The sequence below is a fragment of the Candidatus Beckwithbacteria bacterium genome (assembly GCA_012797845.1).
Lineage (GTDB): Bacteria > Patescibacteriota > Microgenomatia > UBA1400 > UBA1449 > JAAZOH01.
Genome location: JAAZOH010000025.1, coordinates 1 through 57,671, shown reverse-complemented (window position 1 = coordinate 57,671; position 57,671 = coordinate 1). Strand labels below are relative to the sequence as shown.

The 57,671-nt window shown below is 35.6% G+C and carries 55 protein-coding genes (1 of these 55 running past the window's edge); 38 read left to right on the top strand and 17 right to left on the bottom strand.

The features are described from left to right. Both GYA49_03550 and pseC read right to left on the bottom strand, forming a co-directional pair. Nucleotides 1–271, bottom strand: the start of a protein-coding gene (locus GYA49_03550) for a TIM barrel protein (GenBank protein NMC36098.1). It extends 503 nt beyond the left edge of the window; only the first 271 of its 774 coding nucleotides appear in the window; its start codon is at nucleotides 269–271; the stop codon falls past the left edge of the window. A 2-nt stretch (nucleotides 272–273) separates the two neighbouring features. After that, nucleotides 274–1,440 carry a UDP-4-amino-4,6-dideoxy-N-acetyl-beta-L-altrosamine transaminase gene (pseC, locus tag GYA49_03545; protein ID NMC36097.1) on the bottom strand — a complete coding sequence of 389 codons (1,167 nt, stop codon included), beginning with the start codon at nucleotides 1,438–1,440 and terminating at the stop codon, nucleotides 274–276. Between the two features lie 53 nt (nucleotides 1,441–1,493). Between pseC and GYA49_03540 the strand changes: the two genes are divergently transcribed. Further along, nucleotides 1,494–2,351, top strand: a complete 858-nt coding sequence (locus GYA49_03540; GenBank protein ID NMC36096.1) for a tetratricopeptide repeat protein — start codon at nucleotides 1,494–1,496, stop codon at nucleotides 2,349–2,351. 25 nt (nucleotides 2,352–2,376) lie between these two features. On the opposite strand, the gene pseB is transcribed toward GYA49_03540, so the two are convergent. The 11 genes from pseB to GYA49_03485 all read right to left on the bottom strand — a co-directional run bounded on the left by pseB (nucleotide 2,377) and on the right by GYA49_03485 (nucleotide 15,059). Next, the gene (pseB, locus tag GYA49_03535) at nucleotides 2,377–3,474 is read right to left on the bottom strand and encodes a UDP-N-acetylglucosamine 4,6-dehydratase (inverting) (protein ID NMC36095.1); all 1,098 of its coding nucleotides are present in this window, start codon (nucleotides 3,472–3,474) and stop codon (nucleotides 2,377–2,379) included. After that, a complete protein-coding gene (locus tag GYA49_03530; GenBank protein NMC36094.1) occupies nucleotides 3,471–4,712 on the bottom strand; it encodes an ABC transporter ATP-binding protein in 1,242 nt (413 codons plus the stop codon). The genes pseB and GYA49_03530 overlap by 4 nt, the downstream gene beginning before the upstream one ends. Nucleotides 4,713–4,714: 2 nt before the next feature. Then, nucleotides 4,715–5,533, bottom strand: a complete 819-nt coding sequence (locus GYA49_03525) for an ABC transporter permease (GenBank protein ID NMC36093.1) — start codon at nucleotides 5,531–5,533, stop codon at nucleotides 4,715–4,717. Next, nucleotides 5,523–6,461: a GDP-L-fucose synthase gene (locus tag GYA49_03520; GenBank protein NMC36092.1), complete on the bottom strand. Its 939-nt coding sequence runs from the start codon at nucleotides 6,459–6,461 to the stop codon at nucleotides 5,523–5,525. The genes GYA49_03525 and GYA49_03520 overlap by 11 nt, the downstream gene beginning before the upstream one ends. A gap of 64 nt (nucleotides 6,462–6,525) precedes the next feature. After that, complete coding sequence (locus GYA49_03515) at nucleotides 6,526–7,539, bottom strand: acyltransferase (protein NMC36091.1); 1,014 nt, start codon at nucleotides 7,537–7,539, stop codon at nucleotides 6,526–6,528. Continuing rightward, nucleotides 7,536–8,507 carry a flippase-like domain-containing protein gene (locus tag GYA49_03510; GenBank protein ID NMC36090.1) on the bottom strand — a complete coding sequence of 324 codons (972 nt, stop codon included), beginning with the start codon at nucleotides 8,505–8,507 and terminating at the stop codon, nucleotides 7,536–7,538. Before GYA49_03510 ends, GYA49_03515 begins: the two co-directional genes overlap by 4 nt. After that, nucleotides 8,497–9,486, bottom strand: coding sequence for a hypothetical protein (locus GYA49_03505; protein ID NMC36089.1), 990 nt, complete (start codon nucleotides 9,484–9,486; stop codon nucleotides 8,497–8,499). Before GYA49_03505 ends, GYA49_03510 begins: the two co-directional genes overlap by 11 nt. Before the next feature lie 44 nt (nucleotides 9,487–9,530). Further along, the gene (locus GYA49_03500) at nucleotides 9,531–11,105 is read right to left on the bottom strand and encodes a glycosyltransferase family 39 protein (protein ID NMC36088.1); all 1,575 of its coding nucleotides are present in this window, start codon (nucleotides 11,103–11,105) and stop codon (nucleotides 9,531–9,533) included. Nucleotides 11,106–11,108: 3 nt separating this feature from the next. Continuing rightward, the gene (locus GYA49_03495; protein ID NMC36087.1) at nucleotides 11,109–12,713 is read right to left on the bottom strand and encodes a hypothetical protein; all 1,605 of its coding nucleotides are present in this window, start codon (nucleotides 12,711–12,713) and stop codon (nucleotides 11,109–11,111) included. Then, a complete protein-coding gene (locus GYA49_03490) occupies nucleotides 12,710–14,056 on the bottom strand; it encodes an NAD(P)-binding protein (protein NMC36086.1) in 1,347 nt (448 codons plus the stop codon). Before GYA49_03490 ends, GYA49_03495 begins: the two co-directional genes overlap by 4 nt. A 46-nt stretch (nucleotides 14,057–14,102) precedes the next feature. Beyond that, a complete protein-coding gene (locus GYA49_03485) occupies nucleotides 14,103–15,059 on the bottom strand; it encodes an NAD-dependent epimerase/dehydratase family protein (GenBank protein ID NMC36085.1) in 957 nt (318 codons plus the stop codon). Nucleotides 15,060–15,115: 56 nt separating this feature from the next. On the opposite strand from GYA49_03485, the gene GYA49_03480 reads away from it, so the two are divergent. After that, entirely contained in the window at nucleotides 15,116–16,402 is a 1,287-nt protein-coding gene (locus tag GYA49_03480) for a hypothetical protein (protein ID NMC36084.1), read from the top strand. On the opposite strand, the gene GYA49_03475 is transcribed toward GYA49_03480, so the two are convergent. Then, complete coding sequence (locus tag GYA49_03475) at nucleotides 16,352–17,032, bottom strand: class I SAM-dependent methyltransferase (protein ID NMC36083.1); 681 nt, start codon at nucleotides 17,030–17,032, stop codon at nucleotides 16,352–16,354. The two genes, GYA49_03480 and GYA49_03475, sit on opposite strands and share 51 nt — an antisense overlap. Nucleotides 17,033–17,038: 6 nt before the next feature. After that, nucleotides 17,039–18,010 (bottom strand): NAD-dependent epimerase/dehydratase family protein, encoded by a 972-nt coding sequence (locus GYA49_03470; protein NMC36082.1) that lies wholly within the window; start codon nucleotides 18,008–18,010, stop codon nucleotides 17,039–17,041. Nucleotides 18,011–18,272: 262 nt separating this feature from the next. On the opposite strand from GYA49_03470, the gene GYA49_03465 reads away from it, so the two are divergent. Genes GYA49_03465 through GYA49_03455 form a run of 3 tightly spaced genes read left to right on the top strand, consistent with a single transcriptional unit; the run spans nucleotide 18,273 to nucleotide 22,873 of the window. Then, complete coding sequence (locus tag GYA49_03465; GenBank protein NMC36081.1) at nucleotides 18,273–19,871, top strand: DUF2142 domain-containing protein; 1,599 nt, start codon at nucleotides 18,273–18,275, stop codon at nucleotides 19,869–19,871. Further along, complete coding sequence (locus tag GYA49_03460) at nucleotides 19,843–21,357, top strand: glycosyltransferase family 39 protein (GenBank protein NMC36080.1); 1,515 nt, start codon at nucleotides 19,843–19,845, stop codon at nucleotides 21,355–21,357. The genes GYA49_03465 and GYA49_03460 overlap by 29 nt, the downstream gene beginning before the upstream one ends. A 55-nt stretch (nucleotides 21,358–21,412) precedes the next feature. Continuing rightward, the gene (locus GYA49_03455; protein NMC36079.1) at nucleotides 21,413–22,873 is read left to right on the top strand and encodes a hypothetical protein; all 1,461 of its coding nucleotides are present in this window, start codon (nucleotides 21,413–21,415) and stop codon (nucleotides 22,871–22,873) included. Here the strand turns inward: GYA49_03455 and GYA49_03450 are convergent. Then, on the bottom strand, nucleotides 22,842–23,963 hold the full coding sequence (locus GYA49_03450; GenBank protein NMC36078.1) for a hypothetical protein: 1,122 nt from the start codon (nucleotides 23,961–23,963) through the stop codon (nucleotides 22,842–22,844). The two genes, GYA49_03455 and GYA49_03450, sit on opposite strands and share 32 nt — an antisense overlap. A 193-nt stretch (nucleotides 23,964–24,156) precedes the next feature. Here GYA49_03450 and GYA49_03445 point away from each other — a divergent pair, with 193 nt between their 5' ends. The 30 genes from GYA49_03445 to GYA49_03300 all read left to right on the top strand — a co-directional run bounded on the left by GYA49_03445 (nucleotide 24,157) and on the right by GYA49_03300 (nucleotide 55,450). Then, nucleotides 24,157–25,737 (top strand): phospholipid carrier-dependent glycosyltransferase, encoded by a 1,581-nt coding sequence (locus GYA49_03445; GenBank protein ID NMC36077.1) that lies wholly within the window; start codon nucleotides 24,157–24,159, stop codon nucleotides 25,735–25,737. A gap of 5 nt (nucleotides 25,738–25,742) precedes the next feature. Further along, complete coding sequence (locus tag GYA49_03440) at nucleotides 25,743–26,420, top strand: glycosyltransferase family 2 protein (protein NMC36076.1); 678 nt, start codon at nucleotides 25,743–25,745, stop codon at nucleotides 26,418–26,420. Between the two features lie 3 nt (nucleotides 26,421–26,423). Beyond that, nucleotides 26,424–27,215 carry a glycosyltransferase family 2 protein gene (locus GYA49_03435; protein ID NMC36075.1) on the top strand — a complete coding sequence of 264 codons (792 nt, stop codon included), beginning with the start codon at nucleotides 26,424–26,426 and terminating at the stop codon, nucleotides 27,213–27,215. Next, entirely contained in the window at nucleotides 27,212–27,985 is a 774-nt protein-coding gene (locus tag GYA49_03430; GenBank protein NMC36074.1) for a class I SAM-dependent methyltransferase, read from the top strand. The genes GYA49_03435 and GYA49_03430 overlap by 4 nt, the downstream gene beginning before the upstream one ends. Beyond that, nucleotides 27,982–29,091, top strand: a complete 1,110-nt coding sequence (locus GYA49_03425; protein NMC36073.1) for a glycosyltransferase family 4 protein — start codon at nucleotides 27,982–27,984, stop codon at nucleotides 29,089–29,091. The genes GYA49_03430 and GYA49_03425 overlap by 4 nt, the downstream gene beginning before the upstream one ends. Before the next feature lie 18 nt (nucleotides 29,092–29,109). Then, entirely contained in the window at nucleotides 29,110–30,366 is a 1,257-nt protein-coding gene (locus GYA49_03420; GenBank protein ID NMC36072.1) for an oligosaccharide flippase family protein, read from the top strand. Beyond that, nucleotides 30,363–31,187 carry a glycosyltransferase family 2 protein gene (locus tag GYA49_03415; GenBank protein ID NMC36071.1) on the top strand — a complete coding sequence of 275 codons (825 nt, stop codon included), beginning with the start codon at nucleotides 30,363–30,365 and terminating at the stop codon, nucleotides 31,185–31,187. Before GYA49_03420 ends, GYA49_03415 begins: the two co-directional genes overlap by 4 nt. Next, on the top strand, nucleotides 31,184–32,623 hold the full coding sequence (locus GYA49_03410; protein ID NMC36070.1) for a hypothetical protein: 1,440 nt from the start codon (nucleotides 31,184–31,186) through the stop codon (nucleotides 32,621–32,623). The genes GYA49_03415 and GYA49_03410 overlap by 4 nt, the downstream gene beginning before the upstream one ends. Beyond that, entirely contained in the window at nucleotides 32,620–33,750 is a 1,131-nt protein-coding gene (locus tag GYA49_03405; protein ID NMC36069.1) for a glycosyltransferase family 4 protein, read from the top strand. The genes GYA49_03410 and GYA49_03405 overlap by 4 nt, the downstream gene beginning before the upstream one ends. A 191-nt stretch (nucleotides 33,751–33,941) precedes the next feature. Then, nucleotides 33,942–34,244, top strand: coding sequence for a hypothetical protein (locus tag GYA49_03400; GenBank protein NMC36068.1), 303 nt, complete (start codon nucleotides 33,942–33,944; stop codon nucleotides 34,242–34,244). A gap of 8 nt (nucleotides 34,245–34,252) precedes the next feature. Beyond that, nucleotides 34,253–35,542: a hypothetical protein gene (locus GYA49_03395; GenBank protein NMC36067.1), complete on the top strand. Its 1,290-nt coding sequence runs from the start codon at nucleotides 34,253–34,255 to the stop codon at nucleotides 35,540–35,542. Next, entirely contained in the window at nucleotides 35,539–36,882 is a 1,344-nt protein-coding gene (locus GYA49_03390) for a hypothetical protein (protein NMC36066.1), read from the top strand. The genes GYA49_03395 and GYA49_03390 overlap by 4 nt, the downstream gene beginning before the upstream one ends. Beyond that, nucleotides 36,879–38,018, top strand: coding sequence for a glycosyltransferase family 4 protein (locus tag GYA49_03385; GenBank protein ID NMC36065.1), 1,140 nt, complete (start codon nucleotides 36,879–36,881; stop codon nucleotides 38,016–38,018). Before GYA49_03390 ends, GYA49_03385 begins: the two co-directional genes overlap by 4 nt. A gap of 2 nt (nucleotides 38,019–38,020) precedes the next feature. After that, nucleotides 38,021–38,617, top strand: a complete 597-nt coding sequence (locus GYA49_03380) for an acyltransferase (GenBank protein NMC36064.1) — start codon at nucleotides 38,021–38,023, stop codon at nucleotides 38,615–38,617. A 3-nt stretch (nucleotides 38,618–38,620) separates the two neighbouring features. Continuing rightward, the gene (locus GYA49_03375; GenBank protein ID NMC36063.1) at nucleotides 38,621–39,076 is read left to right on the top strand and encodes an RDD family protein; all 456 of its coding nucleotides are present in this window, start codon (nucleotides 38,621–38,623) and stop codon (nucleotides 39,074–39,076) included. Beyond that, nucleotides 39,073–39,990, top strand: a complete 918-nt coding sequence (locus GYA49_03370; GenBank protein NMC36062.1) for a glycosyltransferase family 2 protein — start codon at nucleotides 39,073–39,075, stop codon at nucleotides 39,988–39,990. Before GYA49_03375 ends, GYA49_03370 begins: the two co-directional genes overlap by 4 nt. Beyond that, nucleotides 39,974–41,587 (top strand): hypothetical protein, encoded by a 1,614-nt coding sequence (locus GYA49_03365; GenBank protein ID NMC36061.1) that lies wholly within the window; start codon nucleotides 39,974–39,976, stop codon nucleotides 41,585–41,587. The genes GYA49_03370 and GYA49_03365 overlap by 17 nt, the downstream gene beginning before the upstream one ends. Nucleotides 41,588–41,589: 2 nt before the next feature. Further along, nucleotides 41,590–43,071, top strand: a complete 1,482-nt coding sequence (locus tag GYA49_03360) for a glycosyltransferase family 39 protein (protein ID NMC36060.1) — start codon at nucleotides 41,590–41,592, stop codon at nucleotides 43,069–43,071. Nucleotides 43,072–43,082: 11 nt separating this feature from the next. Further along, the gene (locus tag GYA49_03355; protein ID NMC36059.1) at nucleotides 43,083–44,279 is read left to right on the top strand and encodes a glycosyltransferase; all 1,197 of its coding nucleotides are present in this window, start codon (nucleotides 43,083–43,085) and stop codon (nucleotides 44,277–44,279) included. 1 nt (nucleotide 44,280) lies between these two features. Further along, the gene (locus GYA49_03350; GenBank protein NMC36058.1) at nucleotides 44,281–45,153 is read left to right on the top strand and encodes a glycosyltransferase family 2 protein; all 873 of its coding nucleotides are present in this window, start codon (nucleotides 44,281–44,283) and stop codon (nucleotides 45,151–45,153) included. Continuing rightward, nucleotides 45,137–46,279 (top strand): glycosyltransferase family 4 protein, encoded by a 1,143-nt coding sequence (locus GYA49_03345; GenBank protein ID NMC36057.1) that lies wholly within the window; start codon nucleotides 45,137–45,139, stop codon nucleotides 46,277–46,279. The genes GYA49_03350 and GYA49_03345 overlap by 17 nt, the downstream gene beginning before the upstream one ends. Before the next feature lie 7 nt (nucleotides 46,280–46,286). Further along, entirely contained in the window at nucleotides 46,287–46,733 is a 447-nt protein-coding gene (locus GYA49_03340) for a hypothetical protein (protein ID NMC36056.1), read from the top strand. Continuing rightward, nucleotides 46,711–47,811 (top strand): glycosyltransferase family 4 protein, encoded by a 1,101-nt coding sequence (locus GYA49_03335; GenBank protein NMC36055.1) that lies wholly within the window; start codon nucleotides 46,711–46,713, stop codon nucleotides 47,809–47,811. Before GYA49_03340 ends, GYA49_03335 begins: the two co-directional genes overlap by 23 nt. Further along, on the top strand, nucleotides 47,781–48,863 hold the full coding sequence (locus GYA49_03330) for a mannose-1-phosphate guanylyltransferase (protein NMC36054.1): 1,083 nt from the start codon (nucleotides 47,781–47,783) through the stop codon (nucleotides 48,861–48,863). The genes GYA49_03335 and GYA49_03330 overlap by 31 nt, the downstream gene beginning before the upstream one ends. Before the next feature lie 9 nt (nucleotides 48,864–48,872). After that, nucleotides 48,873–49,493 (top strand): sugar transferase, encoded by a 621-nt coding sequence (locus tag GYA49_03325; GenBank protein ID NMC36053.1) that lies wholly within the window; start codon nucleotides 48,873–48,875, stop codon nucleotides 49,491–49,493. Nucleotides 49,494–49,510: 17 nt separating this feature from the next. Then, on the top strand, nucleotides 49,511–52,066 hold the full coding sequence (locus GYA49_03320) for a DUF4012 domain-containing protein (protein ID NMC36052.1): 2,556 nt from the start codon (nucleotides 49,511–49,513) through the stop codon (nucleotides 52,064–52,066). Nucleotides 52,067–52,072: 6 nt separating this feature from the next. Next, on the top strand, nucleotides 52,073–52,621 hold the full coding sequence (recO, locus tag GYA49_03315; GenBank protein ID NMC36051.1) for a DNA repair protein RecO: 549 nt from the start codon (nucleotides 52,073–52,075) through the stop codon (nucleotides 52,619–52,621). Nucleotides 52,622–52,636: 15 nt separating this feature from the next. Beyond that, a complete protein-coding gene (locus GYA49_03310; protein ID NMC36050.1) occupies nucleotides 52,637–52,864 on the top strand; it encodes a hypothetical protein in 228 nt (75 codons plus the stop codon). Between the two features lie 370 nt (nucleotides 52,865–53,234). Beyond that, complete coding sequence (locus tag GYA49_03305) at nucleotides 53,235–54,602, top strand: glycine--tRNA ligase (GenBank protein NMC36049.1); 1,368 nt, start codon at nucleotides 53,235–53,237, stop codon at nucleotides 54,600–54,602. A gap of 32 nt (nucleotides 54,603–54,634) precedes the next feature. After that, nucleotides 54,635–55,450: a hypothetical protein gene (locus GYA49_03300; protein NMC36048.1), complete on the top strand. Its 816-nt coding sequence runs from the start codon at nucleotides 54,635–54,637 to the stop codon at nucleotides 55,448–55,450. Nucleotides 55,451–55,459: 9 nt separating this feature from the next. Here the strand turns inward: GYA49_03300 and GYA49_03295 are convergent, their stop codons facing one another. Next, on the bottom strand, nucleotides 55,460–55,888 hold the full coding sequence (locus GYA49_03295) for a hypothetical protein (GenBank protein NMC36047.1): 429 nt from the start codon (nucleotides 55,886–55,888) through the stop codon (nucleotides 55,460–55,462). A 180-nt stretch (nucleotides 55,889–56,068) separates the two neighbouring features. Here GYA49_03295 and mraZ point away from each other — a divergent pair, with 180 nt between their 5' ends. The 3 genes from mraZ to GYA49_03280 all read left to right on the top strand — a co-directional run. Next, nucleotides 56,069–56,509, top strand: a complete 441-nt coding sequence (mraZ, locus tag GYA49_03290) for a division/cell wall cluster transcriptional repressor MraZ (protein ID NMC36046.1) — start codon at nucleotides 56,069–56,071, stop codon at nucleotides 56,507–56,509. Then, nucleotides 56,487–57,392, top strand: a complete 906-nt coding sequence (rsmH, locus tag GYA49_03285; protein NMC36045.1) for a 16S rRNA (cytosine(1402)-N(4))-methyltransferase RsmH — start codon at nucleotides 56,487–56,489, stop codon at nucleotides 57,390–57,392. The genes mraZ and rsmH overlap by 23 nt, the downstream gene beginning before the upstream one ends. A gap of 3 nt (nucleotides 57,393–57,395) precedes the next feature. After that, nucleotides 57,396–57,671: hypothetical protein (locus tag GYA49_03280; GenBank protein ID NMC36044.1), on the top strand; the 276-nt coding region annotated here is incomplete at its 3' end.

The window sequence follows — 57,671 nt, the reverse complement described above, 5'->3', positions numbered from 1 at the left end:
TTAGGGTATCGGCAAAACGCTGAGCCTCTTCTATTAGCTCAATATTTTTTTTAAAGTTTATCTTCGAGGCCAAATTAACTCCATGGGTAAAATGAGGAGCATGAATGATATAGGGAATATTTAAGTTTCGCCAGATTCGATAAAATTTGGCGTATGAGTCGGGGACTGTATAGAGCTCAATATAGTTATAAACTTTTTTGCTAAAAAGTTTTTGTGCCTCCTCTACATAAAAGTCATTGGTTGACCAAAGTTTTAAGCCAATCTGGTGCATGGTTATTGAGCTAGTTCTTTAATAATTTTGACAACTTGTTTGGCTTGAGGAATAGTCAGGTCAACATATAGAGGTAATGACAACTCTTGCTGATAAAATTGCTCAGCATTGGGGAAATCACCTTTTTTAAAGCCTAAGTTTTGGTAGTAGGGTTGGAGATGGATGGGAATGTAGTGAACCTGGAGAAATAAGCCCTTCTTTTGCAAAGCTTTAAAGAGCTGTTGCTTTGTAATTTTTAGTTTATCAAATTGAAATAGTAGTGGGTAAAGATGATAGCAAGTATCAGAATTAGCAGCTTTGCCCAGAACCTTAAAGCAGGGATCGTTTGCAAAGGCTTTATCGTAAAAGTTTACCAATTTTGACCTCTTTTTTTTAAACTTCTCGATTTGGCTCAGCTGTGAAAGTCCGAGAGTAGCCTGAATATCGGTTAGCCGGTAATTGTAGCCCAAAGCTTGCATTTCGTAGTACCAATTCCCATCTGGTTTGCTGACAAAATTTTGCTTGGTAATGCCATGAGTACGGAGCATCAGCAGTTTTTCATAAAGTTTTTTATTATTGGTGGTGATCATGCCGCCCTCACCTGAAGTAATAGTTTTAACGGGATGGAAAGAAAAGGTAGTCATGTCACTGTACTGGCAAGAGCCGATCTTCCTATTTTTGTATGAGCTGCCAATAGCATGGGCTGCATCTTCAATAATGTAGAGCTTGTATTTTTTAGCTAGCTTGGCAATTGCAGCCATATTGCAAGCTTGGCCAGCATAGTGGACCGGAATCAACAGTTTAGTTTTGGGGGTTACTTTTTTAGCTAATTCAGCTGGGTCTATAAGTCCAGTGTATGGATCGATATCAGCAAAGTTAATTTTGGCTCTTGCATACAAAACGCAATTAGCTGAAGCAGCAAAGGACATGGGGGAAGTGATAGCTTCTGAGCTGGAATCAAGCTCAAGGGCTAGTACTGCAAGGTGAAGAGCAGCAGTGCCATTGCAGACTGCTACTGCATATCTGGTCTCACAATAACTGGCAAATTTTTCTTCAAACTCTTTAATGCTTGGGCCCTGAGTAAGAAAGTTTGATTGTAAAACTTTGGTAACTGCAGTTATGTCTTTCTGGGAAATAGATTGTCGACCGTAAGAAAATTTATTTTGGCTCATATGATCAAGGTAGATCATATCATATTTCAAAAATTGCTTTTCTTGTAAATTATTTTATAATTCAGAGTAATATGGGAAAAAAGGAACTTTTTTCTACTCCAGAAAACTTTACTTTAGACCACTATATTGCAGAGCTTGCAGGCTTAAATCGAGTCGGGGCGTATGAAGAAGTTTTGAGCTCTACTCCTCCATGCTATTCCCATGATTCAGTAGGTAATCCTTACCCTATGTTAGAACGAGGATTGGCTCTAACCATGCAAGCCAATTATGCGGAAGCAGAAATGGTACTAGCAGCTGCAGAATACAATGCTGCAAAAACAGGTAATATTCCAGCTTTATTAAATGCTAAAGCTGGGCTACTTTACCTCTTTAGAACTGGCGATAGACCTCAAAAATCACATCCCTTTAGCAAAGATATAGTTGGATCTCGTAGGATGGCTGATGAAATAGAAAAAATTTTAGCTACTTCTCCTGAACCCTGTATCGAAATAAGCAAAGCCTTTAATGAGATTGGCCTTTGGGTTCAAGAGGACGTAGGAATTGAAGATGCTATTAAGTACTATAAAAAAGGTTTAGAAAATGGACAGACAGTCCTTGAGCAAGATCCAGATAATGAGGTAAATAAAGCAATCTATAACAGGACGCTACAGCTACTTGGAGTAGCTTATGAAAAACTTGAAGGTTATGATCAGGCTACTGGATATCAAGTGAAGGCACTGGGAGGATTTGAAAAAATTGGAGATGTTCATAATCAACGAAATGCTCACATATCTCTTGGTAGAATTGCGGGAGCTCAAGGAAATGCTGAAGAAGCTCGTAAACAATATGAAGTAGCTAAGCAATTGTGTTTCAATGACAAAGGAGAGATTTTATCTGGAGCGGAAACACATTCTATTATAATTAACAAAGCTTTAGAAGAGTTAGCTTAAACTTCAACTTTTCATTTTTTATTTTTTATTTTGACTCGTAAATATTGATAGTTACGTTTTGGGGATTATTCATTGTAACTTTATCGTTTAAATTTCTGTTAGAATTAGCGTTTTCGGGGTTTAGTTTTTTTATCAATTTTCTGACTTGATCTACATTTAGCCAGTCGGTATTATTACCACTATGGTATTCAAAATCGGGTGATACTTTTGTTCCTTTTAGCCCAGCTTTAGTTCTTTTAGCCCAAGATAAATTTAAATCAGGTTGAATCACAAAATAGTTGTCAAACTCGATGGTATTGCGGGCATCATCAATACTAATCATCTTTTCATGGATTTTCTCGCCAGGTCTAATGCCAATTATTTTTATGGGTATATGAGGAGCAATGGCTTTGGCAATGTCAGTAATCTTTACTGAAGGAATTTTAGGTACAAAAATTTCACCACCTAAGGTATTGTTTAGTGCCAGTAAGACCAAATCTACCGCTTCATGGATATTGAGCCAAAAACGGGTCATCCGCTCATCGGTAATAGGCATAGAGTCAGCTTTAGCTTCAACAAGTTTTTGGAAAAAGGGAATTAGAGAGCCACGGCTACCAGTTACATTGCCATAGCGAACCACAGCAAATCTTGTGTCTTGTAAACCTGCATAAGAATTAGCTGAAATAAAGAGCTTATCGCTACATAGTTTGGTGGCACCATAAAGGTTGATAGGTGAACAGGCTTTATCTGTACTAAGAGCAACCACTCTTTTGACTTTGCAATCCAATGCGGCTTCGATAACATTTTGCGCTCCCCAAACATTAGTTTTAATGGCTTCAAATGGATTATATTCACAGCTAGGGATTTGTTTTAGAGCAGCGGCATGAACCACCACATCAATTCCAGAAAAAGCTCGCAAAAGCCTGTCTTTATCACGAACGTCGCCGACAAAGAAACGTAAGCGTTTTTGATGTTTTTGGCACCAGTCTAGATTTGACATTTCAAACTGTTTAAACTCATCTCTGGAAAAGATAACCACTTTCTCTATATGGGGATAGTTTTCTAAAACAGTTTTAGCAAAAGATCTGCCAAAGGTGCCGGTACCACCAGTGATTAAAATTGATTTTAAATGAGTATCATTCATACCACATCGATTGTAGCATCTAAGTAAAGAAAACCATGACCAGATGAAAACGTATATATAGATGAAAAGATATTGTTTGGCATCACTTTAAATTCTGCTGCCATTTCTGTACGATCTATAGAGTTACCAATTTTGTCTAAAAGGTATAAACTTATTTTGTAAGCACCAGGAGTTAATCGCAAACAAGGGACGTTAAATATTACTGTTCCTTCTTTAATATTGTTGTAAACCTTATTTTGATTAAGAAAGGTTGATAAAGTAGTTACTCTATCCCCGTATATATTAAAAATCATACAGGTAAAATTAAGATCAGGATATGATTTATTTAATTTGAAATGATAGCAAATCTGCATTGGCTTACCCATGGCAAAAACAGTTTTACTTTTCCCTTCAAGAGACTGAAACCAACATGAAGTAATAGCTTTTACCAGATTGTCTCTTCTAGGAACGCTACTTAAATTAATCTTGCCTTCAGTGGGAGTATGATCTACTTTGAAATACTCCTCAATAGCGTCGTCGCTTGAGCCATCAAGTTTTACTTTTCCATTTTCTAGTAAGATGATTCGATTGCATAATCTTTTAACTATGCCAATATTGTGACTAACAAACAAAACTGTTCGACTTTCGTTTTTAGAAATATCATCAATTTTTCCTAAACATTTTTTTTGAAATTCCACATCTCCGACTGCAAGCACTTCATCAATAAGTAAAATATCTGAATCAAGGTGGGCTGCTACAGAAAAAGCTAATCTTACTTGCATTCCAGATGAATATCTTTTGATCGGCACATCTAAAAATTTTTTTACACCACTAAAGTCAATTATGTTATCGAACTTTCTCTCAATTTCTTTGCGGCTCATGCCTAAAATGGCACCATTTAGATATATGTTTTCTCTTCCGGTTAATTCAGGGTTAAATCCAGTGCCAACCTCTAACAAGGAAGAAATTTTACCTCTAAGTTTCACTTCACCTGAAGTAGGCTCCACTATTTGGGATAAAATCTTTAAAAGCGTAGATTTTCCAGCTCCATTAGCACCCACAATACCAACAATTTCACCTTTTTTAATCTTAAAATTAATATTTTTTAAAGCCCAAAAAATCTCAGTTTTGTTTTTATTAAAAAGATTGGTTTTTAAAATAGATAATGTATTTTGGGGAACAGGAGGCGAATGATGAAAAGTATCAATTAAATACTTTTTGCTTAATTGGCTAACTTGAATTGCTAAATCCTTCTTCATAATTAAACAATATCAACAATGTTTTTTTCCATTTTTTTGAATGTCAGTAATCCAATTACTAAAAAGACTATTGTAATTATAAGTGAAATTATAATTTGATTGATTTTAATGGGTAATCCCAAAATTAGAGAACGATGAAGCTCCATAAATCCAGTCATTGGATTTATATTGACGATCCATTCAAATTGCCCAGCTACTGATGCAGGGTAAATGACAGGCGTAATGTATAAAAGAAGTTGAATAAAAAACGGCAAAGCATAACGAACATCTCTATAACGAATGTTTATTGATGCTAGAAAACAACCAACACCAATGCTTAGTAACCAAGTACCAAATACTACCATGGGAATTAATAAAAATTCTAAGCGTAAAGGGAAATTATAAAAAAATATTAAACCGATCAAAATAGTAAAAGCAATAATATAGTCAACTATATAAACCAAAGAACTAGCTATGGGAGAAATAAGCCTAGGAAAATATACTTTTTTAATAATAGTAGAGCTGTTTATCATGCTATTGCTAACTGCACTAATGCTATTGCTAAAAAAAGTCCAAAGGATTAATCCAGAATACGAGAAGATGGGATAAGGAACTCCATCCGAAGGAATTTTTGCCAGTTTACCAAAAAAGAAGCTAAACACAACCATCTGAGTAAATGGTTGCATGATGGCCCAAGCTATCCCTAAGTATGTTTGTTTATATCGCACCTTAATGTCTCTTATCATTAGGGCTAATAGTAGTTCCCGATATCTCCAAAGCTCTTTGAAATTTATAGAAATAAAACCTTGTTGAGGTTTAATTATTGTAATTTTATCTACCATATTTTTGATACCATTCAATAGTTTTTTTAAGTCCCTTTTTAAAATCAGTAGAAGCCTCAAAGCCAAACTCAGTTTTGGCTTTTGAAATATCCAGTTTACGTCTAGGCTGACCGTCTGGCTTTGTCTTATCCCAAATAATTTGGCCTTTAAACTCTGTTAGTTCCTGAATGAGTTCAACCAACGCTCTGATAGAAATCTCATTACTGCTTCCTAGATTGACCGGATCAGCTTTGTTGTATTTTTCACTGGCCAAAATAATCCCTTTAGCAGCGTCTTCAACATACAAAAATTCCCGAGTAGGGTTACCAGTTCCCCAAATAGTCACAGTTTTTTTGCCACTTTCTTTAGCATCAATAAATTTTTTTATAAGAGCTGGAATGACATGGGAAGATTTGGGATCAAAATTATCACCAGGGCCATACAAATTAACGGGTAATAAGAAAATAGCATTAAAGCTGTATTGTTGACGATAGGCCTGAGCTTGAACTAACAGCATTTTTTTAGCCAAACCATAGGGAGCATTGGTTTCTTCAGGATAGCCATTCCACAAATTTTCCTCTTTAAAAGGAATTGGTGTAAATTTTGGATACGCGCAAATGGTACCAAGGGCCACAAATTTTTTGACCCCAGCTTTTCGGGCTGCTTCCATCAAATGAGCACCCATCACCAAATTGTCATAAAACAAAGTTCCAGGATATTGTTGGTTAAAACCAATGCCGCCAACCTTGGCTGCTAAATGAATGACTAGATCAATGTTTTCAACGGCCTTGATACAATTTTGATTTTGAGTCAGATCCAGTTCTTTAGAAGTAGGAATTCGCAACTGCCTAGGTTTTAGTTTTTTCAGCTGCCTTACTAAGTGGCTACCTAAAAAGCCGTGAGCACCGGTAATTAAAACTCTTTTATTTTGCCAAAAATTATCTTTCATACAGGCTTACATACTAGCGTAGCTAGTCTAATTAATCAACTTATTATTTTACAAAATCGCAATGCTATTGTTGCAATTTACCAAGAAGTTTGGTGTAACTATTTTGGATTTGAGCCGAAACTATGATGATAAGCGGGATTCCCAAGCCAAGAATAAAGAGCCATTGGGTAAAACAGTAAGTTGGGTAGATTTTTTTCATGAGTTCCCAAATAGGGCGGTGAAACAAAAACATAGCAAATGAAGCTTGAGAAATGTAAGCCGCTGCTTGAGTTAGCCTATTTTTTTTGAAAGGTAAATTGATAAAACCATAATAAAAACTTATAAAAATTGGAGCAATTATAAGAGTAATAAACCCAGGTTTGGCAAAAAAATGAGCTGGTTCCAGTAAGCTATGGTGTTTGAGTAAAAGCAAACACAGTATGGGAATTATAAAGCTAAGAGCGATAATAAACGGTTTAGCTTTTGGTAAAAATTCCTCATAATAAGCAAAAAGCATACTGCCAGCAAACATGGTCAAATATAAGATAAGGCGTGGTTCAATAAGCTGCCAAGAATTACGGGTCAGAAAAGCTGCGCCCACAATGCTTGTCATAGCAATTCCATAGGCCAGTAAAAACAACAGTGGTTTTTTAAGCAACGATTTGGTCAGGCTAAAAAACAAATAATAAGCAAAAATAAGACCCACAAAATAGAGTGTCAGAAAATTTTGACCCAGAAGATGAGGAATAAAAATTTGAATTAGCAGCAAGTGTTTGACTATTTCTTGCCATGAAGCTGTTGAATAAATGATTAAAACATAACTAATAATAGCTAAAAGATATAAAGGATAAATTCTGGTAAAGCGGTTTTTCCAAAAGGCAGTAAAAGAGTTCTGCAGCTTTGATTTAGTGAGCTTATAGCCGGAAAGAAAAATAAAACCACCTACTGCAAAGTAAGCCAGAGCATTAAAACCAAAATTTGAAACACTAATAAATTTCATGGTGTAAAAACCGCGATGAAGAAATAAAACACAAAAAATCAATAGACTTGTCAGGATGTTAATGGCTTCGCTTTTACTGTGTTTAGCTATTTGTTTCATAGTTTTAAAAATTTCTTACTGGTAGTGCTAGTAAAAGGAATGCCGATGACAATATTAAATAATTTTTTCAAATTATGATCAAAAATTCCCACCATTAAGGCTTGATCAAAAGGAATCCCAAAAAAACTTAAACTACTAGCAAAAACGGTTTCATAAATACCAATGCCACCCGGAGTAATAGGAAAAATTTTACTAATATTAGCCAGTGACAAAGCAACAATAAGTAGCGGCAAGCTTATAGTGCTACCAATGGCTTTGGCAACTACAAAAGCCGTTAGACCCTCAATAAACCAAATAAGTAGTGATAACAAAATTGAGATTATCAGAAAACGTTTGTGAGCAACCATGGCGGTATAGCTTTCATATAAATCAGCTAATTTATCAAAAACTTTTTGCAGTTTTAAATTGGAAAATCTTTTGCCAAAAAGCCGAAACCACCGCCCAAAACCGGTGTGTTTATCGGTTAGTGTAATTGCAAAAATTATTAAAATAACAATAGCACTGACAAGTAAAAGCTGGTTGAGTGGCTGATTGCTTTTATCTTTAAAAAGAAGTAAAGCCGGTAGGGACAGTAAAATAAAAGACAATAAATCTAAAACTCTAACTTGGAACACAATGGCAGCACTAGGACCGATTTTAAGACCATGAAGTTTAAGATAGCCAATAGTGGCCGCATCACCTAGTTTTCCCGGTAACAATGAATTGAGGGCAAAGCCAGAAATCCGTAGTTTAAAAAGATTAAAAAAGGAAATTTGCCCCTGGTTGAAAGTCGTAAATTTTTGTAAACGTAAAGTTCGAAAAAACCAAGACGAACAATATGTAGCAATAGCAATTAACAGCCAAAGCAAGGAAGTATGTTTTAAGATTTGCCAAAAATCATTAGTGCCAATTTTTTTAATTAACAAAAAAAGCAGGAAAAACCCAAGACCAAGAGAAAAAAAATGAATGAGCCAAGATTTATTTTTCATAATGAAAAAGTTTAATTGCCTGAATATAAAGCAACAGGCTTAACAAGGTGAAATAAATAGTATCGAGAAAATGTTCAAAATAATGTGAGGCGAGTAAATAGATAATAGAAAGTTCGCCATTTTTAGCAAAATCAGGCTTTTGGGCAATAGAACCAACATCGCTATGTAAAGAGATTACAGCTTGATACAAAATCCCTAAAAACCCAATGAAAAAAAGTAAGATGATAATTAGAGTTACTTTGTTTAATTTGACTTGATTTTTAGCTTTAGCTTCATTTCTTATATAAAAATACAAAGGAATTGGAAAATAGGTGAGAGGGAAAGTGGCCAGTTCCCGGATGCTGTGAGCTAGGTAGCGAGGGGTTTGCCAAATTGAAATAATAGCACTAATAGGATTGGTATTAACCAGTAAAGTCATAGCTACAAAAAGACCAAAGGCAATAGCAATTAAACTCAAGCCTTGTTTAGAAAATTCGATCTTTCTCGAAAACAAATATTTTATAAGCAAAACATACATCGGGAGTAAGAAAAAAAGTAACATGGTGCTAGGGATATGCAAATTCCAGGAACCACCTTCCCCGTATGTTGCTAGGCTTTGCTTGCCTTGTGCGATATAAAGCCAAGTGTCGTGCCAGCCAAACAGATTGTTGCTGATAAGTACTGAGGTAGCGAGAAAAGCTAAGAGTAAAACTATTAATATAAAGCTGGAAATATGGTTTGAGCTAATAGTTTTAGGCTTGGTAAGAATTAAATACAAACCAAGGAGCAAAAAGGCCAAAAGGGTGTGAACAGGAATATGGCCTAAAAAATGTGAAGCATATAAAGTGGTTTGTAGTAGGGTATATTCCCCGCCTTCATGAACTACTACATTCCAAAGCCAAAATTTATGATGATAAAAAGCCAAGTAAATGTAAGAAACTAGATAAGTAGCAATTGGAAGAAAAAGTAATAGTTTTGGGGAAAGTTTTTTGCCAAACATAGTAAAAGTATTATACGCGAGGATATTGAGAGATGAATAGAGTCTTAGTTTTTACGGATATAAATCGCATCTAAATACTGGCCTCGATTAATTACTTCCATATATGTTCCTTCCAGGCCGCAAGTTTTTATATCTAAACCATAGTCAGAGATAAATTTAGGTTTATACGTTATAACTAAATTGCAGGTATTAAAGTCACCATACTTATTATTGGTCAAACGATTATACGTATCCAGTCCCCTGTCTTTGCCAATCGAATACCAAAAATAATGTAGATCAGGACGGAATAAATTATAGTTGATATTGCCGTCATAAACTTTATCAGTTGGTCTTGAATTGGTAAGAACCAAATCAATCACTTTTCGATCTAAGCTGTTGCTTTTTTGAGTAGCAGTTTCATAAGAAAAATAATAAGCAGGTAAAATCAATAAAATAATCAAACAAAGTTGGGGAATTTGCCCATAAACCAACTTTTTATAATGCAAACCCAAATATATTGCAGACAAAATAATTAAAACTATAAAAACAGGCAATGTAATTTGCCATTTCCCATAAAAAAAAGATAAGGCTAAAATACCAATTGATCCTAAAATAGTGAATATAAGCTTTGATTTAGGATTAAATTTTAAATGAATTTTGCTGATAAAAATCGCCAAACAAACACTAAGTAATGGTAATGGAAATAAAAAATACTGAAGATAGGGATAGTTTACCATTAATATAGATGCTAGTAAGGCAAGAGCCAAAAAAGCAACGATTTTTGTAGAAAGCGAAAACTTTTTGAAAAGTAAAAGAACAATTGAGCTAATTATAGTTATACTAAAGAAAAAGGCTCCATAATTAGTCTTTATAATCCAAGTGGGCGAGAAAGAATCAGTGCGACTATTGTTCATTAGCCAGTTAGTTAGAATATAATCAGGAAATATCTGATTACCATATAAATAAATAGCAAAAAGTAAAAGAGGAGCTAAAAATGCCAAGCCGTAAAACAAAATGTGTTTAATAGCTATTTTTTTAGTAACTAGTAAATATAAAAAAACCGGAACATAGGCTATCAGTAAAAAAATAGTTTTTTGTAAAAAAAGAAAAGAAAAAGTGGCAAGTACGGCTGATAAGATCCAAGATTTCACTCTTTTAGTTTCCAGAAAATGAAAGAGAAAGTAGATAGAAGCTAGTCCAAAAAGGACCTGTGGCACATCGGGACGGATCTCATAACTTTTTTCAATGAAAAATGGAGTTGAAAATAAAAAAATAGGAGCTAGTAGTGAAGTTTGAATATTTTTAGTAATAAGCTTAGTGATTTTAAAAACTAAAAAACCCATAGCTAAGACTTGTAAAAGCATGAAAATTCGCCCAGCTATCAAAACCGAAGAGCTACTATTAAAAATAGCAACTATTGGTGCTAAGGCGTACCAAAACAGAGGATTGTGGTGTTGGTAAAAATCTTTGTATGGGAGTTGGCTTTGAGTAAGGTACCAGGTAGTATGAATGTGTTCATATTCATCATGGTCAAAATGTCTAAAAATAGCATTGTAAGACAGATTAATACTTAGAATAAATAAGATTGCTAAAAGCAAGTAAGTGAAATAGTGGGCTATGGTTTTATTTATTTTTTGCATGGTTTAAAGTTCAGTAGGTGAAATATTTAAATCTTTTCTTACATAAATAGCAACTACATAATCTTTCTTAGTTATAATTTTTTGATAGTATTTTTTCAAACCACATTGATCAATGTTGTAACCAAAGCCTGAAATTACTGCTGGTTTTTGATTTTCAATCAAGCTGCAAAGATTAAAATTTCCATATTTATTATTAGTTAGCCGATTGTATGTTCCTAGGCCTCTATTTTCTTTAATTGAATACCAAAAATAATGTAGATCAGGACGGAATAAATTATAGTTGATATTGCCGTCATAAACCATATCTTCTGGTTTGGTGTTTTTAACAACTAAATCAATGATCTTACGCTGTTTAATATTAGTTTTATTTTGCTTCCAAAGATGGGAATAATGAAGATATGTAGGGCAAAAATACAGGGTTAGACATATAGATAAAGCTGCATATGTATACATAGCCTTAGGTTTAATAAGGTACATGGCTATACAAGCAAAAATAAAAAAAACTAGGGCAAATAATTTAGTTTCCTGTAAATAAGGATGTATGAAAAAGAGGACAATAGAACCCAAGATCAAAATGAAAACAATATGTATATTAAAAATATTCTGTATTTTTTTTAAAAAGTAAGCACTAAATAATGCTAAATTGATAATAAGCAGCGGAATGCTAAATAAAAAATATTGCAAATAAGCATATGGAACAATAAAAACTGAAGCCAATAAGGTTAAACTTAAAAAGGCAAGTTTTTTTTGAGTTTGAGTAAATATTTTGATACTCAGTATCCCTAGACTAGAAATAATGCAGCTACCAAAAAACGCTAAACCATAAATACTTTTTACAATCCAAAAAGGAGAAACTGAATCTTTGCGAGCTACGTTCATTTGCCAGCTAGTTAGAATATAATCAGGCAAAGCGTTATTAATGTACAGCCATAGAATAAAAATAAACTGTGGAATTAAAAAAACTAAAACAAAAAACACAATTTGTTTGATAGCTATTTTTTTTCTAAGAAATTCATACATAAAAAGGAAAGCATAGGCTGTAAGTAAAAAAATAGTTTTTTGCAAGAAAAGAAAAGAAAACGAAACAAAAAAAGACGAAATGGTTAAGCTTTTTTTTGAATTTTTGTCAAAAAAATCCAATAAAAAATAGATGGAAGTTAAGCCAAAAAGAACTTGAGGTACATCGGGGCGGATTTCTATAGCTGAACCTAGAAAAAATGGGCAAGCCAGTAAAAGTAGAACTGAAAAAAGACTGAGAATTTTTTGCCTACTTACCTTAAAACAAAGAAAGTAAGTTGTAATACCGATGCCAACAGCTAGTAACCACATTAAAACTCTTGCAGATATCAAAATAAAACTATTATTTTGTAATAAAAATACAATCGGATATAAAAGATACCAAAACAGAGGATTGTGATGCTGGTAAAAATCTTTGTATGGAACTTTCCCTTGCGTTAGATACCAGGTGGTATGGATATGCTCAAAGCCATCGTGATTAAAATATCTAAATAAAGATAGGACAAAAAGACATGCAATAAGAAAAAGAACAATAAAACTTAAAATTAAAATTGCTCTTTGTTTAGCTGAATTAGTTTGGAAGAAATTCATTTTGCTTGAGGTTTAATTTGAGCAATAATTTCCTGGGCATATTCCATCATATTATGAATCCAGGAATAAACAAATTTACCATTGCGACCAGTTAAATATAAATTAGGAAAGCGTTTCAGGTACTCATTAACCTGAGCAACTTTCTGCTCATAACCAAGCTCAAGAATTGGGTAGGTAGCTTCCATTCGTTTGACTTGAGTGGCGATAATATTTTCTTTTTTAAGCCAGCCAGCTTTAATCAATTTTTTGACAACTTGATCAACTAATTCTTGGTCATCAGTTTGCCAGTAGCTATCCCCTTTTTGGCAGGGGATTTCGGCAACTAAAGAAGTTTTTCCTTTAGGCGACATAAAGCCTGAGCGGTTTCTGGGCTCGTAAATACGGGTAAATAAATAGTCTTTATCATGAAAATAAACCGTGGCTGATTTGGTAATGCTTGCTTTATTAATAAAAACGGCTACTAAAATCATATCTCTGAATTGTAAGTCCTGAGCTAGTTCTAAAATTGCTTTTGGTGGTTTGGGATCCATGATTTGTAAAAAATAAGAAATAGGTAAAGAACTAACCAGCTGATCAACAGGTGTTTTAGTTTTGCCATTAATTTCTATTGCTTCAATTTTTTTGCCATTGTGAAAAATTTTAGTAATTTTAGATTTGGTTTTAATATCTTTTTGATCAATATCTTGAATAAGCCGGTCCATGATCATACCAATGCCAAGATCAGGATAATAAAATGAAGCTCCTTCTAAATGTTCAATGCGGGCTTTTTCGCCTAGCAAGGCTTCAGTTAGAAAAGACTTTAGGTTGAGGCCCTTGAAACGTTTGCCGCCAATGCTTAAAGATAATTGCTGGCAAGGTCGGCCCCAAAGTCGGGCTGAATATTTAAGTAGCAATAAATTAGCAATAGTTTGGCCATAGGTGGTAATGGCAAAATCAGCAAAACTTCTCTTCTGCCTACTGGAGAAAAGCTGGTTAAACACTACTTCAAATCCAGCTTTAATAAATGTAATTGGTCCTAAATGTTTAAATAAATTAATAGGCCTTAAAGGAAAATCGATAAATTTGCCATTTTGGTAAATTTGAGTGGGGACATAAATCTTTTTAAGATCCTTGCCCATGAGACTAACTACTTCTTTGGTAATACGAGGATTTTTATCATGAAAGCGGTGAGCGCCACTATCATAGCGAAACCCTTCAAATTTAAAGGTTTGACAGGTGCCTCCCACTTGAGCTTGAGCTTCATAAAGAGTGAGTGGCAACTTGGTTTTATGGGCATAAAAAGCCATGGCCAGTCCGGCTGGACCACCACCTAAAATAGTAATATGGTTTACATCTTTAGCCATTGTCTTGCATTATACTTGATGAGTTTAGAATTGGGGAATAGAAAAATTAGTTTCTAGCCTGTTGGTACCAGTTAACAAATTTAGTTAAGCCTTCTTTTAGGGAAGTTTTGGGTTCCCAGGCAAGAAGTTTTTTAGCCTTTTCGATGTTGGCATAAGTTTGAGTAACATCACCAGCTTGCATTGGCAAATCAACCGTTTCTAAGATTTTACCAGTCACTTCCTCAATCGTTTTAATAAATTCATTGAGCTCAACTGGTTGATTATTGCCCAAATTAAAAATTTCAAAATCAAATTGTTGCTCAATGGTTTTGATAACGCCAGCTACAATATCATCAATATAGGTATAATCCCGCTTGCTTTTGCCGTCACCAAACTTGGTAATCGGTTCGCCAGATAAGATAGCTTTGGTAAAAAGGTAAGGAGCCATATCAGGCCGGCCTTTAGGCCCATAAACAGTAAAAAAGCGTAAGCAAGTAGTTTTGATTTTATAAAGATGGGCATAGGTATAACACAACATTTCTCCAGCTTTTTTGGTAGCAGCATAAGGAGAAATTGGCTCATTGACCGGATCAGTTTCACTAAATGGAACTTTATTCTGATTCCCATAAACCGAAGAACTGGAAGCAAAAATAAAATGAGGAATTTTATACTCTTTAGCCAGTTCTAAAAGATTGAGCGTACCTTGAACATTAACTTTTTCATAGAGTAGTGGTTGAGCAATAGAAGGCCTGACGCCGGCTCGAGCTGCTAAATGAACAATTTTATCAAAGTGGTGGTTTTTAAAAATCTGGCGTAAATCTTCTAAATTAACGATATTGCTTTTGTATAATCTAAAATTAGGATGAGTTAAAAAAGGTTTGACATTGTCTTCTTTCCAGCTGGGATTGTAATATGAATTAAAATTGTCAACACAAACAATCTGATATTGATCTATAATTTTGGCAATAAGAGAAGATCCAATAAAGCCTGCCCCGCCAGTGATTAAAAGAGTTTTGCTTGCCATCTTTGGAGATAATACCATATTTTGTTAAGATAAAGTTGTGATTTAAATTGTGGACTATGCTTGATTTTTTACTGATTTTTATTTTGAGCTTTTTCTTTACCCAAGGCAATGTTTGGGTTAAAGCCAGTACGTTTAATATTAAACTTTTTCCTCTTTATTTTGTTTTAATTATCGTTTTTTTATATCTAGATTTAAATAAAAAACAACTCAATCGCAAACTTTATACATACGGCAAGATTGCTATTTTTAGCCTGTTAGTACTTCTGACAGTTGGTAAAAGTTTTTATACGGCTATTAATTTGCGTCACCAACTAGGCAATAGTTATCCGGTTCATGATAACCCTATTCAACTTGAAGAAGCGATCAAATATTTAAAGCAAGGCAAAAACCCTTACACACAAGACTACTTTGGGACAGCTCAAGAAGCTTGGTATCAGGAAGAGCGCTTAAACCGAGCTTTATATCATTTTGTTACTTTACCTTTTTACCCCTTATTTTCACTAATACTTTCCTATCCAACTGAAACCATTTTTGGTTTTTTTGATGAGCGGATGGTTCATGGATTGATTTTTTTAATTCCAATCTATTTAATTTGGAAATTATTTAAAAACCTTGATAAGAAAATTTTATATCTGACTCTATTTATTTTTAATCCTATTTTTATTCATTTTTTTATTGAAGGTCGGAATGATATTTTTGTTTTTGCTTGGGTCTTTTTAAGCTTGTATTTACTTTATAAACGCAAAATACTAGCTTCATCAGCTATTTTAGGACTGGCAATTGCTAGTAAACAATCAAGTTGGTTGCTCTTGCCATTTTATTTTTTCTATCTTTGGCAAATTTATCAAAATCAGGAGATTTTAGAAAAAGTAAAATCGATCTTTTTGAAAACCTGGCCTTTTTTTGTTTTAACTTTAATTTTTTTTGGCAGTTTTTTGCTTTGGGATGGACGGAGTTTTGTTGAAGATGTTTACCTTTTCCCAGGTGGAGGACTGGCAACCAGCTATTTTATCACTGGTATTGGGATATCTGAACTTTTATTAGAAACAGGTTTTATAGCTAGTGACACAGCTTATTTCCCCTTTTTTGTTTTGCAGTTAATTGTAGGCCTACCTTTATTGATATTTCTTTTTATCTGGTTTAAAAAGCGTTTAACCATCAGTTCTCTGGTTTTTGCTTATGGTATTTTTCTGACGGTTTTTTGGCTGTTTTCCAGGTTTTTTATGGACAATTATGTTGGATATTTGACTATGGTGTTTTTGATAGGAGCGGTTTTTTTAGAAGCAGAAAAATCAAACTGTGCACACAAAAATAAATTGGTAAGCAAAAAAACGCGGATATGATCTGGTTATCACATCTGAAAAACCATGGAATACAAACAAGGGTTTTTTGATTTGAAAAAGTGGGTGTACGGCAGGAAGGGGAATTGGGGTGGGTTTAACCTTCTTAATTTTCAAAGTTGATTTTTTAAGCATAGCTAAAGCTGTTTTTTGAGTATAAAAATATTTGTGATCTATATCCAAAATCCCTTTTTCAGCATAATCAAATTTACCTAAAAGTAACGAAAGGCGAATATAGAAATTGGCAATATTTGGCAAAGAGATAATAAAAATGCCTTTTGGTTTAAGGTAAGTTTTCAGTTGTTTTAAAGCGCGTATTGGGTTGACTAAATGTTCTAGAACATCACCAATAATAATAGCGTCAAATTTGCCCTCAAGTTTAAAAGTGTCTTCTAAATTAATTTCATAAAATTTTTTGTATTTTAATTTTAAGACATCTTTTTTATAGGTTTTATCTTTATCAAGGCCACTAATTTGACCTTGCCAACCATTTTCTTTTAAAACCTGGCCGATAAAACCTTTGTTGCAACCAACATCTAAAATATCGGTGATAGGGGATTTGTGATTAACAACTAATCTGGCGATTTTATTGTGGGAAGAAAAAGGATCAGTGCCTTTATAAATGTATGGCATTGTAGCTCATAAAGTTTTTTGATAATAAACGATGGTGGGTTCCAGACCTTGCTCAAAACTGATTTCTGGTTGCCAATTGAGCAATGTTTTAGCTTTAGTAATATCTGGCTGACGTTTTTTGGGATCTTCTTCGCGGACTCCTTCTAAAGGTTTGTTACTGATTTCTGAGCTGGATTTAGTCAGTTTTTTTATAATTTGGGCTGTTTCTAAAACTGTAAATTCTCTAGGGTTGCCAAGGTTAATGATTTCCCCAGCCAAATCGGGTTTAGTCATAAAACTTTCCAAACCACGAATCAGGTCGGCTACATAACAATAACTGCGGGTATGGGAACCATCACCAAAAATAGTTATCGGTTCATTTTTCAAAGCTTGTAAAATAAAAGTAGGGATAACTCGGCCATCATTGGGGTCATTTCTTGGACCAAAAGTATTGAAGATCCGGACGATTCGAACATCTTGGCCAAATTCGCGAAAAGCAGTAATACAAGCCATTTCTCCAAAACGTTTGGAAACATCATAGCAAGCTCTGATTCCTACCGGATTGACATTGCCCCAATAGCTTTCTTTTTGGGGATGTTCTAAGGGGTCACCATAACTTTCGGAAGTTGAAGAGTAAAGAAAACGAGCATTAATCTTTCGGGCATATTCTAAAAGATAATGAGTTCCAAAGGCATTGGCTTTATATGTGGCAATAGGGTTGTTGTGATACCCTTTTGGTGAAGCGGGTGAGGCTAGATGATACATATAGTCAAAGTGAAAATTAGGATCCAAATAGGTTTCGGCTGGATTGCTGATATCAGCTTCAATACATTTGAAATTGGGTGAAGCTGAAGCTATTTCTAAATTTTCTTTTCGGCCGGTAATAAAATTATCAACACAAGTAACTCGGTGACCTTGGTTTAACAATAAATCACAAAGATGAGAACCAATTAGTCCAGCTCCGCCAGTAATTAAAATTGATTTTTGGTCCATATTCATTAGACTTATTGCAAAATAAGCAAAAGCAGCACAACTTGTCTTTTTGTCAATTTTCTGCGTCAGGTAACACCTCAAGCACATTTAGTGCTATCAGCATTATCTTTCTTGAAAATAAGACAAAAATTCTGCGTTTTGCAAACATTTTTTATTTTGCAATAAGTCTATTGTATCTAAGATTATTAATAGTTACACAGACAATCTAGTTTGTAAGTATAATAGACTTATTATGAAATACGCAAATGCATATTAGATAACACTATTTATGAAAAATTGGTCAGTGTTGCTTGTAAGTTTTTTTGCCTTAGTTTTTTTAAAACAAATTTTATGGATGGGATTGGTGCCGGTCTGGCATTTTCCTGATGAACAAGCTCATTTTTCTCAAGTGCAAAATATGGCTTTTTTTGCTGTGAGCCATGGAAATACTAGTGATGAAATTGCCATGTCAGAGATCCTGCTTGGTACTAAAAGAGATCAACAAGGTAATAATAAATTTACCCATCAGCCGTGGTTTACTATTCCCTATAGTAATTCTGTCTCAGGTGTCCATGAACAAACTATTACTGATTTACCAAAAACTTATACCACCAACCTAAAGGTTAGAGAGGCTACATCTTACCCATTTTTGTATTATTCAGGTTCAATGTTGTTTTACAAACTATTTGCTTCCTCAAGCATAATTACTAGAGTTTATAGTGTCAGATTTTTCTCTTTGCTAATTTTTATGGCTACCACTTGGGTAGTTTGGCAAATTGGACAACTGCTTTTCCAAAATAAATTTTGGGCCTTGGGTTTGACAACTCTAGTAGCTTTTCAGCCCATGTTTTCGTTTGTAGGAGCAGGGGTAACTAGTGATGTATTGTTTAATTTTTTCTTTACTTTATTTGTTTATTGCTGTCTTAAAATTATTGAAAAGCCCAAAGCTCAAGCCTGGCTGTATCTTTTTGTCATTATTATTTTGGGCCAGTTAACCAAGCAGCAAATGGTTGTAGCTTTGATAATCGCTCTTTGTCTTTTGCCATTTCGCTTCACTCCTATTAAACAACTTTTTTGTAAAAAAACTGCTAGTACAATTGGCCTTATATTGCTACTAAGCGGATTTTTGGCAGTAGCGATGATATTTGGTAAAGCCGAATATATTTATACCTTTATTCAATCAGGCAGAAATCAAAACCAGCAAATCTTTGCAATTAGTTTATTTGAACATATTAAATTTACTTTGCTGCACACATACCGCGAAGTTTTGCCCTGGTATTGGGGAGTTTTTAAGTGGTTGGGGGTAGTGCTACCTCGTTGGGTCAATCGGGTACAAATGGGAATTTTGGGCATAACTGGTTTTGGCTTGCTATGGTATTTGGTCCAAAAAGTAACGAATTTTTTTAAAACAAAAAAACTATCTCTGTTTGATCAAAAAATTTTATTTTTGCTTTTTTCAGCCTTAGCTTACTACTTGGCTTTATTGCTATGGGATTGGCAATTTCGGCGGGCTTATAATTTTTCTTTTGGCGTACAAGGCCGGTATTATTTTCCAGTTATCATAGCTCATATGGCCTTGATTTTAGTTTCCTGGCGATTTTTATGGCAGCAAGTTTTTAAAAAATATAGTCCCAATTATGTGTTGGTAATATTAGGGTTTTGGTGGTTAATTTTGCAAATCATTGGATTGCGTACCATTATTGTTTCTTACTATGATGTATCTTCTTGGAGTATTTTTTTAAATCAAATTAGCCAATATAAACCTTGGCTGTTTAAATCATATAGCTGGTATCTTTGGTTTAGCTTAGCGATATTGGCTTTAGTTTTATTTTTGCGTAATTTTATAATTACATGGCGATATGAAAAAAATCACAAAACTAATTGTTAAAACCACTTGGTTTAATTCTCCATCTTTTTATTTTTTAGTTGTGGTAATAAGTGCTTTTTGCTTGAGGTATTATCATTTAGTTCAACTGTTTCCGTTTACCATGGATGAGGAGTACCAGGCTTTTTTAGCAGTCAATACTATTAAAACTGGCCATGTTCCCTTAATAGGCGTTAACGTAGCTGGAACTGGTTTATACTTGGGCCCTTTTTTTACTTGGTTTTCAGCTCTAATTTATTACGTAGGCCATTTGAATCCGCTTTTTACCGGACTAGTTGCAGCTTTTATTGGAACTATAACTGCAGGATTACTGTATTATCTAATTTGGTCTACTGGTAAAAATACCCTAGCAGCTTTGGTGGTTGGCTTAGCTTATGCCAGTAATCCGGTATTGGTTAGTTTTGATCGGAAGTTTTGGAATCCCAGCTTGGTTATGCTATTAACGATTCTATGGTTACTGACTATTAGTAAGGTCAAACAAGATAAACGCTACTGGATTTTAATAAGTGCTGTTTTAGGAGCAGCACTGCATGTTCACTACTCACTCCTTATTTTAGTAATTCCCAGTTTGGTAATTTTAGGTAAAACACAAAAGAAAATAATTTGGTCAAAAACAGCCTCCTTAGCGGTTTTAGTTTTTGGAATATTTATAAGCCCTTTACTGCTATTTGAATTGCGGCATGGTTTTTTGCAAAGCAAAGCCTTACTGCATTTCGGGCAAAACCAGCTAAGCTTTGATATTTTTGCAAAATTAAAAGTGATGCTTGGTAGTTTTGGGCAGTTGGGTTTTCTGGGTTGGTTTAGCGATATGTTCACACTTTTTCATAGTAATGATTACCCGATATTACTATTAGTATTAGGACTGATTGTAATAATTGCTAGTTTGTATATCGCTTTTACTCATAGAAAACAAACAATTTTTTATGCCATATTTTTAGCTTTTGTGAGCGTTTTAGCCATGGTTGTGGTTTATCCTGGTCCGATCAGTGCTTACTATTTTTTACCGATTTGGCCCATGCTGATTGCTTTAGGGGGATTATTACTTAGTCAAAAGGAAGTTGCTCAATGGGTATTTGGCTTGATAACAATTTTAATTCTAATTTGGATTACTCAATCTCTGACATTAACTAATCATTTGGGGTTTTCGGATAAACAAAAAGTTTTAGAATTGGTTCGCAGTTTTGTCCAAAATCAACCTTATCATTTGGAAGTTTTGGGCAGTGATAGTAAATATGAAGGCTATCGGTATTTGGCTGAATATCTGAAACTGAGACCAGTTAGTAGCTATATGGATGCTTATTTTGATTGGCTTTATGTAGATCAAGCAGATAAACAAACACCGATTTTCAATGTAGTTATCTATGATAGTTTGGATGATTCGATAGAAGCTAAAAGAGAGTGGCAAAATTGGCAGAAGAAATATGATAGTTGGCATTTAGTAACCAACATTCATAGCTTAAACGTACTTATTTCAAAGCCAAAAGATTGATTGCAATTTTGCAAAAAAGCGCGTAGGATAAACTTACTATAAGGTTCGGGTGAATATGAAAAAGCAGATTTTGATCTTTTTGAAGCGACATACTGGGTTTATTATCTTTTCCTTATTATTTTTTTTGTCTCACTTACTATATTTAGATACTGATTTTCATGTTTTAGAGCCTGATGAAGGTTTATTTTATAGCTTTGTTCAACAAGTTAAAATGGGACATTGGCCTGTTTTTGATGGCCATTTATTTTTAGAAACTTTTCCATTATTTATTTTTCTTTCTGCCTGGCTGGATAAACTAACTCATGTGTGGGGAATTTTTGTTGCTCAACGGTTACTAGCTATTATCGGAACTTATTTACTTTGTTTGGGGATGTATATTTTTGGTTTAGCACATAAACACAAGGATTTTGGATTAGTAGCTGCTTATTTAGTTTGGTTGATGCCTCTGAGTTTTTTTTATAGCCAAACTGGAACAATGGATATGCTTTATTTAGGTTTGGCTTCTTTATCTATAGCGCTACTGATTTTAAATTTGCAAAAATCTAAAACACATCATTTGCTTCTGGCGGGTATCTTACTAGCTTTGGCTATTTTAATAAAATTTACTACTTGTATTTTTTTGCTATCACCACTGGTAATATGGATTTTATATGGCAAAAAGATTATCAAAAAATTAGCTTACTATTATCTTGGAGCAGGGATAGTAGTAGGCTTTATCCTGATTCCTTATTGGTATATTTTTAAAAATAATTTTGTAGCTCAAGCTCTTAACTATCCTGGACAACATTTTTTAAATCTGTTTAATTTTCGAGTTCATTTGGCTACTTTATATATTTATATTCAAAAAAGCACATTTTTGTTTTCTCCATTTTTAGCGCTTTTGAGTTTGCTAGGAATGTTAACCTTGCTATTTTTAGTGATCAAACTGGCTAAAAAACAAAACACTAACAGTTGGCAAGATCAATATATGTCTCACATTTTAATTTTTTTTGTTCCTGCTTTTATTTTTTTATACCTTTTTAATTTTTCGCCTCGATACGCATTGTTGCTTGTGCCAGCCTTAGGATTGCTTGGTAGTTATTTTTTAACCAGTCTTTTTAGCCGCAAAACTATATATATAGCTTTGATTATTGTCTTGCCATGGACCTACCAGGCATGGTTGGCTACACAACACATTTCGATTCGTGAGACCAAGCAGTATGTTTTAACTTTAAAAAAAGCTTATGATTTACCGATTTATGCTTCATTCGAGCCGGAAAAACTATCTACTTATTTTGATTTACCAATTCGGCTTCTATCACCAGAAGCATTGAAGGGAGGCATCATTATTACAGACGAGCGAAAAACTGAGCTCATGGCAAATCTGAGTGAAGAGCCATATATGGCCATGAAGGAAACTTGGCAAAAACTGGATGCAAGCAAGCAAGTTTGGTTGTATACGGATATTTACAACCATTTTCCAGTTGATTCCAGAAATAATGTCTTTAAAGTTTACTTAATAACCGGTTTGGACTAATTTTCTTTATCAAACTCCTGATTTCCAAGATAAACAAAATATAAGTAATTGGTAAAAGTGGCAAAAGGTAGTGAGGAAAAAACAATCGGGAGTTGATGAAAATAAAATAAAGCCAGGTAAAAATAATGATAAAACTCTGTTCTATTTTTTTTGTTAAAAAAAGCATTGGACTAGCAAAAATAGTTAATCCCAAAATAGGCCAGAGGAAACTCCAGAAAGCAGTTTGATGAATTGGATTTTGGCTATCAAACCAGACTGGCCACTGATTTAGAAAAAAGACCCGAATTGGAGCGAGAAAAGGGTAGTTGGGGACATGGCTGGCATGGATATGGGCAGCCTGAAGCTGAACCCTTATGAAACCAGAAAAGCCTTGTGTGATAAGTAAGGGACTGTAAGTAGTTAGGTACAGTAATAGGGCCACTACAGCTAAGATCGCAAAATTTTTTAAATTAAATTTTTTCCAAGCTAATTCAAAGATAAATAAACTTAGCAATACAATCACAGCTAGGGCTGGAAATTTACTGGCGGCAATTAAGCTTAAAATAATGCCTAGTAAAACATAGAGCCGAGGGTTATTATCCGGACTAATTAGATAAACAAACATAAATAAAAGAACACACATGGTTTGGAATAAGTCTAGAAGAGTGGTAGTGGCTTGATTGATAAAGAGTGATTCGTTGATTAAGAAAAAAGGAATAAGCAAAGCTAAGTAAGTGTTTTTTAAAATTTTATCTGCCAGTAAATAAGACACAATGAGAAAACCAATAGCAAAAATAAGCTGAATAAGGACAGCATTACCAAACAAAATAAGACCTAAACCATAAAGATATTTAACTAAAGGAGGATGTTCGACATTAACGCTATCAATTACTCCCTGAGTTACATAAATATAGCCGGCATATTGATAAAGCTGATCATCGTCAATGACCGAAACAGCATCACTGGGATTGGGAGCAAATTGAGAATGGTTGTAGCTATTCTCTAAATCTTTATAATTAAAAGTACCGAACAGTTTTTGTCTAAAAGGATAGATTTTTACCAAAAAGAATACTATCAGAAGTCCGATAAAAAGAATTTTAAGTTTTGGCATATTTGAAACAATTTGGAAAAGCAACGATAATACATCTTAATTTGATTATGCAAATAAAGCAAATAGTCTTATTACTTTTTTTTATTTTGGCTGTTGTAATAGTGGCTCACTATTTTAGTGTTGTGGCTTGTGCTAAATTTCTTAACCAGGGAAATCCAATTTGTTTTTGGGCACAAACTGGAGCATAAAACCTATGTTTATCGCAGCGCTTATTATCGGAATTTTGGCTTATGCAATTTTAGGGGCTGGTTTATTGGGAATTTTATATCCATGGGTTTTATGCTTGCTTGGTTTAGCTTTCTTAGGCTTTGTGATTTTTTATACAGTTAAACACTGGTCACAGCTGCGCACTTTTATATTAGACTTAAAACCAGAAACTACTCTTGATTACTTTTTGATGTTAATGCTATTGGTTTTTGCCTTAATTCATCTGATGGGAGTTTTGGCTCCGGAAATCTTTTTTGATGCTCTTTGGTATCACCTGACACTGCCCAAGCTGTATTTAGCTAAACACACTTTTAGTTTTATTCCCGGAGATTTGTATTATTACAGTGCCATGCCCCAACTGGGAGAAATGCTGTATACGCTTGGTTTAGTTATCGGTGGTCAGCTAGGAGCTAGGCTGTGGCATTTTTTGTTTGGGATTTTAACTACTTTAGCTATCTATATTTTTGGCTCTAAACACCTTAGTAAAAGAGCTGGTTTAGTGGCAGCTTTGCTATTTATTTCTGACTTGGCTGTAGCTTGGCTGATTACGACGGCTTATATTGATTTAGCCAGAACTTTTTTTGAATTTCTAGCCTTTTTTTATTTTTACAATTGGTATCAGGAGAGGCGAGACAGTGATTTATTTAAATCGAGCCTACTCATTGGTTTAGGAGTAGCGACTAAATATTTCGGTCTGGTTTCTTTAGGTATTATTGGCTTTTTAGTTCTTATTAGCGCTACCAAAAAAAGAGTAGCTAAAACTTTTCTGGTAGTTGGGCCAGCTCTACTAATAAGCTCTATCTGGTTTGTACGGGCGTATCTTTTGACTGGTTACCCGTTTTATCCCTTATTTTCTGGGATTTTAAGTAGTTGGCACGATTTTATCTTGTATGGACCATGGGAGTATTTGACTGATTTTTTTAAACTGTCCAACTTGCCGACTGATTGGATTAGCCCAATTTCGCCACTGTATATTGCCTTACTGCCTTTTTCTTTATGTGTTTTGCGAGCTCAAAAAAAGTGGCGAATCATAGCTTGGTACTGCTTGCTAGCTTATACAGCCTGGTTTCTAATTCCTAGAACTGGAGGTAGCCGGTTTATGGTGCCTTATTTACCGGCCTTTGCTTTGCTGGCCAGCTTGCCATTTGCCGTATCCAAACAGTTAAGTAAAACTTGGCAAAGCCTAATTTTAGCTTTAATTTTGGCAGTAGTTGGTTTCAATGGCTTGCTAAGAGTTTATATTAATGCCAAAACTTTGCCGCTTATTTTGGGTCAAAAAACCAGTCACCAATATTTACTGGAGAATTTGGATTTAACAAATGCTTTTTATGATACTGATGATTTTTTGGCAAAAACTATCAAAGATTCAGACCTAGTTTGTTTTGAAGGTGGCCAAAACTTATTTTACGTTGACTTTCCTTATGTGCATGAATCATATCAAACAAATGAAGTTTGTGATTATGTGTTGGTTCAATATCAAGACCTTGACTCAAAATATGAAAATCGTGTTAAGTTCATCTATGAGAATCAGAAAAATCATATTAAACTATATAAACTTACAAAATAAAACCTATGAAGCTATCTGTAATTGTTCCAGTTTACAACGAAGAAAAAACTATCGAAGAGATTATTAAGCGCATTTTAAAAGCGCGTAAAAATTTAGAAATTATCGTGGTGGATGATGCTTCCAGTGATAAGACACCTAAAATTTTAAAAAAGATTAAGAGTAAGCAAATTACAGTTTTGTTACACCAAAAAAATCAAGGTAAGGGAGCAGCAATCCGAACTGCTCTAGCTAAGGTTAGTGGTGATATTGTCATTATTCAAGATGCTGATTTGGAATATGACCCTAGTGAGTATGAACGCTTAATAAACCCTATTATCAAAGGTAAAGCAGAAGTGGTATACGGTTCTCGTTTTACCGGTGAACATCGCAACCTTTTGTTTTGGAATTTTGTAGCTAATCATTTATTAAATCTATTAGCCAATATTTTATATAATACAACGCTTTCTGATCTGGAAACTTGCTATAAAGCTTTTAAAAGTGAGGTGATCAAGAGTATCAGATGGAAAGCTAACCGCTTTGATTTTGAGCCAGAAATTACAGCTCGAATTTTAAAAAAACATATCTATATTTATGAAATGCCAATTTCTTATGTGGGCCGTGATTATACTCAAGGTAAAAAAATTGGTTTTTGGGATGGAGTGACGGCTTTTTGGGTGCTTATTAAACTGCGTTTGATGGATTAGTTTATGGTAAAGTTTCCGGTGACTGGTCACATGATTGTCAAAAATGAAGAACGGTTTATTTGGTATAGTTTAGCCAGTACAGCTCCGTATCTAGAAAAAACCATCATTTTTGATACTGGCTCCACTGATCACACCATACCTTTGATCAAATTGTTTATTGAGAAAAATCACGATCTTGACATTAGTTTTTTTCAAAAAAAAGCTTTGAAAGCTAAAGAGATTACTAAATTGCGACAGTTGCAGCTAGCTCAAACAAAAACACCATGGTTTTTATTAATTGATGGTGATGAGATTTGGCCGCAAAAACAGCTGATAAAACTACTCAAACTGAGCAAAACATTGGCTCAAAAAACACTAGCTGTAGTTAACCAGACCAGAAATTGTGTGGGAGATATCTGGCATTATTTGCCGGATAGTTTTGGTAAATATATGCTTCTGGGCAAAACCGGTCATTTCAATATTAGACTAATGCGGACCAAAGACTATCTGCTTCAAGGCGACTATCCTAATGAAGGTTATTTTATTAATAACCAAAATATAGCTAGTCAGGATGAATTACTAGTTTTTTCAAAAGCCTGGTATTTGCATGCTAGTCATTTGTGTAGAACTAATAAGCGTAATGGTAATTTAGGCAGAAGGCAGGAAATTATAACTAAGGGTAAGAGGTTTATAAAAAAAGATATACCAGAAGTGTTTTTTGAAAAAATGCCAGAGCAAATACCTCAGGTTTTGGGAAAAAGAACTATTTGGTTTGAACTTAAAGCAAATTTTTTTGATATCTTAAGAAAGATATGAAACAAAGTCATATTTGGGAAAGCACTAAATACTATGAGGTGGCTGCTAGATCCAGTCAGTATTTAGCCCATCCAGGTCTTAAAAAAATAAAAGAATTAGCCCAAAAGGCTGATAGGGTTTTGGAGTTTGGTTGCGGTGAAGGGACAAAACTAAGCAAAATAGTTCCCAAAACAGTCAAAGGAACAGGAATAGATATTAGTCGCACAGCCATTGCAATGGCTAAAGAGCGTCATCCGGCTTATGATTTTGTTTTTTATGACGGTAAAAAAATCCCCTGTAAAGATGGTAGTTTTGATTTAGTCTATTCGGCTTTTGTGTTGGAACATTTGCAAAATCCCAGCCAAAATATAAAAGAGATGATTAGAGTTTTAGAAAAAGATGGCTTGCTGGTATTGTTGGCTCCTAATTATGGTGCGCCACAGCGGTGCTCACCTTGTTTTAAAGGCCATAGAATTGCCAAGCTGATTGATGGTTTGATAAAAGATCTAATTGGTTCAAAAGGTCAGTTGGATTGGCAAAAAGTAAGCATGAAGGCTGATACTAAGCATTATCAGATTGATTGGGATACTACTGTTGAACCTTATTTAGGTAGCTTACTTTCTTTTTTGAAAACCCAAAACATGAAAATAATAGAATACTCTTCCAATTGGAAAATTGCTGAACCGCAAGAACAATTTGTTAATAAAGCTTTTCGCTTTTTAGGTATGAGACAACTATATCCTTTTAAATTATGGGGGCCACATTTATTTGTAATAGCTTGTAAATTATGAAAATTGCCTTCTTATCCTACTACAGTGGCTTGGTTGACCGGGGAGTAGAAACCTTTGTCGATGCTCTCGCTTCCCGTTTAGGCCAAAATCATGAAGTAATGGTAATTCAAGCTGGAACTAAAAAAGAGCAAAAACCGTACATGCAGATTGTGATTCCAGGTAAATCGTATAATTCTCAAAAGCTGAGCCAGGATTTTAAGGAACGTTTTTTCCTGGATAAAAAATCCCGGGTAATTGCCAAATTCAGTTTTCAAGCCTTAAAAACCCTACAATCATTTCAGCCAGATATTATCGTAGCTTGTAATCACGGTTGGCAAGCAGTTTTAGCTAAACTGTATATTAGGCTTCATAAACACTCACGCTTGGTTATCAGTGCTCAGGTGGGTAAAGGCCGGGAGGAGAGTTTAGCTCTTAGCCTTAAACCAGACCTATTTATTACCCAATCCCAAACTAGATTAAAGCAATTGAGTTTAAAAGATAGTGACCAAATCATAGCTATTCCCAATGGAGTCGATTTTGCCAAATTTTTCCAGAAACAAACACTAGCAGGGAAAATCCAGTTGCAAATAGCAAAACTTAAAAAACCGATATGTTTATGTGTAGCTGGCCCTGAACCTTATAAACGGGTTGAAGATACGATTGAGGCTGTTACTAAGCTTGGTAATGTCAGCTTACTAGTTTTGGGTGGCAGTAAAAAAACTAAAAATTTAGGCAAAAAATTACTTAGTGATCAATTTGTACAATTAAAAACTCCTCATGAGCAAATGCCGGCTGTCTATCAAATTGCTGATGTGTTTACGCTAGTATCTGACTCTCAGGAGGGTTTTGGCATTGCTTATTTAGAAGCGATGGCTGCAAATGTGCCAGTGGTAGCTCGTGATGACAGTTTGCGAAAAGAAATTATCGGCAAAGCAGGACTATACGTAGCTGATCCAGCTGATCACATTGCTTATGCCCAAAGAATCCGCCAAGCCTTAGATAGCAATTGGGGTAAAAAACCTCAAATGCAAGCTAAAAAATTTAATTGGGATCAAGTAAGCCGAGAGTATGAAAAGGCCTTTATTAGCCTTGTGTCCAAATCGTCTAAATTAGGATCTTTCCACTAATTTCGTTACAATAAACCCATGAAGCAATACCTTTCTTTGCTCAAGTCTAAGACTGCCATGGATGCGCTCATTGTTTTGGGTGGTAGTGGGATTTCGTCAGCGCTAGGATTTATTTTTGTTTTTCTAATTGCCCGCAATTTAGGGCCAGAACGGTTTGGGATTTTTTCAACTATTATTGGTTTTACGACCTTTTTATCAGCTGTGGCTGATTTGGGCATCAATCAAAGTTTAGTAGCTTTTATATCAGGGTTTAAAACCAGGACGCGCAAAAAAACCTGGAGCAGCACCAGTTTGACTAGTGTATTTGCAAGCTCAATCATAATTGCTCTAGTTATGTCTTGCTTGTACCGTTTTTTCCTCATTAAACTTTGGGGGCATAATCAGGATTTTTCAGGCTTGGTGTTTTTGATAATTGTAATTATCACTATTAATATTTTCTTATTAGCACTATTGCAATCACTACAGCGTTTTTGGAGTCGGTCAATTTTAGACAATGTTTTTAGTGTGGCAAGACTATTGGTAATTGGTGTTTTTTTCTTGCTCTATGCTCGTCTAAATATCACCCTGGCACTCTGGTCGATTGTCATTGCTTATTTAGTGGCTTTTGTAGTTGGAAAACTCATGGTTGGTGATTATTTGCAAATTCGAAGGGTTAAGACCAAGCTCATACCCAAATTATTAGGTTTTAGTAAGTGGTTAGCAGCGCAAAACTTTTTTGCCAATTTATATGGACGACTAGATGTAATGATGCTGCCTTGGTTGTCGACATTATATTTTACAGGCATCTATGCCGCCGCCGCTCGGTTTATGAGTATTTTTCCACTGGTGGTTTCCTCACTATCATCTGTGGTTTCACCCCGCTTTGCCAGTTTTACCAGCAAAGATCAAGCTGGCACTTATTTTCGCAAATCTTTACTCATCGGGTTTGGGATTAGTGCCATTATGATGCTACTCCTAGTTTTAGCTTATCCAATTATTTCCATTGCCTATGGTGAAGATTTTTTGGCAGCTATTGCCGTATTTCGTTTTTTAGTACTGGCCAACATTCCTTTGCTGCTATCAATTCCAGCTACTAATGCGGTGGTTTATTTTTACAAAAAACCTAAATATGTAACTGGAATATCTTTAGTACAACTAGTAGGGTTAGTTCTATTAAATTTACTTCTTATTCCAAAGTATGGTATGTTTGGACCAGCTTACAGTTTGCTAGCCATGAATAGTCTTGGTATGATAGGCAATTACTTAGCGTACTTTTGGCTACATAAAGATTTATGACACTAGTTTCAGTTATCATTGCTACCTACAACGAAGACCAATATTTAAAAAAATGCTTAGAAAGTTTAGCATGCCAAAAAAAGGCTAGATTTGAAATTATTGTAGTTGATGATGGCAGCTTCAAAAAAGCTAAAAACTTAGAACTAAAAAGTAAAAACGGCACATTTAGATTTTTTAGAATAAAGCATAGTGGGACAGCAGTAGCCAGGAATTTTGGGGCTAAAAAGGCTAAAGGCGATATTCTGGTTTTTGTGGATGGTGATATGGAGTTTGAACCAGACTTTTTAGAACAGTTAATTGAGCCAATTGAACAAGGTTTGGCAAAAGGTACGATTTCCACAGAAGAGTATGTAGCTAATTGGAATAATGTTTGGGCCCGGTGTTGGAACTTTGAGCAAGGTCTAAAAACCCGCAAACGGATTGATGAAAAAGACATGATGCTCCGGGATTTTAGAGCTATTTTAAAATCAGAATTCGATAGAGTTGGTGGTTTTAGTAATACCGGTTATACCGACACCTGGTCGTTGTCGGAAAAATTAGGCTATAAGCCAGTCAAAACTAAAGCCAAATATTACCACTACAATCCGGCCAGTATGCAGGAAGTTTTTTGGCAGGCACTTTGGATTGGGGGCCGACAACGCAAGTTTGGCATTGTTGGTAAAATTGTAGCTGGCTTGCGAGCTACTATGCCAGTTTCCATATTTTTAGGTTTGGTTAAGGCGATTACATACAAAGAAATGGGAATGCTTAACTTTAAAATTATCTACGATTTAGGAATTTTAAGTGGCATTATGAGCGGAGCTTCGAGAAAGGCAGTATGAAAGGATGGAAGCACTTTTTGCAATCGTATGGCATGTATGTAGTGCTATTAGTAGCTTTACTGCTTCGATTGCCTTATATAAATCAATCGCTTTGGTTGGATGAAGCGATTGAAGCTTTGGCGGTCCGCGATAATTCTCTGCCTCAGCTTTTCACCTCATTTATGCCTGGGGATTTTAATCCGCCACTGCACTATATTTTGCTCTGGGGGTGGGTGAGAATGTTTGGCAGTAGCGAAATAGCCCTACGGTTACCATCGGTTTTGCTGGGAGTTGGGGTAGTTTGGTTTGGGCTTACGTTGCTTAAACAAATGCTTCCTAAAAAAATCGAATTACAAGTTGCCGGGGGTTTATTACTAGCTACTAGTCCACTACTGATCTATTACTCTCAGGAAGCAAGGGCATATATGCTGGCCACTTTTTTAGCTAGCTGGTCAATGCTAAGTTTATGGCAATATATACAAGAAAAAAAGTCTCTTTGGCGCTATATTATCGTTACTAGTTTACTGTTATGGTCACATTATGTGGCTTGGCTGCTGTGGCCAATTCAGATTATTCTAACTTGGGTTTTAACAAAAGATAAAAAAAGAACCTTAGCTACTTTACTGCCATTGGTTTCAATTATTCCTTTGCTGCCACTTTTGAAAACTCAGGTAATTCTAGCTGCAAAGGTATCAACTGCTTTGCCAGTTTGGCAAAGCTTGGGAGCTTTATCATTTAAAAATCTGCTTTTAATTCCGGCTAAATTTTTACTAGGGAGAATTGATTTGCAAACTTCATTTAGTTTTGTCTTGATTTTGGCGCTATTTTTAATAGCGTATGTAATCGTGATAATGCAGGCTTTAGTAAAAAATAAGTTAGTCAAAGATAAAAAACTGCTGTTTTTGCTGGCTTGGCTAGTCGGTCCAATTAGTTTAGGTATAGTTTTATCAATTAAACTTGCTTTACTATCGTACTTCCGTTATCTCTTTGTCCTTCCGGCTTTTTACCTAGTTTTTGTGTTTAGTTTGCAATTTTTTAAAAAAGATATACAAAAAATTGCCTTTGGTGTTTTTCTGCTACTCAATATTGTGAGTAGCAGCTTTTATCTATTTGATGCTAGTTTGCATCGTGAAGACTGGAAATCATTGGTAGCTTTTATTGATGGCAAACAAGCTTCTTCGTATGTGGTCATGATTAGCTCAGTAGATGCCCCTTTTGCGTACTATGACCAAGGCAAACATACGCTCATTGATTATCAAAACATTGATGAAATTAAATACTTGCCCAGTGTTTGGCTGATTACGTATGCCCAACCTATTTTTGACTCACAAAATAAAACAGAAATTACTTTGACTCAGGAGTATGGATTTGAGGAAATTTCTAGTAAAACATTCCGAGGTGATTTGGTTGTAAAATATTTAGTAAATCCATCAGGGCTTCATGCCCAAGCTTTATGATTATTGGTATTGATATTTCTCAAATTGCCTATGGCACCGGCGTTTCCCGGTATACCAGAGAACTGGTCAAAAACTTATTACTACTTGATTGGAATAACGAGTATAAGCTGTTTGCCGGGGTGTTTCGGCAAAAAAAAGAAATCGAAGCTTTTGCTAAAACTCTGCCACAAAATCGGCACAACTATAAAATTTATTACAAACTGTTTCCCCCTAAACTAGCCCAGGTAGTTTGGAATCAATACCATAGTAAGCCGATTGAAAAATTTATGGGCCGGTGCGATGTTTTTCATAGTTCGGATTGGACACAACCACCGACTTCCGCCAAAAATGTGACTACCATTCATGATCTGACGCCGATGCTGTACCCACAATATCATGATCCAGTTTTACGAGAGAATTTTGCCAGGCGCCTTGGTTGGGTACAGAAAGAGTGTCATGGGGTGATTGCCGTTTCTCAGGCAACTAGGAATGACATTATCAAATATGCTTTTATCAAGCCTGAACAAGTGGCTGTCATTTATGAAGGAGTTTCAGAAGAATTTTTTGATCAGGATTTTAATGAGCAACAAGTAGCGGCTACTCTTTTAAAATATCAAATTCGCAAGCCTTATTTTTTAACTGTGGGGACTAAAGAGCCGCGCAAGAATTTAAAAACTATTTTAGAAGCTCATGCTAAGCCAGAGGTATATAGTAAAGCCCAACTGGTTATAACTGGTAAAAGCGGTTGGAGTAAAGAAGTTAAAATTGTGAGCTCGGATCAAAGGCGTTATGTGGTTGAGACAGGCTATGTCAGTGAGCTAGAACTAAAAATTCTTTACTGCCAAGCCGCTGGATTTATTTACTTATCGGAGTATGAAGGTTTTGGTTTACCGGTTTTAGAAGCTATGGCAGCTGGAGTGCCGGTAATTTGCAGTAATGTTTCCAGCTTGCCAGAAGTTGCCGGAAAAGCAGCCATCATGGTACCATCTAAAGACGCTCTTAAACTTAATCAAGCCATGAAATATTTGATGACCAATCCAGAGGAACAAGCTAAGTGGAAAAGCTTAGGCATTGCTCAAGCTAAACGATTTACTTGGGAAGATTGTGCTAAAAAAACCCTTAAAGTTTACCAAGGGCTATTGTATTAGTAACATTATTCATGTTTTATTTATTTCAAAAGATTTTTACTTTTTTAGGCTTTTTTTATTTAAGTTTAATTGCTTCCCTGTTGTGTGTTTTTATTTTGCCAAGATTAAAAAATTTGATTATTACTTTAGTTTTACTTGCTGGCATAGGGATAAATATCTATTTTCTAATCCAATATTTGCCAAAAAGTTTTATGAAACCTACATTGGTTGATCAAATAATTGAAAGAGACACTATGGCTCAAAACTTGGTAGCTAAGGATATAGGAACTTTAATTTCTAAAAGCGATTCAGTATGTATTTTTTGGTCTTGGGATTTGCCAGTAAAATATCTTTTATATCAACTGTATCCGCAACAAGTCAAAGTGATAGCTGAGAGTAATCAGTCAAATGTAAATCAATGCCAAATTTTAATTTCACAATTTAAAAAAAGAAACCTATTAAAGTACAAATTAATCTATAACAGATATAACACCTTTGTTTATCTTAAAAAGTAATTCAAAATATGGATTTTATTTTAACCTTACTAAGTATCATAAGTTTTTGGGAAGTTGGATATTTAACAAATTTTTATTTTTTACATAAAAAACAAATCAACCTTTCAAGTTTTTTTGGCTTGGGGCTTGGGATAGTTGGTTTAATGCAAATCTTACTAGGTCTTGCTCAAATTAAATTACAACAAAGCTTAGTTCTAACATTTTTTATCCTTACTACTTTATGGGTTTTACTACTATACAAGAAAAAACAAAAAAAGATTAAATTGACATTAAAGCTAGATGCCAAAAAACTAATTCCGATTTTATCATTAGCTGTATTTATTTTGTTTATTAGCTATCTTAGTTTGCTTTCTAATGTTTGGGGTTATGATGCTTATAGTATCTGGTTAGCTCGAGCTCGAGCATTTTGGCTTGATGGTAGTGTTAGTAGATTTAATCTGTACTTTTTCTGGCCTTTTGATCATCCTATTTTATGGCCTTTGAGCATTTCTTGGATATATTTTTTTCTAGGCAAAGCTAATGAATACTATAGTCAAGTATTAGTTTTAAGTATATGGATAGCTATTATTTTAATATTTCTGCAGCAAATAAAACTTAAAAAAATTCATTCAATACTTTGGTTTAGCATTTTATTAACTACACCATTTTTGTATGGCAACGTAATTTGGAATGAATATGTTGGCAATGCAGATTTGTTAGCCAGTTTTTTTCTCCTTTTAGCAATTTCCCAGATTATTAAAAAGAATTTTTTACACTCTGTTTTGTTTTTATTTTTTACTACAATTAGTAAAAATGATTTGTTGCCAGCAAGTTTATTATTTTTAGTCTTAACCCCATTAGTTTATAGAAAAGATTTTTTTCAAGAAAAAATTACAGCTTGGTTAGCCTTACTTCTTTTTATAATTGGGAATTTTACATGGAAAGCTTACTATCAGTTTGATAATCGTTATATCAATAATGCACTACATTTAGAGCTTTTAAATCGAGATTTAAAAGATTCGCTTATATATAGCTTGCACGCTTTTCGTGAAGAATGGCGACAGCTTTATCGATGGGGATTAGGTTGGTGGTTAATATTATATGGTTTTATTATAGGTTTTAAAGAAATCCTTTCATCAAAAGAATATCGTTTATGCTTTCTGATTCTACTTGGACAACTAATCTCATATTTAATAGTTTATTATTTAACTCCAGAAGATCAGGCAACTAATATTTCTACTTCAATTTACAGGCTTAGTTTGCAAATATATCCAAGTGTCTTATATTTGGGGTATAAACTAATTGAAACGAAAAAATGAGTAAAAATAAATATAAAACTATAATTTTAAAATTTGCTCTTTTAGCCCTAGTTTTTTTAGGGTTAGTTAATCCCAATGGCCAATTTGATATGTATCTAGGGTTAGCCGGTTCTTTGACACTTTTACTGTTTTTTTTAAAAAAACTAAAACTACCTCTATGGTTTTATTTTATTGGTGTAGGACTAGCGTATTTGGCTGACCAGCAATTTGCCAATCTTGAAATTAAAGCACTTCCTATTTTGCTTATAGCTGGTTTAGTTCTTAGCTTGGTTTCAATTAGTTATGCTTACCTTAAAAAATATCCTCAAATTTTATTGACAGGACTTTTGTTAGTTTTTCTATTAACTAGCTGGCAAAATTCTAGTCAACTGCGAACTTACCTTAGTGCCAATCCTCAAAATGGTACCTATACCCATGATATGGGTTTGTATTTAAAAACCTATTACAACATGGAAAAACAAAATTATTACCAAGCTCATCTGGAAGCTTTCAAATATCACAGTGTGCCTACACAAGGGCCTCGCGATGTTTGGGGATGGCGTCTGCCAACAGTTTTTTATTTGTGGCGTTTGATTCCTATTCAAAATGGTCTGGCCATCCATTTTGAATTATTACTCATGTTTAGTTTAAATTTAATAGCCATCTATGAAATTGCTAAACAACTTTTGCCGGCTAAGCTCCAGTTTGTCTCAATTGTTTTTCCTTATCTTTTATTGCCTTATCTGCATTTTGCGGCTAGAGATTGGACTATGTTGCAAATCGAATGGTGGGCAATTAGCTTTACGCTTTGGGCTAGTTGGGCTTTTATAAAACAAAAAACTTGGCTAACAGTTTTGCTGCTCAGTTTAGCTGTTTGTAGTCGGGAATTACTGTTGATTCCGATTGGTCTCATTGCTTTGATAGCTCTGGTCAAAAAATGGCCTAAGCGTTTTGCCTATATGATTCCGGTTTTGGCTTTTTCAGGAATGCTTATCATTCATACTTTTGAAATAGCTCAGCTAGTGCCACTAGCTAAAAACGCTTCGACATTTAAACTTCGCTTTCATGGTGAAGGCGCCGCGCTTTTTATGACTACGTTTGCTTTTGGTTCTTGGGAATATCTACTTTATGCCTTTAGAATTTTTTTAGGAATTTATCTTGTGGCTATTGTTGGCCTATTACTTTCTTTGCAAAAATATAGTGCTTGGTTTTTGCCATATTTTATTTTGCCAATTTCTTATCTAGTAATCGGAACCAGCCATTGGAATCACGCTTGGGGAGTTTTGTATATGCCAATAGTTTTTTTAAGCCTGCCGTTGGTTCTGGCCAATATTTACGATAAACTAAACATAAAACTATGATCATAGGAATAGATGGCAATGAAGCCAATGTCCAGAACCGCGTCGGTTCCAATGTCTACGCTTACGAATTATTGTCGGCTTTGCATGAGCTGATTAGAGTAGATAAAACTAAACAGGTTCGAGTGTATTTAAAGCAAGACCGGCAAACTACATTACCGGGCATATTGACGAATTGGGATTATAAGACCTTTGGGCCAAGTTTAGCCTGGACACAGTGGCGCTTACCATTGGAACTTACCTTGGAAAAATTATCTGGTAAAGCTCCTGACATATATTTTTCGCCTGGTCATTATAGCCCTCGGTTTTCATCAGTTCCGACTGTAGTGACCATTATGGATTTGGCTTATCTTATGTTTCCTGATGATTTTAGAGGGAGTGATTTAAGGCAGCTTAAGGCATGGACTAGGAGATCTGTTAAAAAAGCCAGTCATATTCTGGCCATTTCTCAAAGCACTAAAGATGATATTGTCAAACATTACCGAATTAATCCAGAAAAAATTACGGTTACCTATCCGGGTTTATCGTTAAAAGTTTCTAAAAAACCAGGAGACAATAGTTTTAAAAACTTGCAGGCCTACTTGGGAATTACCAGGCCGTATCTAATTTATGTGGGCACACTACAGCCAAGAAAAAATATAAGTGCTTTGCTTGATAGTTTTACTATTTTAAAAAAACAATTTCCTAAGTTGAAGCTAGTCATTGTTGGAAAAAAAGGTTGGCTTTATGATGAGATTTTTACTAAAGTCAAAAATTTAAAACTTCGCAGCGAAGTTATTTTTACTGGCTATGTGAGTAATTTTGAAAAATATGAGCTATTGCGGCATGCTCAGGCTTTTATCTTGCCAAGTCTGTATGAAGGCTTTGGCTTGCCGGTTTTAGAAGCTATGGCTTTAGATGTACCAGTAATTGTAAGCCGGGTTTCCAGTTTACCAGAAGTCGGAGGCGAGGCAGCTTTTTATATTGACGATCCTAAATCCGCCCAAAATATCGCTCAAGTTACCTCGTCCGTGTTACAATTATCAGTGAATAGATTGAAAGAAATTCAGGCTAAAGGTAGAGCTCAAGCTCTAAAATTTACCTGGCAAGATTGCGCTCAAAAAACCTTAACAGTTTTAGAGCATCTTGCTAGGAAATAATTATGTTTAAAGATCGCATGGGTCGACCATTATCAAATCAAGAAGCTGGCCACAAAATTATCAACCGTTTTTATAATTGGATTTTAGATTTTGAGCTGATGATACTTCGTTTTGTGAGTTGCGTGCCTTTGTTTTGGTTTCGCAAATTTTTCTACGTGCTAGCTGGAATCAAAATCGGCAAAGGCTCTGTTATCCATATTAAGGCTAATTTTTTCAAACCTGCCAATATCACCATTGGCGAAGACACAATTATTGGTATGCGGGCTTTTTTAGATGGTCGGGACAAGCTGCAAATTGGCAATCATGTGGATATTGCTTCTGAGGTGATGATTTACAACAGTCAACATGATATTGATAGTTTTGATTTTAAGCCCATTGAAAAGTCGGTTATTATTCATGATTATGTTTTTATTGGGCCAAGAGCCATTATTTTACCAGGTGTAACGATTGGTAAAGGAGCCATAGTAGCGGCTGGAGCAGTGGTTGCCGAAGACGTACCAGAAATGACGGTGGTTGGAGGAGTGCCAGCTAAAAAAATCCGGATGCGCAAAGAACAAAAATTAGCATATACTTTAGGTAGAGCTAGGCTTTTTCAATAACGTATGAAAAAACAAAATCTGTCCAAAGCCCCGGTGTATAAACGTTTTCTAGCTGATGTAATTGATGGCTGTATTATTGCTTTACTGTCCTTTATTTTATTTTTTGCAGTGAAAAATACTATGGCTGAACAAATGCTAGGTTTGTCAATTTTTTTAGTCTATGATGCGGGGTTAACTTACCTAAATAGTGGAGCAACTTTAGGTAAAAAAATATTTAAAATCAAAGTTGTGGCTCTTCATGGCAGACTCATTCTGCCGCAGATTGTTGTTATGTCTTTAACCAATGCTATTGCCAGTTTAGTATTACTCTACGCCTTATTGCAATTTACCGGTAATGCTTGGTATGCTCCGCTTATGTGTACCGGATTATTTATTTTGATTATGGTAATTGATTTCAAAAACCGAGCCCTGCAAGATTTAGTCGCCCGAACCTGGGTAGTAAAAACGAAGTCTTCATGAAACTTTCAATTATCATTACCAGCTACAATACCAAAGCGCTTTTGGATACATGTTTAAATTCTCTTTACACATACTTGCCCAAGATTGAATTTGAAGTTGTTGTGGTTGATAATGCCTCAAGTGATGACTCGGTAGCATATGTCAAAAAGAATTTTCCTAAAGTTACAATCATAGCCAATAAAAAGAATGTTGGATTTGGAGCTGCTAATAATCAGGGAGTAGCTAAGGCCAGTGGTGATTTGATTTTGTTGCTAAACTCCGATGCCTATTTGATTGATAATTCTTTACAAACATTTTTATTAAAACAAAGCGATAAAAAAGAAAATTTTACCAATACAATTATTGGCGCCCAACTATTAAATAGCGATCAAAGCATTCAAGCTTCAGCTGGTTTTGCTCCGACACTTATCCGAGTTTGGTTGCAGATGCTGTTTGTTGATGACCTGCCAATTATTGATTCACTACTCAAATCTTATCAGGAAAGTCGAGCCAGTTTTTATAAAAAAAGACGTAGTGTTGATTGGGTGACTGGAGCCTTTATGTTAATGCCGAAAGAATTGTTTAATAACATTGGTGGTTTTGATGAATCAATCTTTATGTATGGTGAAGAAGTTGACTTATGTTTTCGGGCTAAAAAACAAAACACCAATATTATTTTTGATCCTAATATAAAGCTAGTTCATGCTAAAGGTGGTTCTTCGCAAGATGGTTTTGCCAAAGCTATTCAAGGGGAATATCAGGGATTGTGGCACTTTTATCAAAAACATTTTCCTAAAAAACGAGATAGTTTGGCAGCTGCTTTGCAGTGGGGGGCGTTGTTGCGCAGCGTCCTTTTTGCTATCATAAGCCCAGACAAAGCTAAGGTGTATAGGGCTTTGCTGGAAAATTCAAAAAACTATGAACAAAATCCTTAAATTAATTGATGACAATTTGCTCTTTGCTATCAGTTTGATGCTGATTGTATTTATTCCGCTCTATCCTAAATGGCCTATGTTTGATGTCTTGCCTGGATATATTGTCCGGATTAGACTTGAGGATTTTTTAGTTTTGTTCTCATTTTTAATTTGGGGAATTTATGTTTTGCGAGGCAAGATAAAGCTGAAAGAAATTCCGCTATTTAAACCAATCCTGGCTTATTTAGTAGTTGGACTTTTATCAACGCTGTCAGCTATTTTTATTACCCAGACAGTTACCACCGAAACCTACCAAATTCTCAAACTGTATCTACACTACTTTAGAAGAATTGAGTATTTTTCACTGTTTTTCATTTTCTATAGCGCTATCTCTACTAAGGAACAGATCAAATACTACCTGACGGCTTTAGTGGGCACAGTAGTAGGGGTGTTTGTCTATGGTTTTGGCCAGAAATACCTCTATTGGCCAGCGTATTCAACTATGAATCGGGAGTTTTCCAAAGGAATCGTTTTGTATCTTTCTGAGCATGCCCGGGTTTTATCAACCTTTGGTGGTCACTATGATCTAGCAGCTTATATTATGCTAACGCTGACTATTGTTATTGGTATAGCTTTTACGATCAAAAAATGGTGGTTGTCAGCTATTCTATTATTTATCGCTCTGTGTGAATATTGGTTGCTTAATTTGACAGCTTCGCGAACTTCGTTTATGGCTTTTTTGGCTTCGGTATCTATTTTGTTTCTATTCTTAGCTTTTAAAAAGGGTTGGTTTTGGGCTGGTAAACGTTTATTTATTATTGTTTTTGTTTCAATGTCTATCATGCTAACCATTGGGCCGATGTCAGAGCGTTTTGCTCAGGTTATTAAACTACAAGATTTAAAAACTGATTTTAATAAAGCCCTAAGGCCGCCTCCACCAGATGCGATTGAGCTTCGAGATGACATTCCCTTGGAAGAACAACTGGCCATGGTAGCTTCTCAATCAGATGTACCACCATCTCCAGTTAAGCCAACTCCTACTCCAGTTGCTGCTCAAGTTAAAGCTCGTCCAGACGATGTATATGAAGACCCTTATGTACAAGAAGCGACAAGTTCAGCCGAAGCTACTGCTTCAGCCGTGGTTCATGCAGATTACTCAGAAAATGCCTTAAAGTATGGTCTATCAACTGGTATTAGATTAGATACTCTTTGGCCCAGAGCTATTGCTGCTTTTAAGACAAATCCGCTTTTAGGGACTGGTTATTCAACCTTGGTCAAAGCTGTGGTTTGGGAACAAACTCCAGCCGAATCAACTGATAATGACTATTTACGACTTTTGGGTGAAACAGGACTTTTGGGCTTTATTACTTTTATGTCTATCTTTGGGCTTTCAATTGCCATTTTTTACAAAGCTTTTAGAAAAAGTTCCGAACCACTCTATTATGGACTCTTTGCAGCCGGTATTGGTATTAGTATCGGACTTATTATCAATGCTATGTATATTGATGTGTTTGAGTCTTCTAAAGTAGCGTATTCTTATTGGTCTTTTATGGGGTTATTTTTGGCATTAGCTTTGCTGACACTTAAAGATAAAAAAAATCATAAAAAAACAAAGTAGTTATGAAACTTTCACAAATATTAGTACTGGTATTTCTCTTTGTTTTAGCGTTTATACCTCGGCTTTATAAAATCGATAATCCCATTGCTGACTGGCATTCCTGGCGTCAGTCAGATACGGCAGCAGTAGCTCGGGATATGGCTCAAAATGGCATTAATTTACTTTATCCTAAGGCGCATAACTATCTACCCATGAATGGCTTGCCCAATCCGGAGCGCTACTTTTTAAATGAATTTCCGGTTTACAACGCTATTGTAGCTATTCTCTACAAGATGTTTGGAATTAATACTATTTATGCTCGGCTAGTTTCAGTCTTTTTTGCTAGCTTAGCAACTGTCTTTTTATATCTTCTGACCAAAAAACTGATTAATGCCAGAGTGGGATTTTTAGCAGCAGTTTTGTTTGCTATTTTGCCTTTCAATATTTATTACGGTCGGGTCGTGATGCCTGATCCTATGCATATCTGTTTTTCTATTGCTAGCTTATACTTTTTAAGTTTGTGGGTTTATAAACAAAAAATCAGCTATGCTATTTTGACTGGTTTAGCTTGGGCAGTGGCGATGCTAACCAAACCATATGCTATTGTTCTGCTTTTGCCGGCCAGCTATTTGGTTATCCGGGCTTTCCGGCTTAAAGCTTTTAAAAAGCCAGGTCTGTATATCATTTTAGCCTTAGGTTTGATTCCATTGGCTTTATGGCGTCTTCATATCAATCAACACCCCGAAGGCATGTTTGGTTCGGGTTGGCTGATTAATCAAGGTGATATCCGTTTTACTGGAGCTTTTTTCAGGTGGCTGATTTTTGAGCGGATGAACCGACTAATTTTTGCAACCGGTGGTTTTGTCTTATTTTTCTTTGGTTTGGTTAGTAATCGGATTAAAAAAGAAGGTTGGTTTTTTGAATTTTGGCTATTGGCAGTAATTATTTATATGACCTATTTTGCCCGGGGAAATGTAACTCACGATTACTACCAATTACCATTAGTGCCGGTTGGTTGTGTTTTAATGGCCAAGGGAGTAGATTTCTTACTTAAAAATGGTGTCGGTTTTATGGGGAAAATGATCAATTGGTTTGTAGCTTTAGTTTTAGTGCTTTTAATGCTAGCTTTTGGTTGGTATGAAACAAGAGGATTTTTTAATATTAATCATCCTGAAATTATTGAAGCAGGCCAAGCAGTAGATCAGCTGACTCCCAAAGATGCGCGGGTGATTGCGCCTTATCAAAAAGATCCGGCTTTTTTGTATCAAACACAACGCAATGGTTGGACTGATTTTGATGTCGTAGAAACTATGTGGCAGTGGATCAAGCAAGATGGGGCAGATTATCTGGTTTCAGTCAATTATGATGATCAAACTAACTACTGGTTGGATCGGTGTCAGACTTTGATTAGAAATGAAAAATTTGTAATTATTGATCTCCAAACCTGTCAGGAAGAGCAAGCTAGTCCTGATGATTCTTCGACTCTAGACGTCATTAGCATGTAGTTTGGGATTTTATGAAGATATTGATGCTTACTCCATATCTGCCTTACCCATTACTTTCGGGTGGACAGATTCGCACTTACAATCTACTTAAAAACCTTAAAGACCATCACGAAATTACTCTTTTTTCTCTGATAAAAGATGACGGCGAACGTCAATATTTGCCGCAACTGAAAAAATTTTGTAAAAAAGTGGTGCTGCTGAAACGGACTAAAAATCCTTGGTCGCCACGCAATATCTTACTGGCCGGTTTGACGGCTTACCCTTTTTTAGTGACTCGCAATATGCCGATTCGGGCTTCTCATATTATTGAGCAAGAGCTTAAAAATGATCAATACGATCTGATTCATGCGGAGACTTTTTACATGATGCCTAATATCCCCAAAACTAAAACTCCGATTTTGCTAGTAGAACAAACGATTGAATATTTGGGCTATCAAAGCTATGCCCACAATGTGAAATTTTGGCCGATTAAGCCGCTGCTTTCAATTGATATTGCCAAGATTAAACGTTGGGAAACCTATTTTTGGCAGCAGGCCAGTAAATTAGTGACTATGTCGGCTGATGATAAAGTTTTTATTCAAAAAGAAGTGGGTAAAAAACTCAATATTGCAGTGGTAGCCAATGGGGTAGATATGGAATTTTTTAATAGTGTCAAAAAATTAAACCCCCAGCAACCAACGGTGTTATTTGTCGGGACGTTTAAATGGTTGCCTAATGCCGATGCAGTCGAATTTTTAGTGGAACAAATTTGGCCTAAAATTATTGCTAAAATTCCAGGTGCGAAACTTCATATTGTCGGTTTTTCGCCGAGCAAAAAAATCCTAGCTTATGGGCAGCAAGATTCGATTACTGTTTCTGGAGGGATAGAAGATATTCGAGATGCCTATCGCCAGGCTCATGTATTACTAGCTCCAGTGCGGTCTGGTAAAGGAACCCGCTATAAAGTTTTGGAAGCTATGGCTATGGGCTTGCCAGTAGTGGGAACTTCACTGAGTGTTGAAGGCTTAGATGTCCGGCCAGGCCAAGATGCGTTAGTAGCCGAAACCGCTGAAGGTTTAGCTACTAAAACTATCAAAATTTTACAGGATAAAAAATTGCAAAATAAACTAGCTCAAAATGGTAAACGCCTGGTTTCGTCTCGCTACGATTGGACAGTGATTTCCAGAGAACTAGACCGGATTTATCAAGAATTAGGGAAAAAGAAATAATATGATTGATATTTCTATTATCATTTTAAATTACAACACCAAAGATATAACGCTGAAATGCTTAGAGTCGGTTTGTCAAAGTGACTTTGACTCGTATAGCTGGGAAATAGTTTTAGTGGACAATGCTTCTAGTGATGATTCTGCAAAAGCCTTTAAAACTTTTAAGCAAGATCATAAGCAAATAAAAGTGACCATTATTGAAAATACCCGTAATACTGGTTTTGCGGCTGGTAATAATAAAGGTATCCGCAAAGCTTCGGGAACATATATTCTTCTGCTTAATTCAGACGTAATTTTAGAAAAAGACACTATTAAAAAACAGCTTAACTTTTTAGAAAAAAACCAGGATTTTGCTGCAGCTACCTGTAAGCTGATTTTACAAAGCGGCAAACTGGATCCGGCCTGTCATCGCGGCTTTCCCACACCTTGGGCAAGTCTAACTTATTTTGCCAAACTAGAAAAACTATTTCCAACAACCAAACTATTTGGCGGCTATCATCAGGGTTGGAAAGATATGACCAAAGCTCATCAAGTGGATGTAATTTCCGGAGCTTTTTTCCTAATTCGCAAACAAGTTTTAGATCAGGTTGGTCTATTTGATGAAGGCTATTTTATGTATGCTGAGGATATTGATTTATGTTTACGGCTTAAAAAACAAGGATTCAATATTGCTTTTAACCCTGTTTCCCAGGCTTTGCATTTAAAAGGCGAGTCAGGCAGAAAAGACAAACAAAGTAAAAGCCATTACTATTTTTGGGAGACCATGCAGCTTTTTTATAAAAAACACTATGCTAAGACATATCCCAAACCCTTAATGTGGCTGATTTTTGCAGTAATCAATTGGCAGAAAGGCAAATATGAAGATAGGGCTTGATTGTCGGTTTTGGGGTATTACTCATGCGGGTTTGGGCCGCTATACTCGTGAGTTGGTTTTAGCGCTTTTAAATAAATATCAGGATAAAGCCGACTTTACGCTCTTTATCAATCGTCACCAATGGCAGGAAGACAAAGCTTTGCTTAAAAACTGTCATCTGGTTGAAACCGAAATTCCTCACTATTCTCTTAAAGAACAACTTCAGTTTGGAGGCGTAATTGATAAGGAAAAATTAGACCTCATGCATTTTATGCATTTTAATGTGCCAGTTTTAGCCAAAACTCCATATATTGTCACTATTCATGATTTGATCAAACATTTTTTTAAAGGCAAGCCAGTAACAACCCGAAGCAGTTTAGTTTATTGGCTTAAATATGGTGGTTACCGGTTGACGATTGGCCAAGCTATTAAACGATCAGAATGTATTATTACACCATCGCTGTTTACTAAAGATCAGGTGGCGGTTCATTATCCACTGGCTAAAGATAAAATTAGAGTTGTTTATGAGGGGGTTAGTGAGCCATATAATTTGAACCTCACATTGGAAAGTGCGGCTTCAAAAAAAATCCAAAAGAAATATCAGTTAAATGCTCCTTACTTTGTTTATACAGGCTCAGCCTATCCTAGTAAAAATTTAGAAGTTTTACTTGAAGCTTTAAAGCAGTTTAAAGCTCAAAATAACAAGGTTCAGCTTTTGATTGCCTGTGCCAGAAACGTTTTTTGGCAAAGACTTAAAGACCAGATTGCCAAATATAAACTGGAAAATTATATAGTTATGCCCGGCAATGTGCCTGATGAAGAATTAAAATTTTTATATGCTCAAGCTAGGGCGTATGTTTTTCCATCGCTTATGGAGGGTTTTGGTTTACCAGGATTAGAAGCTATGGCCAGTGCTTGCCCGGTAATTAGTAGTAATACCGGCAGCTTACCAGAGATTTATGGTTCTAATGCTTGGTATTTTGATCCTCATAATAGTCAGCAGCTCTTTGAGCTGATGCAGCAAGCTATGAACCTTGGTGATAAGCAGCGGAATAAGATTGTTGAAAAAGGCATGAAGTATAGTAAGACTTACACATGGGAAAAAGCAGCTGCTCAAACCTGGCAGGTTTATCAAGAGGTTTTTTAAAAATAAAATGAATCTGTTGGTTTATAGCTTTAAAACCTTTCCCTATAAAAAAGAAATAGAAGATATTTTTCCCAGTATTTTCTATTTTTATAAACTAACAAAAGATATTGAAACATTTAAGCAATTAATTATTCAAAATAAACCTGATTATGTTGTAGGAATTGCTTTTAAAAAATATGGCCAATCATGTTTTGAGCCCCAAACTGTAAATATTTTTAATAAAAAGGCCAAAATAACAAGAAATGGAATAGATAGCTATAATTTATTTATACCAACATATTTGAATTTTAAAACATCTAACTATCAGTCAAGAAGTTTTTGTAATTGGACTATGTATAAAGTCAGTGAATTTATAAATTGGCAACATCTGGCAACTAAACTAATTTTTACACATATAAGTAGAAAAGATATTATTCACCTTAGAAAATTTTATGAAAATTGCTTTAGTCTATGATCGGGTCAATAAGTTTGGTGGGGCTGAGCGGGTTTTGTTAGCCCTACATGAAATTTGGCCTCAAGCTCCTCTTTATACAACAGTCTACAACCCTACTAAAGCTCCTTGGGCCAAAGTTTTTAATGTTAAAACTTCATTTTTACAAAACATACCTTTTGCAAAAGATCATCATGAATGGTTTGCTTGGTTGACGCCTTTAGCCTTTTCCAAGTTTAATTTTGATGAATTTGACATAGTTATTTCAGTGACTTCAGCTGAAGCTAAACACATAAAAACTGGTTCTCAGACACTCCACATTTGCTATTGTCTGACGCCAACCCGCTATTTATGGTCGCATCGCAAAAGTTATGAACGAGAAGGTATTAAAGGCTTATTTTTAAAATTGTTGGGTCCATTTTTGCGGCAAACTGATTTTAAAGCGATCCAAAACATTGATCACTTTATTGCTATTTCCACAGCTGTTTCTCAAAGAATTAAGCGATACTACCATCAAGATAGCCGCATTATATTTCCGCCAGTTGAGCTATCTGAACCAAAAACAATATTGCCTATAAAAACACCAAAGCGGTTTTATCTAGTGGTTTCTCGTTTGGTTTCTTATAAACGGGTTGATTTGGCAATCAAAGTTTGTAATAAATTGCAACGAAATTTAATAATAGTAGGTAGTGGTGAACAGGAAAAAAGGCTTAGAAAGCTAGTCGGTAAAACTATTTATTTTGTGGGAAATTTGACAGATGACATACTTGCTATGTACTATAAGCGCTGTCAGGCAGTTTTGTTTGCCGGTTATGAGGATTTTGGAATTGTGCCGGTTGAAGCAATGAGCTTTGGTAAACCAGTAATTGCTTTTGCTAAAGGTGGCGTTTTAGATACAATTATTTCAAATAAAACCGGAATACTTTTTAAAAAACAATCAGTATCTAGTTTAGAAAAAGCTTTGCTAGAATTTGAAAAGAAAGACTTTTCAGCTCAAGTTTGCAAAGCGCAAGCTCAAAAATTTAGTAAAACAATTTTTAAAAACAATTTTGCAAAAATTGTGGAGGAATTATGGAGACAAAACCAGAAATCAAAGTCTTAATTATGTGTGGCGGTAAAGGCACTCGGATGTGGCCGATTAGCAATATGGACCATCCGAAACAATTTGAGGGTTTGTTGGGCAAGCGGTCAATATTTGCCGAGTTTGTAGCCAGAGTTTTAAAGCGTTTTAAGCCTGAAGATGTCTATATTGCTACTTCAGAGAAATTTAAAGACCAGCTCAAAAAACAAGCCCCACAAATTCCTGATAAAAACTTAATTTTAGAACCAGCCATGCGGGACAATCTTGGAGCTGTTGGTTTGGCTACGTCAGTGATTGCTAAACGTCACCCTAAGGCAGTTATGATTATGCTTTGGGGAGCAGATCATGTGATTCAAAATGATGAAGTCTTTTTGGATGCAATTTGCGAGGCGGCTTCTTTGGCTGCTGCTCATGATCGGATAGTTCACGTAGACTGTTTTCCTACTTATCCATCTGTTCATAACGGTTGGATTAAAATTGGCCAGAAAGTCAAAACCGAAGCTAAACATGATGTTTATGAATTTTTACAACAGGTAGAAAAACCGGATTTAGAAACTGCTCAAAAATTATTTAGATCACATGAATATCTAATTCATGTTGGCTACATGGCTACTAAGCCATCACTTTTACTCTCTTACTATCAAAAATATGCGCCTCAAATTTATGCACGGCTTGAGAAGATTAGTAAGGTTGTTGATACACCACAATATCAATCAGTACTGGAAGAAGAATATCCCCAGATGGAAAAAGTATCGATCGATTACGGTATTTTTGAAAAGTTGCCGCCTAAAAGTCAGTGGGATTTACCAGTTGATATGGGTTGGATTGATGTGGGAACTTGGGAACTGCTGTATCATGGTTTAGATAAAGATAATGATGGTAATGTGATTATTGGCAAGGTAAATTTATTAGATGTGAGTAACTCTTTAATTATTAATCATCAAGGGAAAACGGTTGGTTTAATCGGCTTATCTAATATGATTGTGGTCAATAGTGATGCCGGTTTACTGGTTTGCCCCATGGCTCAGGCTCCTAAGGTAAAAGAGCTTTACAACAGTTTGTATCAAAACTAAGATTAATATATGGATTATGAACCGCTCAAACGAGCAATAGATATTTTAGTGGCATTGATCCTTTTTGTTTTATTTTTGCCGATCTGGCTTATTTTACCGCTGCTCATTAAACTCGATTCACCAGGCCCAGTTTTTTACAAACATAGGCGAGTGGGTAAAAATGGTAAAGAATTCTGGTTTTATAAATTTAGGTCTATGGTAGTTAATGCTGACGATATTTTGCATAAGCAGGATAAAAAACTATTGGAAGAGTTTAAAAAATGTGACTGGAAACTAGTTAATGATCCGCGGATTACCCCATTGGGTAAAATCATGCGCAATTTGACATTGGATGAATTTCCCCAGCTTTACAACGTTTTAAAAGGCGATATGAGTATTGTGGGTCCCCGAGCCTATCTTAAAAAAGAATTAGATGAGCAGACTAAAAAATATCCCCATACTAGAAAATGGGTTAAAAATATTTACAAAGTTAAGCCCGGTATGACTGGTCCTTGGCAAACTTCGGGTCGTAATGAAATCCCGTTTGATAAACGCGCTAAAATGGATAGTGATTATGCTCGCAATCATAGTCTAAAAGATGATATAGTTATTATGTTAAAAACTCCTCAAGCCATGATTACTAAATGGTAAGCGGAGCCATCTTGCCTATGCCCAAAACAAAAAAACAAATCATTCATGATAAAACAACTGATATCTCCTCTGAAACACAAGAGTTGGTTAATGAGATTAAAGAAGTAGCGACCGAACTTAAGGCACTTAATGAGCCGGAAACCTCAGTTCAACCAGAGAAAGCTGAGACTAATGACGCTAAGCCAGTTGAAGCTGAAAAGTCTCAAGAAGCTGCAGCTGAGCAAAATACTGACCCTAAAAAAACCGAGCCAGTAGATTCACAGGTAGTTGAAGATGGCAAAAAAGATGCCCCAGAGCCAGTTCAAAATGAAGCTAATAAAGCCGAGACAGCTCCTACTGAACCAGTACAAACCGAACCAGGAAAAGTGGAGTCAGGCAATGCTAGTAGCCAAGTTCAGGCTGAGGCAGCTCCAGCAGAAAATCAAACACAAGCTGAGACGACAACTAAGCCTCAAGAAGCACAATCCCAACCAGAAGCCACTAAACCTGAAGAAAACCAGACTCAAGGTGAAGCTGCTAAACCAGTAGAAGCCCAAGTGCAGCCTCAAGAAAATCAGCCAAATGAAGCTCAATCTCAAGAACCAAAAGTAGAATCTCAACCTGAACAAAACCAGGAAGTAGAAAAAGAAGAAAAACTATCACTTATGGCAAAAATTAAAGCTAAATTACCGTTTGGTAAGAAAAAAACAGAACAACCTCCAAAAGCAGAACAGAAAAAGGGTAAAAAAACTTTAAAACTGATTGGGATTGGAGTGGGGGTAGTTTTGGTGCTTGTAATTGCCTTAGGGGCCACCACTTATTTACTAGCAAAGCCGGTTCTAGATAATGGTCAGAAAACTATGACCTTAGCCCAAGAGGCTTATACTTTAGTCAAAAACCAAGATTTAGAACCAGCTAAAACCAAGTTAAGTGAAACTAAAACAGCATTGTTGGCTACTCAAAAAGCCTATCAGAAGCTCTCATGGCTTAAAGCGATACCGTTTGTATCAACTTATGCTACTGATGCTGAAGCTGGACTTAAAGCTGGAGTGGCTGGAATTGAAGCTGGAGAAATTTTAGTTGATGCAGTTTTGCCGTATGCTGATGTGTTGGGTTTAAAAGGTCAAGGTAGCTTTGAAGGTGGAACAGCTGAAGACCGAATCGTTAAAGTAGTTGAAACTTTAGACAAAGTGACTCCGAAACTGGAAGAAGTTTCGCAAAAACTTCAGATTGTGGAAGATGAGCTAGATAAAATTGACCCAAATGACTATCCTGAAGAGCTTCAGGGCAAATCAATCAGACCTCGCCTAATTCAAGGTAAAGCCTTGGTAGCTGAAGCTGTGGTAGCGGTCACTGACGCCAGACCGTTAGTTGAAGTTTTACCTCAAATTTTAGGGTATCCGACAAGTAAGAAATACTTAGTTATTTTCCAAAATGATGGTGAACTGCGACCAACTGGTGGTTTTATGAGTGCTTTTGCAGTTATTAATATTGATAAAGGACGAACTACCCCAGAGAAAAGTGATGATATTTATAGTTTGGATAAGAAATTTGGCAACAAAGTTGAAGCTCCAGAACCATTTAAAATTCACATGAATGAAGACTATTGGTATTTGCGCAATATGAATTTCTCACCTGATTATTATGTATCTATGACTACTTTTGATAAATACTATTCAGAACTTAAAGATGAATATAAAGTAGATGGCATTATTGCTATTGATACAGAAGTGTTACGGCGCATGGTTGAAGTGACTGGTCCTTTGGTAGTTGATGATTATGGAACCTTTACAGTTGAAAATGATCCTAGGTGTAATTTAGCTCAAATTGTTTGCGAGCTGGAACACATTGTTGATAAGCCACTAGCTACCGTAGTGACTAACCGTAAAACTTCTATTTTGGGTCCAATGATGCAAGCTCTGATGAAAAAATCTTTGGGTGGTGGTAAGGAACAACTAGCTAAACTAGTGCCGCTTATGTTTCAACTCATGGAAGAAAAACATCTGCTGGTTTATTTTAAAGATGAAAAGCTACAAAAAGCTGCTGAAGCTTTCAATATTGCCGGTAGAATCAATGAAGCTAAAAATGATTATTTGCACATCAATGACGCTAATCTTGGTGGGGCTAAATCTAATTTTTATATTGATCAGGAAGCTGAACAGGATATCGAAATTGCCGATGATGGTACGGTTACCAAGACTTTGACAATTACCTATACCCATCCTGAACCAATGGATAATTGTAATTTGGAAGCTGGTGACTTATGTTTGTCTGGAAAATGGCGTGATTATTTCCGGATTTATGTACCAAAAGGTTCAAAATTGGAGGAAGGGCGAGGAGCTTTAACTAAAATTACTCAAAGTGAAGATTTGGACAAAACCGTGTTTGAAGGCTTTTTTGAACTATATCCTGAGAAAAAAGCTAAGATTATTATTACTTACACTTTACCTTTTAAAGTAAAAGCTGGTGATGCTTATAGTATGCTAGTTCAAAAACAACCTGGTACTAAAAATAGTAAGTACATTGTCCGCATCAAAGGCCAAGAAGAAGAATTTACTTTAGATAAAGATACGACTAAAAGTTGGAAAATCTAAGCTAGCATGAGTAGAACATATCGTCTTCAAGGTTTTGTGATTAGGCGTCGGAATTTTGCTGAAGCTGATCGGCTAATCACTTTTTTTTCCAGGGAAAAAGGTAAGATTACTCTTAAAGCCAAAGGGATTCGCAAGTTGCAATCCCGTCGTAGCGGTTTGTTGGAGCTATTTAATGAAGTGAGTATTTTGGTAGCTAAGGGTCGAGCTGGTGACATTGTAACTGAAGTTTTTCTTGATCAAAATTACCAAAATTTTGCCACTGACTATCAAAAAACTAAACTTGGTTATCAGCTCATTGAACTTATTAATAAACTAGCCCCAGAAGAAGAAGTCAATGAAGAAATCTATGAATTACTGAAACTAGCCTTTGAATATCTGCAAAGTAGGGAATTAGCTTTAGAACGGTGCGATACAGTTTTATTACGTTTTAATTTGCGCCTCTTGGAACTTTTAGGGTTTGGAACTCCTCCTATAAAAACTTTAACTGAGACTACGGCTTTTATTGAAAATGTCTTAGAAAGAAAGTTGATGAGCGCAGATTGTTATGATATATAATTAATCTTAATAAATATGATTAAAGAACAGTTGCTTCGAAATCCCAATTTAAGAGATTTGCTTGAGGCGTCTACTAGTACTGTTTCATCAGGTGTGGCATATGGTCTTTGGTTAGGTGGTAATGAGACTCAAATTGCTGCTGGAATTTTAGCCGGCTTGCTGGCTAGTGGGAGCATATTTACTACTCAACAACTTATTTCCTTTAGTAAAGAGTTAGGTGAAGAAGTTTGCAAACATACATAGTTTGTAATTTTAACAAAATTTGCTATTATAAAAACTAAGCTATGATCGCTTTGGCAAGCGGGAGCTATAAAAACAAGAGCGGACGAAATTATTGGATTACATGTTTCGTCAAATAGGGTGGAACCGCGATTCTTTAAGAACCGTCCCTATAAAGTTTTATTAAATTAAAGCTTTGTAGAGACGGTTTTTTTATTGCGTACTTATTAAGTTATAAAATGCAATAATCCGCCGAAGTCTCCTGAGGCAAACGAGACTGAATAAGTCTATGTGTAGCCTCAGGGACGAAGGCGGATAGCTCAACTATTTTTAAAGATGAAAAATTAAGATATAAGAGCTTGATTCTTTACTTTTAATTCTTTATTCTTGATATATGACTACTTCTTTGCAAGACATTGTAGCAGTAGCTAAGCGTCGGGGATTTGTCTATCCATCATCTGAAATTTATGGAGGCTTTGCGGCTATTTATGATTATGGTCCAGTGGGAGCGGAGCTTTTAAACAATATTAAAGCAGCCTGGTGGCGCTATATGGTGCAACTGCGGGAAGATGTGGTTGGTTTAGACTCGGCTATTTTTATGCACCCTAAAACCTGGGAAGCTAGTGGGCATGTGGCTGGTTTTTCTGACCCTTTAGTTGAATGTCGAGCTTGTCATGCTCGGTCCCGAGCTGATCATTTGTTGGCTGGAATTGGAGTTGCGGCTGATGAAAAAATGTCAGCTGAAGAGATTAATCAACTTTTTGAAAGCAATAAAAATCAAATCAAATGTCCTAATTGCCAAGCTCAGGACTTTAGTCAAGTTAAAAAATTTAACTTACTAGTGCAATCAAACCTAGGTAATTTTACAGGCGATTGGACAAAAGAACCAAGCTATCTGCGAGGTGAGACTTGCCAGGGGATTTACTTAAACTATAAAAATGTACTGGACTCAACCAGAGTAAAAATACCGTTTGGAATTGCTCAAATTGGAAAAGCTTTCCGAAACGAAATTACCGCTCGGCAATTTATTTTTAGGACTAGGGAATTTGAACAAATGGAAATGCAATACTTTGTGCATCCTGATCAGGAAATGGTAGCCTATGATGAGCTTAAAAAATACCGTTGGCAGTTTTATCTGGACTTAGGAATTGACGAGCAAAATCTGCAGTGGCATGAACATGAAAACTTAGTTTTTTATGCTAAAGCGGCTTATGATATTGAGTTTAGATTCCCCTTTGGTTTTGATGAGTTGGAAGGCATTCATGCTAGAGGTGATTATGATCTGACCCAACATCAAACATTTTCTGGTCAAGACCTAATGTATACTGATCCTTTCAGTGGGGAAAAATATTTACCTCACATTATTGAGTCTTCAGTGGGGGTAAACCGGATTATGTTGGCAATTTTGACTCAGTCTTATACTCAGGAAAAGGATCGTTTGGTTTTAAAATTACCCAAAAAACTGGCACCGTATAAAGTGGCAGTTTTCCCACTACTTAAAAATAAAGAAGAAATTGTAGCTAAAGCTAAATCAGTTTATGATCAGCTGAAGCTTGACTTTATGACTGCTTGGGATGAGCGTGGTAATATTGGGAAGCGCTACTATGGTCAGGATGAGATTGGGACGCCGTTTTGTGTTACCATAGACTTTGAGACTCTAGAAAAAGACAGTGTAACGGTTCGGGATCGAGATACTATGGTTCAGGAGCGAGTAGTAGTTTCACAACTTAAAAATTATCTAGCAGATAAATTAGCTCAGTAGCATCTATTAGCTTGCTAATAATGCCCATATATATGAAACTATCTTTTAAAATTATTATTCCAGTTTTGGTAGTTATTCTCTTGATTGTTGGAGGATTATGGTTTTTTGTGTTGCGAGGCAATGCTAATGAAGAGGCTCCAGCTCTGATTGAAACTCCACCGAGTGTTTCTAAAGTAAATACTTTACCGCTAGCTGATCGGCCTTATGTTGAGCTCATTCCTCATGCCAATAAAAGTCGCTGCGGTGGGATTGACCTTAAGATTAGTAATCTTAAAAACGATGAAACCGAAGCTGAGTACGAGCTGGAATACAATACGGCCACAATGATTCAGGGAGTCTTTGGAACTAGAGATTTATCTGATCCCAATAAAGAGCATCAACCTTTGGAATTTGGAACCTGCTCAAAAGGAGTTTGTAAATGTGATGATGATATTACCGGTGGCAATTTAAAACTTAGTTTTACGGCTAAAGAGGACTATGTGCTTAAAGCTGATTTTTCAGTACAAAAACCAAGCGAACATGATGGAGTCGTTTCCTCTCTCGATGGGAGGTTGCAAATTGCTTTTGGAGATAACCTTGACGAAGATACGCCAGTGCTTATTACCTCAACTTTTGGTTTACCAAAACAACTTAGTGATAAAGTGGTATTAGGGCCTTATGGTATTTTTATTGAAGATGTTGATGAACTAGAAGAACCAGCAACAGTAATTTTGCAGTCTCAGGAACTGACTAGTGGTAAAATTCAAACCTGGGATGGAACTAGTTGGAAAGTAGTTGATGCCAAAATTGATGGTGGCAAGGCTACTTTTGAAATTGAAAAACTTGGAGTGATTGTGCTGACTGAGTAAAATCTCTCTCTAAGCAATACTAGGAATGAGCTTGCCGTCCCTGTCAAGGTAAGATGGAACATCTTCGTGATGAGGGTATTGGTCAATTTTTTCCGAAAATTCATGAGAAGTTTCCAAGGCATTTGGATCTTCAGGAATAGTAACTGTTTTAGGATTTGCTTCTACTAACTTCTCTCTTACTAATGGATGTGCTGGTAAACCACTTGCTTTAAAACGTTCACAACCTTTATGTCTGTTGATTGCAGTTTTTCCGTCTTGTGCAAGAGATGCCACTATTTCATCGTCAAAAACTACTCTTGTAAATTGACCTTGTTTATTTTGTCGTAAGCCACATCCTTCTAGGGGAGCATCTTGACCCTCTGCTCTAACTAAATATTGGCAATAACAACACACTTCATAATTAATATAAGTAAATGGTGGATCTGATTCTTTTGTCATAATTTAAAAATATAAGTTTATAAAACTTAAGTATAACTATTATAGGTATTTTTATAAGAAAGTAAATAAGTTTTCCTGTTGACAAGCGCGTGAAAACACGTTTTAATGGTGATTAGTGGTGAAAAGTGGTGATTCTCCAACTGCCCGGTAGAATCACCACTTCAATAATATTTGAAACTTATGTTTTTAGGAAACTTTGAAAGCAATGTTGATAAAACTAAGGGCAGAGTAGCTATTCCTAGGGTTTTTGGTCGAGAAATTGGCACTAAGGCGATTTTAACTAAGGGTTATGAAAATTCACTACTGCTCGTTAAATTTGAAGATTGGCAGGAAATCACCAATCAGGTAGTTGGGAAGAGTTTTTTATCAGGCTTATCCCGTCAAACTGATCGATTTCTGTTGGGTAATGCTTTTGAAATCAGCTTTGATAAGCAGGGTCGTTTTATTATTCCAGCTGCGCTTCGAAGCTATGCTCAACTGGCTGAGGAAGCTGTCTTTGTGGGGGTTGGTAATCGAATTGAGATTTGGAGCAAACAAGCCTGGAACAAAAACGAAACCTATTTAAATGAAAATATTAGTCAAATATCTGAAAGTTTAAATGACAAACTCGGAAACCAATAATTTTCACCAAAGCGTTCTTTTACACGAAGTGCTTGAAGCCCTACGTATTCATGATGGCGCTTGGTATCTTGATGCCACTATTGGTGGTGGTGGTCACAGTGAGGCAATTTTAAAAAAAGGTGCTTATGTTTTAGGGATTGATCAGGACGAGGCAGCTTTGGAAACAAGCAAAACCAGATTGAGCACTTTTTATAAAAATGGCCAACTAAAGCTGGAAAAAGCTAATTTTGCTGATCTGGAACGAATTGTTGCTAAGCATAAAATCAGCCCTAAAGGAATTCTGTTTGATTTAGGGGTTTCCAGTTATCAGATAGGTGGAAACCAACGAGGTTTTTCTTTTCAGGTTGATGAAACTTTAGATATGCGTATGAACCCAGAGTTTCAACAAGTCACTGCTAAAGATTTAGTCAATGGCCTTTATGAAAAAGAACTGGAGCAACTTATTAGCAAATATGGTGAAGACCCACTAGCTAGGCCAATTGCTAAAGCCATTATTGCTTTCCGTAAGCATCAGTTTATAGAAACGACTGGTCAACTACGGGAAATCATTGAAAAAGTCTACCACAGAGCTTACCGCAGCCGTAGCCGCATGAATCCGGCTACTAAAACGTTTCAGGCGTTGCGGATTGCGGTTAACGACGAAATTGAAGCTTTGAAGAGTGGCTTAGAAGCAGCTTTACATATTTTGCAAGAAAAAGGTGTTTGTGTGGTGATTAGCTTTCATGGTTTGGAAGACAAGATTGTTAAAACTACCTTTTTAGACTGGGAATCTCAGGAGCTAGGAGAAAGAATGTATCAAAAACCGATAGTGGCTAATGAACAAGAGCTTGAGAGCAATCCGCGCAGTCGTAGCGCCAAGTTACGGGCTTTTATCAAATCATAATATATGACTCAATCTAGACAAAAAAACATCATTAGAAGTAGGTTTTCTATTAATTATGCTCTTATTTTAGTATTAGGGTTATTGATTGGTTTGCAGGTTTATATCAGTAATCAGATTGCTACTTCTGGAGCAGCTTTGAGTGAGCTTGAGCAAAAAGCTCAGCAACTCGAAGATGATAATCGCAAGCTTCTCTCAAAAAACGTAGAAGAAATGAGCTTGCATGAGCTAGCTCAAAAAGCTGAGGCTTTAGGGTATGTAGAGCCTGAAACTATTATCAAT

Bases quoted from the DNA above. Each gene is read 5' to 3' on its own strand.
- pseC (NMC36097.1), bottom strand. From the start codon at position 1,440: ATGATCTACCTTGATCATATGAGCCAAAATAAATTTTCTTACGGTCGA.
- GYA49_03540 (NMC36096.1), top strand. From the start codon at position 1,494: ATGGGAAAAAAGGAACTTTTTTCTACTCCAGAAAACTTTACTTTAGAC.
- pseB (NMC36095.1), bottom strand. From the start codon at position 3,474: ATGAATGATACTCATTTAAAATCAATTTTAATCACTGGTGGTACCGGC.
- GYA49_03530 (NMC36094.1), bottom strand. From the start codon at position 4,712: ATGAAGAAGGATTTAGCAATTCAAGTTAGCCAATTAAGCAAAAAGTAT.
- GYA49_03525 (NMC36093.1), bottom strand. From the start codon at position 5,533: ATGGTAGATAAAATTACAATAATTAAACCTCAACAAGGTTTTATTTCT.
- GYA49_03520 (NMC36092.1), bottom strand. From the start codon at position 6,461: ATGAAAGATAATTTTTGGCAAAATAAAAGAGTTTTAATTACCGGTGCT.
- GYA49_03515 (NMC36091.1), bottom strand. From the start codon at position 7,539: ATGAAACAAATAGCTAAACACAGTAAAAGCGAAGCCATTAACATCCTG.
- GYA49_03510 (NMC36090.1), bottom strand. From the start codon at position 8,507: ATGAAAAATAAATCTTGGCTCATTCATTTTTTTTCTCTTGGTCTTGGG.
- GYA49_03505 (NMC36089.1), bottom strand. From the start codon at position 9,486: ATGTTTGGCAAAAAACTTTCCCCAAAACTATTACTTTTTCTTCCAATT.
- GYA49_03500 (NMC36088.1), bottom strand. From the start codon at position 11,105: ATGCAAAAAATAAATAAAACCATAGCCCACTATTTCACTTACTTGCTT.
- GYA49_03495 (NMC36087.1), bottom strand. From the start codon at position 12,713: ATGAATTTCTTCCAAACTAATTCAGCTAAACAAAGAGCAATTTTAATT.
- GYA49_03490 (NMC36086.1), bottom strand. From the start codon at position 14,056: ATGGCTAAAGATGTAAACCATATTACTATTTTAGGTGGTGGTCCAGCC.
- GYA49_03485 (NMC36085.1), bottom strand. From the start codon at position 15,059: ATGGCAAGCAAAACTCTTTTAATCACTGGCGGGGCAGGCTTTATTGGA.
- GYA49_03480 (NMC36084.1), top strand. From the start codon at position 15,116: ATGCTTGATTTTTTACTGATTTTTATTTTGAGCTTTTTCTTTACCCAA.
- GYA49_03475 (NMC36083.1), bottom strand. From the start codon at position 17,032: ATGCCATACATTTATAAAGGCACTGATCCTTTTTCTTCCCACAATAAA.
- GYA49_03470 (NMC36082.1), bottom strand. From the start codon at position 18,010: ATGAATATGGACCAAAAATCAATTTTAATTACTGGCGGAGCTGGACTA.
- GYA49_03465 (NMC36081.1), top strand. From the start codon at position 18,273: ATGAAAAATTGGTCAGTGTTGCTTGTAAGTTTTTTTGCCTTAGTTTTT.
- GYA49_03460 (NMC36080.1), top strand. From the start codon at position 19,843: ATGAAAAAAATCACAAAACTAATTGTTAAAACCACTTGGTTTAATTCT.
- GYA49_03455 (NMC36079.1), top strand. From the start codon at position 21,413: ATGAAAAAGCAGATTTTGATCTTTTTGAAGCGACATACTGGGTTTATT.
- GYA49_03450 (NMC36078.1), bottom strand. From the start codon at position 23,963: ATGCCAAAACTTAAAATTCTTTTTATCGGACTTCTGATAGTATTCTTT.
- GYA49_03445 (NMC36077.1), top strand. From the start codon at position 24,157: ATGTTTATCGCAGCGCTTATTATCGGAATTTTGGCTTATGCAATTTTA.
- GYA49_03440 (NMC36076.1), top strand. From the start codon at position 25,743: ATGAAGCTATCTGTAATTGTTCCAGTTTACAACGAAGAAAAAACTATC.
- GYA49_03435 (NMC36075.1), top strand. From the start codon at position 26,424: ATGGTAAAGTTTCCGGTGACTGGTCACATGATTGTCAAAAATGAAGAA.
- GYA49_03430 (NMC36074.1), top strand. From the start codon at position 27,212: ATGAAACAAAGTCATATTTGGGAAAGCACTAAATACTATGAGGTGGCT.
- GYA49_03425 (NMC36073.1), top strand. From the start codon at position 27,982: ATGAAAATTGCCTTCTTATCCTACTACAGTGGCTTGGTTGACCGGGGA.
- GYA49_03420 (NMC36072.1), top strand. From the start codon at position 29,110: ATGAAGCAATACCTTTCTTTGCTCAAGTCTAAGACTGCCATGGATGCG.
- GYA49_03415 (NMC36071.1), top strand. From the start codon at position 30,363: ATGACACTAGTTTCAGTTATCATTGCTACCTACAACGAAGACCAATAT.
- GYA49_03410 (NMC36070.1), top strand. From the start codon at position 31,184: ATGAAAGGATGGAAGCACTTTTTGCAATCGTATGGCATGTATGTAGTG.
- GYA49_03405 (NMC36069.1), top strand. From the start codon at position 32,620: ATGATTATTGGTATTGATATTTCTCAAATTGCCTATGGCACCGGCGTT.
- GYA49_03400 (NMC36068.1), top strand. From the start codon at position 33,942: ATGAAACCTACATTGGTTGATCAAATAATTGAAAGAGACACTATGGCT.
- GYA49_03395 (NMC36067.1), top strand. From the start codon at position 34,253: ATGGATTTTATTTTAACCTTACTAAGTATCATAAGTTTTTGGGAAGTT.
- GYA49_03390 (NMC36066.1), top strand. From the start codon at position 35,539: ATGAGTAAAAATAAATATAAAACTATAATTTTAAAATTTGCTCTTTTA.
- GYA49_03385 (NMC36065.1), top strand. From the start codon at position 36,879: ATGATCATAGGAATAGATGGCAATGAAGCCAATGTCCAGAACCGCGTC.
- GYA49_03380 (NMC36064.1), top strand. From the start codon at position 38,021: ATGTTTAAAGATCGCATGGGTCGACCATTATCAAATCAAGAAGCTGGC.
- GYA49_03375 (NMC36063.1), top strand. From the start codon at position 38,621: ATGAAAAAACAAAATCTGTCCAAAGCCCCGGTGTATAAACGTTTTCTA.
- GYA49_03370 (NMC36062.1), top strand. From the start codon at position 39,073: ATGAAACTTTCAATTATCATTACCAGCTACAATACCAAAGCGCTTTTG.
- GYA49_03365 (NMC36061.1), top strand. From the start codon at position 39,974: ATGAACAAAATCCTTAAATTAATTGATGACAATTTGCTCTTTGCTATC.
- GYA49_03360 (NMC36060.1), top strand. From the start codon at position 41,590: ATGAAACTTTCACAAATATTAGTACTGGTATTTCTCTTTGTTTTAGCG.
- GYA49_03355 (NMC36059.1), top strand. From the start codon at position 43,083: ATGAAGATATTGATGCTTACTCCATATCTGCCTTACCCATTACTTTCG.
- GYA49_03350 (NMC36058.1), top strand. From the start codon at position 44,281: ATGATTGATATTTCTATTATCATTTTAAATTACAACACCAAAGATATA.
- GYA49_03345 (NMC36057.1), top strand. From the start codon at position 45,137: ATGAAGATAGGGCTTGATTGTCGGTTTTGGGGTATTACTCATGCGGGT.
- GYA49_03340 (NMC36056.1), top strand. From the start codon at position 46,287: ATGAATCTGTTGGTTTATAGCTTTAAAACCTTTCCCTATAAAAAAGAA.
- GYA49_03335 (NMC36055.1), top strand. From the start codon at position 46,711: ATGAAAATTGCTTTAGTCTATGATCGGGTCAATAAGTTTGGTGGGGCT.
- GYA49_03330 (NMC36054.1), top strand. From the start codon at position 47,781: ATGGAGACAAAACCAGAAATCAAAGTCTTAATTATGTGTGGCGGTAAA.
- GYA49_03325 (NMC36053.1), top strand. From the start codon at position 48,873: ATGGATTATGAACCGCTCAAACGAGCAATAGATATTTTAGTGGCATTG.
- GYA49_03320 (NMC36052.1), top strand. From the start codon at position 49,511: ATGCCCAAAACAAAAAAACAAATCATTCATGATAAAACAACTGATATC.
- recO (NMC36051.1), top strand. From the start codon at position 52,073: ATGAGTAGAACATATCGTCTTCAAGGTTTTGTGATTAGGCGTCGGAAT.
- GYA49_03310 (NMC36050.1), top strand. From the start codon at position 52,637: ATGATTAAAGAACAGTTGCTTCGAAATCCCAATTTAAGAGATTTGCTT.
- GYA49_03305 (NMC36049.1), top strand. From the start codon at position 53,235: ATGACTACTTCTTTGCAAGACATTGTAGCAGTAGCTAAGCGTCGGGGA.
- GYA49_03300 (NMC36048.1), top strand. From the start codon at position 54,635: ATGAAACTATCTTTTAAAATTATTATTCCAGTTTTGGTAGTTATTCTC.
- GYA49_03295 (NMC36047.1), bottom strand. From the start codon at position 55,888: ATGACAAAAGAATCAGATCCACCATTTACTTATATTAATTATGAAGTG.
- mraZ (NMC36046.1), top strand. From the start codon at position 56,069: ATGTTTTTAGGAAACTTTGAAAGCAATGTTGATAAAACTAAGGGCAGA.
- rsmH (NMC36045.1), top strand. From the start codon at position 56,487: ATGACAAACTCGGAAACCAATAATTTTCACCAAAGCGTTCTTTTACAC.